55 protein-coding genes and 1 riboswitch (2 of these 56 running past the window's edge) are annotated in these 55902 nt (G+C 63.3%); of the genes, 20 read left to right on the forward strand and 35 right to left on the reverse strand.

Features of this window, described 5'->3' with window-relative positions; translation table 11 throughout:
- Window positions 1–260, forward strand: the 3' portion of a protein-coding gene (locus tag DM807_RS25840; protein ID WP_179028136.1) for a bile acid:sodium symporter family protein. It extends 715 nt beyond the left edge of the window; 260 of the gene's 975 nt are visible here — the last part of the coding sequence; its start codon lies off the left edge, out of view; the stop codon is at window positions 258–260.
- A gap of 105 nt (window positions 261–365) precedes the next feature.
- Entirely contained in the window at window positions 366–683 is a 318-nt protein-coding gene (gene sugE / locus DM807_RS25845) for a quaternary ammonium compound efflux SMR transporter SugE (protein ID WP_012270979.1), read from the forward strand.
- A 9-nt stretch (window positions 684–692) separates the two neighbouring features.
- On the opposite strand, the gene DM807_RS25850 is transcribed toward sugE, so the two are convergent.
- The 4 genes from DM807_RS25850 to DM807_RS25865 all read right to left on the reverse strand — a co-directional run bounded on the left by DM807_RS25850 (window position 693) and on the right by DM807_RS25865 (window position 5638).
- Window positions 693–2570, reverse strand: a complete 1878-nt coding sequence (locus DM807_RS25850; RefSeq protein ID WP_060492608.1) for a 1-acyl-sn-glycerol-3-phosphate acyltransferase — start codon at window positions 2568–2570, stop codon at window positions 693–695.
- A gap of 112 nt (window positions 2571–2682) precedes the next feature.
- Complete coding sequence (locus tag DM807_RS25855; RefSeq protein ID WP_012270977.1) at window positions 2683–3516, reverse strand: amidohydrolase family protein; 834 nt, start codon at window positions 3514–3516, stop codon at window positions 2683–2685.
- A gap of 24 nt (window positions 3517–3540) precedes the next feature.
- A complete protein-coding gene (locus tag DM807_RS25860; protein WP_060492609.1) occupies window positions 3541–4815 on the reverse strand; it encodes an MFS transporter in 1275 nt (424 codons plus the stop codon).
- A 91-nt stretch (window positions 4816–4906) separates the two neighbouring features.
- Window positions 4907–5638 carry a GntR family transcriptional regulator gene (locus tag DM807_RS25865; RefSeq protein WP_012270975.1) on the reverse strand — a complete coding sequence of 244 codons (732 nt, stop codon included), beginning with the start codon at window positions 5636–5638 and terminating at the stop codon, window positions 4907–4909.
- Window positions 5639–5791: 153 nt separating this feature from the next.
- Here DM807_RS25865 and DM807_RS25870 point away from each other — a divergent pair, with 153 nt between their 5' ends.
- Window positions 5792–6970 (forward strand): MFS transporter, encoded by a 1179-nt coding sequence (locus tag DM807_RS25870; protein ID WP_179028137.1) that lies wholly within the window; start codon window positions 5792–5794, stop codon window positions 6968–6970.
- A gap of 125 nt (window positions 6971–7095) precedes the next feature.
- On the forward strand, window positions 7096–10575 hold the full coding sequence (locus DM807_RS25875) for a hybrid sensor histidine kinase/response regulator (RefSeq protein ID WP_179028138.1): 3480 nt from the start codon (window positions 7096–7098) through the stop codon (window positions 10573–10575).
- Here DM807_RS25875 and DM807_RS25880 read toward each other — a convergent pair.
- Together DM807_RS25880 and DM807_RS25885 are read right to left on the reverse strand one after the other, a co-directional pair.
- On the reverse strand, window positions 10547–11920 hold the full coding sequence (locus DM807_RS25880; RefSeq protein WP_179028153.1) for a DNA recombination protein RmuC: 1374 nt from the start codon (window positions 11918–11920) through the stop codon (window positions 10547–10549). The two genes, DM807_RS25875 and DM807_RS25880, sit on opposite strands and share 29 nt — an antisense overlap.
- A gap of 205 nt (window positions 11921–12125) precedes the next feature.
- On the reverse strand, window positions 12126–12545 hold the full coding sequence (locus DM807_RS25885) for a tetratricopeptide repeat protein (protein ID WP_012270971.1): 420 nt from the start codon (window positions 12543–12545) through the stop codon (window positions 12126–12128).
- A gap of 951 nt (window positions 12546–13496) precedes the next feature.
- Here DM807_RS25885 and DM807_RS25890 point away from each other — a divergent pair.
- The 3 genes from DM807_RS25890 (at window position 13497) to DM807_RS25900 (ending at window position 15866) form a co-directional block, all read left to right on the forward strand.
- Complete coding sequence (locus tag DM807_RS25890; RefSeq protein WP_009686213.1) at window positions 13497–13721, forward strand: hypothetical protein; 225 nt, start codon at window positions 13497–13499, stop codon at window positions 13719–13721.
- Window positions 13722–13970: 249 nt separating this feature from the next.
- Window positions 13971–14453, forward strand: a complete 483-nt coding sequence (locus tag DM807_RS25895) for a hypothetical protein (protein WP_012270970.1) — start codon at window positions 13971–13973, stop codon at window positions 14451–14453.
- 147 nt (window positions 14454–14600) lie between these two features.
- A complete protein-coding gene (locus tag DM807_RS25900) occupies window positions 14601–15866 on the forward strand; it encodes an OmpP1/FadL family transporter (RefSeq protein WP_012270969.1) in 1266 nt (421 codons plus the stop codon).
- A gap of 42 nt (window positions 15867–15908) precedes the next feature.
- Here the strand turns inward: DM807_RS25900 and DM807_RS25905 are convergent, their stop codons facing one another.
- Entirely contained in the window at window positions 15909–16838 is a 930-nt protein-coding gene (locus DM807_RS25905; RefSeq protein ID WP_012270968.1) for a LysR family transcriptional regulator, read from the reverse strand.
- Between the two features lie 114 nt (window positions 16839–16952).
- Here DM807_RS25905 and DM807_RS25910 point away from each other — a divergent pair, with 114 nt between their 5' ends.
- Window positions 16953–17213, forward strand: coding sequence for a DUF2798 domain-containing protein (locus tag DM807_RS25910; protein ID WP_012270967.1), 261 nt, complete (start codon window positions 16953–16955; stop codon window positions 17211–17213).
- Between the two features lie 228 nt (window positions 17214–17441).
- Here the strand turns inward: DM807_RS25910 and DM807_RS25915 are convergent, their stop codons facing one another.
- The 14 genes from DM807_RS25915 to cobO form a co-directional block, all read right to left on the reverse strand.
- Window positions 17442–17993 carry a glutathione peroxidase gene (locus DM807_RS25915; RefSeq protein WP_012270966.1) on the reverse strand — a complete coding sequence of 184 codons (552 nt, stop codon included), beginning with the start codon at window positions 17991–17993 and terminating at the stop codon, window positions 17442–17444.
- Window positions 17994–18039: 46 nt separating this feature from the next.
- A complete protein-coding gene (locus DM807_RS27905) occupies window positions 18040–18162 on the reverse strand; it encodes a hypothetical protein (protein ID WP_012270965.1) in 123 nt (40 codons plus the stop codon).
- Entirely contained in the window at window positions 18159–19361 is a 1203-nt protein-coding gene (locus DM807_RS25920; protein ID WP_012270964.1) for an MFS transporter, read from the reverse strand. The genes DM807_RS27905 and DM807_RS25920 overlap by 4 nt, the downstream gene beginning before the upstream one ends.
- A gap of 64 nt (window positions 19362–19425) precedes the next feature.
- Window positions 19426–19830 carry a MarR family winged helix-turn-helix transcriptional regulator gene (locus DM807_RS25925; RefSeq protein ID WP_012270963.1) on the reverse strand — a complete coding sequence of 135 codons (405 nt, stop codon included), beginning with the start codon at window positions 19828–19830 and terminating at the stop codon, window positions 19426–19428.
- A gap of 68 nt (window positions 19831–19898) precedes the next feature.
- Window positions 19899–20621 (reverse strand): adenosylcobinamide-GDP ribazoletransferase, encoded by a 723-nt coding sequence (locus DM807_RS25930; RefSeq protein WP_012270962.1) that lies wholly within the window; start codon window positions 20619–20621, stop codon window positions 19899–19901.
- Between the two features lies 1 nt (window position 20622).
- Window positions 20623–21189 carry an alpha-ribazole phosphatase family protein gene (gene cobC / locus DM807_RS25935; RefSeq protein WP_012270961.1) on the reverse strand — a complete coding sequence of 189 codons (567 nt, stop codon included), beginning with the start codon at window positions 21187–21189 and terminating at the stop codon, window positions 20623–20625.
- Window positions 21186–22241 carry a nicotinate-nucleotide--dimethylbenzimidazole phosphoribosyltransferase gene (gene cobT, locus DM807_RS25940; protein ID WP_069942160.1) on the reverse strand — a complete coding sequence of 352 codons (1056 nt, stop codon included), beginning with the start codon at window positions 22239–22241 and terminating at the stop codon, window positions 21186–21188. The genes cobC and cobT overlap by 4 nt, the downstream gene beginning before the upstream one ends.
- On the reverse strand, window positions 22238–22759 hold the full coding sequence (gene cobU / locus DM807_RS25945) for a bifunctional adenosylcobinamide kinase/adenosylcobinamide-phosphate guanylyltransferase (protein WP_012270959.1): 522 nt from the start codon (window positions 22757–22759) through the stop codon (window positions 22238–22240). The genes cobT and cobU overlap by 4 nt, the downstream gene beginning before the upstream one ends.
- Window position 22760: 1 nt before the next feature.
- Window positions 22761–24215: a cobyric acid synthase gene (locus DM807_RS25950; RefSeq protein ID WP_179028139.1), complete on the reverse strand. Its 1455-nt coding sequence runs from the start codon at window positions 24213–24215 to the stop codon at window positions 22761–22763.
- Complete coding sequence (gene cobD / locus DM807_RS25955; protein ID WP_069942162.1) at window positions 24212–25204, reverse strand: threonine-phosphate decarboxylase CobD; 993 nt, start codon at window positions 25202–25204, stop codon at window positions 24212–24214. The genes DM807_RS25950 and cobD overlap by 4 nt, the downstream gene beginning before the upstream one ends.
- Complete coding sequence (gene cbiB / locus DM807_RS25960) at window positions 25197–26105, reverse strand: adenosylcobinamide-phosphate synthase CbiB (RefSeq protein WP_012270956.1); 909 nt, start codon at window positions 26103–26105, stop codon at window positions 25197–25199. The genes cobD and cbiB overlap by 8 nt, the downstream gene beginning before the upstream one ends.
- Entirely contained in the window at window positions 26102–26752 is a 651-nt protein-coding gene (gene bluB, locus DM807_RS25965; protein WP_012270955.1) for a 5,6-dimethylbenzimidazole synthase, read from the reverse strand. Before bluB ends, cbiB begins: the two co-directional genes overlap by 4 nt.
- Window positions 26749–28044 carry a cobyrinic acid a,c-diamide synthase CobB gene (locus DM807_RS25970; RefSeq protein ID WP_179028140.1) on the reverse strand — a complete coding sequence of 432 codons (1296 nt, stop codon included), beginning with the start codon at window positions 28042–28044 and terminating at the stop codon, window positions 26749–26751. The genes bluB and DM807_RS25970 overlap by 4 nt, the downstream gene beginning before the upstream one ends.
- On the reverse strand, window positions 28041–28652 hold the full coding sequence (cobO, locus tag DM807_RS25975) for a cob(I)yrinic acid a,c-diamide adenosyltransferase (protein ID WP_012270953.1): 612 nt from the start codon (window positions 28650–28652) through the stop codon (window positions 28041–28043). The genes DM807_RS25970 and cobO overlap by 4 nt, the downstream gene beginning before the upstream one ends.
- Before the next feature lie 119 nt (window positions 28653–28771).
- Window positions 28772–28993: riboswitch (cobalamin riboswitch) on the reverse strand.
- 235 nt (window positions 28994–29228) lie between these two features.
- Here cobO and DM807_RS25980 point away from each other — a divergent pair.
- Complete coding sequence (locus DM807_RS25980; RefSeq protein ID WP_179028141.1) at window positions 29229–30593, forward strand: PQQ-dependent sugar dehydrogenase; 1365 nt, start codon at window positions 29229–29231, stop codon at window positions 30591–30593.
- A gap of 11 nt (window positions 30594–30604) precedes the next feature.
- On the opposite strand, the gene DM807_RS25985 is transcribed toward DM807_RS25980, so the two are convergent.
- The 6 genes from DM807_RS25985 to DM807_RS26010 all read right to left on the reverse strand — a co-directional run bounded on the left by DM807_RS25985 (window position 30605) and on the right by DM807_RS26010 (window position 37820).
- Window positions 30605–33151, reverse strand: a complete 2547-nt coding sequence (locus DM807_RS25985) for a dermonecrotic toxin domain-containing protein (RefSeq protein ID WP_012270951.1) — start codon at window positions 33149–33151, stop codon at window positions 30605–30607.
- 175 nt (window positions 33152–33326) lie between these two features.
- Entirely contained in the window at window positions 33327–33860 is a 534-nt protein-coding gene (locus tag DM807_RS25990; protein WP_012270950.1) for a C40 family peptidase, read from the reverse strand.
- A 139-nt stretch (window positions 33861–33999) separates the two neighbouring features.
- A complete protein-coding gene (locus tag DM807_RS25995) occupies window positions 34000–34644 on the reverse strand; it encodes a C40 family peptidase (RefSeq protein WP_012270949.1) in 645 nt (214 codons plus the stop codon).
- A gap of 127 nt (window positions 34645–34771) precedes the next feature.
- Window positions 34772–35479, reverse strand: coding sequence for a DnaA regulatory inactivator Hda (gene hda / locus DM807_RS26000; RefSeq protein WP_012270948.1), 708 nt, complete (start codon window positions 35477–35479; stop codon window positions 34772–34774).
- A 181-nt stretch (window positions 35480–35660) separates the two neighbouring features.
- A complete protein-coding gene (locus tag DM807_RS26005) occupies window positions 35661–36734 on the reverse strand; it encodes an AI-2E family transporter (protein ID WP_012270947.1) in 1074 nt (357 codons plus the stop codon).
- Window positions 36735–36746: 12 nt separating this feature from the next.
- Window positions 36747–37820: a DUF2066 domain-containing protein gene (locus DM807_RS26010; protein WP_069942166.1), complete on the reverse strand. Its 1074-nt coding sequence runs from the start codon at window positions 37818–37820 to the stop codon at window positions 36747–36749.
- 255 nt (window positions 37821–38075) lie between these two features.
- On the opposite strand from DM807_RS26010, the gene purM reads away from it, so the two are divergent.
- From purM to DM807_RS26030, 4 genes are all read left to right on the forward strand, one after another.
- The gene (gene purM, locus DM807_RS26015) at window positions 38076–39134 is read left to right on the forward strand and encodes a phosphoribosylformylglycinamidine cyclo-ligase (protein ID WP_179028142.1); all 1059 of its coding nucleotides are present in this window, start codon (window positions 38076–38078) and stop codon (window positions 39132–39134) included.
- Window positions 39134–39787 (forward strand): phosphoribosylglycinamide formyltransferase, encoded by a 654-nt coding sequence (purN, locus tag DM807_RS26020; protein ID WP_012270945.1) that lies wholly within the window; start codon window positions 39134–39136, stop codon window positions 39785–39787. Before purM ends, purN begins: the two co-directional genes overlap by 1 nt.
- 8 nt (window positions 39788–39795) lie before the next feature.
- Entirely contained in the window at window positions 39796–40506 is a 711-nt protein-coding gene (locus tag DM807_RS26025; protein ID WP_012270944.1) for a DUF3108 domain-containing protein, read from the forward strand.
- A 199-nt stretch (window positions 40507–40705) separates the two neighbouring features.
- Window positions 40706–40888 (forward strand): hypothetical protein, encoded by a 183-nt coding sequence (locus DM807_RS26030; protein ID WP_012270943.1) that lies wholly within the window; start codon window positions 40706–40708, stop codon window positions 40886–40888.
- Between the two features lie 46 nt (window positions 40889–40934).
- Here DM807_RS26030 and DM807_RS26035 read toward each other — a convergent pair whose 3' ends face one another.
- From DM807_RS26035 to DM807_RS26065, 7 genes are all read right to left on the reverse strand, one after another.
- Window positions 40935–41474, reverse strand: coding sequence for a DUF2058 domain-containing protein (locus DM807_RS26035; RefSeq protein ID WP_012270942.1), 540 nt, complete (start codon window positions 41472–41474; stop codon window positions 40935–40937).
- Between the two features lie 26 nt (window positions 41475–41500).
- Window positions 41501–42334, reverse strand: a complete 834-nt coding sequence (gene mazG / locus DM807_RS26040; RefSeq protein WP_060494268.1) for a nucleoside triphosphate pyrophosphohydrolase — start codon at window positions 42332–42334, stop codon at window positions 41501–41503.
- Window positions 42335–42396: 62 nt separating this feature from the next.
- On the reverse strand, window positions 42397–44637 hold the full coding sequence (gene relA / locus DM807_RS26045; protein WP_012270940.1) for a GTP diphosphokinase: 2241 nt from the start codon (window positions 44635–44637) through the stop codon (window positions 42397–42399).
- Between the two features lie 96 nt (window positions 44638–44733).
- Complete coding sequence (gene rlmD / locus DM807_RS26050; RefSeq protein ID WP_060515608.1) at window positions 44734–46092, reverse strand: 23S rRNA (uracil(1939)-C(5))-methyltransferase RlmD; 1359 nt, start codon at window positions 46090–46092, stop codon at window positions 44734–44736.
- Window positions 46093–46992, reverse strand: a complete 900-nt coding sequence (cysM, locus tag DM807_RS26055; RefSeq protein ID WP_024717686.1) for a cysteine synthase CysM — start codon at window positions 46990–46992, stop codon at window positions 46093–46095.
- 174 nt (window positions 46993–47166) lie between these two features.
- Window positions 47167–48540 carry a sensor histidine kinase gene (locus DM807_RS26060; RefSeq protein WP_012270937.1) on the reverse strand — a complete coding sequence of 458 codons (1374 nt, stop codon included), beginning with the start codon at window positions 48538–48540 and terminating at the stop codon, window positions 47167–47169.
- Window positions 48541–48543: 3 nt separating this feature from the next.
- Window positions 48544–49263 (reverse strand): response regulator transcription factor, encoded by a 720-nt coding sequence (locus DM807_RS26065; protein WP_041166406.1) that lies wholly within the window; start codon window positions 49261–49263, stop codon window positions 48544–48546.
- A 194-nt stretch (window positions 49264–49457) separates the two neighbouring features.
- On the opposite strand from DM807_RS26065, the gene DM807_RS26070 reads away from it, so the two are divergent.
- The 4 genes from DM807_RS26070 (at window position 49458) to DM807_RS26085 (ending at window position 54132) form a co-directional block, all read left to right on the forward strand.
- Window positions 49458–52211, forward strand: a complete 2754-nt coding sequence (locus DM807_RS26070; RefSeq protein WP_179028143.1) for a response regulator — start codon at window positions 49458–49460, stop codon at window positions 52209–52211.
- A 61-nt stretch (window positions 52212–52272) separates the two neighbouring features.
- Entirely contained in the window at window positions 52273–53262 is a 990-nt protein-coding gene (locus tag DM807_RS26075; protein WP_179028144.1) for a 2-hydroxyacid dehydrogenase, read from the forward strand.
- A gap of 31 nt (window positions 53263–53293) precedes the next feature.
- Complete coding sequence (locus DM807_RS26080; protein WP_012270933.1) at window positions 53294–53731, forward strand: hypothetical protein; 438 nt, start codon at window positions 53294–53296, stop codon at window positions 53729–53731.
- Window positions 53728–54132, forward strand: a complete 405-nt coding sequence (locus DM807_RS26085) for an META domain-containing protein (protein ID WP_012270932.1) — start codon at window positions 53728–53730, stop codon at window positions 54130–54132. Before DM807_RS26080 ends, DM807_RS26085 begins: the two co-directional genes overlap by 4 nt.
- A 34-nt stretch (window positions 54133–54166) precedes the next feature.
- On the opposite strand, the gene DM807_RS26090 is transcribed toward DM807_RS26085, so the two are convergent.
- Window positions 54167–54631, reverse strand: a complete 465-nt coding sequence (locus tag DM807_RS26090; RefSeq protein WP_012270931.1) for a TlpA disulfide reductase family protein — start codon at window positions 54629–54631, stop codon at window positions 54167–54169.
- Between the two features lie 85 nt (window positions 54632–54716).
- On the opposite strand from DM807_RS26090, the gene arsC reads away from it, so the two are divergent.
- The 3 genes in view from arsC to DM807_RS26105 are tightly spaced (each overlapping or abutting the next) and all read left to right on the forward strand, a layout consistent with a single transcriptional unit that may run on beyond the window.
- A complete protein-coding gene (gene arsC, locus DM807_RS26095; protein WP_041166405.1) occupies window positions 54717–55070 on the forward strand; it encodes an arsenate reductase (glutaredoxin) in 354 nt (117 codons plus the stop codon).
- Window positions 55067–55672 (forward strand): NAD(P)H:quinone oxidoreductase, encoded by a 606-nt coding sequence (gene wrbA, locus DM807_RS26100; RefSeq protein ID WP_069942169.1) that lies wholly within the window; start codon window positions 55067–55069, stop codon window positions 55670–55672. The genes arsC and wrbA overlap by 4 nt, the downstream gene beginning before the upstream one ends.
- Window positions 55665–55902, forward strand: partial view of a DUF2069 domain-containing protein gene (locus DM807_RS26105; protein ID WP_041166404.1) — the 5' portion only. Its footprint extends 176 nt past the window's final position; only the first 238 of its 414 coding nucleotides appear in the window; it begins with the start codon at window positions 55665–55667; the stop codon falls past the right edge of the window. Before wrbA ends, DM807_RS26105 begins: the two co-directional genes overlap by 8 nt.

The raw sequence follows: 55902 nt of genomic DNA on the forward strand, positions 1-55902 counted from the left end.
TGGGGTACCTGACCGGCAAGCTGTGCAAGCTGCCGCTGGCCCAGCGCAAGTCACTGGCACTGGAGGTGGGCATGCAGAACTCCGGGCTTGGCGCGGCACTGGCAGCAGCGCACTTCTCGCCACTGGCGGCGGTGCCGAGCGCCTTGTTCAGTGTTTGGCACAATATTTCCGGGGCGCTATTGTCCACCTGGTTCCGGCGGATGAATGAGCCGGCGGTGGAAACCGAAGCAGTGGAACCCGCCCGCACAGGCTTGCCCTGAAACCTTCAGGTGTGCACCATAGTGGCCACTGTGAGGACGACCTCACGACGCACCGCGTGACCATTCCGGGGACGGCCCCATCATTCAAACGATGGAGACACACTCATGTCCTGGATCATCCTGTTCTTTGCCGGCCTGTTCGAGGTCGGCTGGGCCGTCGGCCTGAAATACACCGACGGCTTCAGCAAGCCGATTCCCACCGTACTTACCGTCGGCGCCATGGTCATCAGCCTTGGCCTGCTGGGCCTGGCCATGAAGGAGCTGCCACTGGGCACCGCCTATGCCATCTGGACTGGCGTCGGTGCCGTGGGCACGGTGATCGCTGGCATCATCCTGTTCGGCGAATCGATGGCCCTGGTACGGCTGGTCAGCGTGGCACTGATCGTCTGCGGCCTGGTCGGCCTTAAAGTCAGCGCCAGCTAACCCCCTCCCCTAGCGCAGGTTACCGCGCAAACGGCTGACCTGCTCGCGCAACAACTCTGGCTGCGCCGCCTCCACTGGGATGGCGGCGCCTGCCACAATGGTCACCCGCGACCACAGGCGCTTGAAAAAGCCCTTGGCCGGGTCGCGGCTGAAGAAGCTGCCCCACAGCCCCTGCAAGGCCAGCGGAATCACCGGCACCGGCGTTTCTTCGAGGATGCGGTTGACGCCGCCCTTGAACACATCGATTTCGCCATCACCGGTCAACTTGCCTTCCGGGAAGATGCACACCAGCTCCCCCTCGGCCAGGTACTGGGCAATTCGCGCGAAGGCGCGCTCGTAGGTCGCCAGGTCTTCGTTACGTCCGGCTATCGGGATGGCGCCAGCGGTGCGGAACACGAAGTTGAGCACCGGCAGGTTGTAGATCTTGTAGTACATGACAAAGCGGATCGGCCGGCGGATAGCCCCACCCAGCAGCAGCGCATCGACGAATGAAACGTGGTTGCACACCAGCAACGCCGCGCCTTCGTCAGGGATGCGTTCAAGGTCGCGATGCTGCACGCGATACATCGAATGGCTGAGCAACCAGATCAGGAAGCGCATGGTGAACTCGGGCACGATCCTGAAGATGTAGGCGTTGACCGCGATGTTGAGCAGCGACACCACCAGGAAAAGCTGCGGGATGGTAAAGCCTGCCAAGCCCAGCAGGACGATGGTGAGCACCGCCGACACCACCATGAACAGGGCATTGAGGATGTTGTTGGCCGCGATCACCCGGGCGCGTTGGTCTTCGGCCGTACGCGCCTGGATCAGCGCATACAGCGGCACGATATAGAAGCCGCCGAACACGCCCAGGCCGACGATCGACAACAAGATCCACCAGGCCTGGCTCATGCCCAGCAGCGCCAGCCAGTCATGCGGCGCCGCGGCAGCCGGCACATCACCGGAATGCCACCACCACAACAGGCCGAACAGGGTCAGGCCGAACGAGCCGAACGGCACCAGGCCAATCTCCACCTTGCGCCCGCTAAGGCGCTCGCACAGCAATGAGCCCAGGGCGATACCCACCGAGAACAGCGTCAGCACCAGGGTCACCACCGTGCCGTCACCGTGCAGCCAGTCCTTGGCGTAGGCCGGGATCTGCGTAAGGTAGATGGCGCCGACGAACCAGAACCACGAGTTGCCGACGATCGAGCGCGACACCGCTGGCGGCTGGCCCAGGCCCATGCGCAGAATCGCCCAGGACTGCTTGAAGATGTTCCAGTCCAGTGTCATCTGCGGCGATGCGGCGGCAGCCCGGGGGATCCAGCGGCTGGCCAGGTAGCCGAGCACCGCCGTGCCGACCACGCCACCGGCCACCACCGAGGCGTAGCTGTCGGCCGACATCATCACCCCGGCGCCGATGGTGCCAGCGAGGATGGCGAGGAAGGTGCCGGTTTCCACCAGCCCATTGCCGCCAACCAACTCTTCCTCACGCAGGGCCTGCGGCAGGATTGAATACTTCACCGGGCCAAACAGCGCCGAATGGGTGCCCATGCCGAACAGCGCCACCAGCATCAACGCCAGGTGGTTGGTGATAAAGCCCAGCGCACCCACTGCCATGATCGCGATTTCGGCCAGTTTGATCGCGCGGATCAACGCGTCCTTGGCGAACTTTTCACCAAACTGCCCGCCCAGTGCCGAGAACAGGAAAAACGGCAGGATGAACAGCAAGGCGCACAGGTTGACCCAGATCGACCGGTCGCCGTCGCCCAGGCTGAGCTTGAACAGGATCGCCAGAATCAGCGACTGCTTGAACAGGTTGTCGTTGAAGGCACCCAGCGACTGGGTGATGAAAAACGGCAGGAAACGCCGCTTGCCGAGCAAGGTGAATTGCGAGGAGTGACTCATCGTCCATGGTCCTGAGGGCTTTTCAATTGGAGGCGCGCCGGGCACGCCAGGCCACAAATCTGCATGGGAAATGCGTTGACTGGCAAGCCGTGCCTTCAGAACAGGTACTGCATCACTCGAAACCGAACAACGCCTGCGCGGTATCCAGCAACAAGGCCCGGCGCAACTGCGCCGAACAGCCCAGGGCGTCGAACTGCTCGACAGCGGTGCCGAAACTCACTGCCGATTCATGCTGGGTATGCGGCCAGTCACTGCCCCACATCAACCGCTGCGCCCCGTAATGGGCTTCCAGCGCGCATAGCGTCTGACGGGCGAATGAAAGGTTTTCCTCGGGCGAACCTTCCAGCCGATAGATGCCAGACACCTTCACCCAGACCTTGCCCCGTCCGCCCAGGGTCAGCAGCTCGGCGAACCCCGGCTGGCCGAGGCCACGGCGGGCATCGGGCCGGCCAAAATGGTCGATCACGATGTCCAGCCCATAGGGTTCGAGGGCCCGCACCAACGCCGGTATGTCGGCCACTTGCCGATGCAGCTCCAGGTGCCAGCCCTGCTCGCCAATGCGCTCCAACATAGGCCGCCATTCGGCGCCGGTCAGGTCAGGCAAGGCCTGCCCCATGAGGTTCAAGCGCACACCCCTCACGCCCAACCTTGCCATTTCGTCCAGGCTCGCCCGTTCGACATTTCGCTCCAGCATCACCACCCCGCGCAATTGCCCCGGCACGGTCTGCAAGGCACTGAGCAGGTAACGATTGTCGGTACCGAGGAAGCTGGGCTGAACCAGCACGCCATGGCTGAAACCATGGGCCAGCAACTGGCCCAGGTAGTCGCCCAGCGGCGCATCGTAGCTGGGCGCGTAACGCCGCACGCTGGCCAGGTTCAACCCACGGCTGAATACGTGGGCGTGGCTGTCGATGGCAGTCAGGTGTAAAGCAGGAGCGTCGGGCATGGTTCTCATACAAACAAGGTCAGGTTACTTGGCAGCAGCACCGGCCATTTCCGGCGCGGGTGCAGATTCAAGGTTACGGCCACGGGTTTCCGGCAGGCACAGGGCAGCGATCACCGCCACGCCATAGGCAATGCCAGCATCGATGCCAATGGCACTGCCCAGCGACATCGACTCACTCATGTGGCCGACCAGGAACGGGAATACCGCCGACAGCACGCGGCCAAAGTTGTAGCAAAAGCCCACCCCGGCCCCGCGCACATCAGCTGGGTACAGTTCATTGAAGAACGCGCCCAGGCTGGCCGGGATGCCGGCAGCGAAGAAGCCCAGCGGGAAGCCGAGGAACAGCATCTGGGTATTGGTCAGCGGGAAGAACACATAGGCCTGCACGGTCAGCACGCAGCACAGCGCGAACAGCAGGATGTTCTTGCGGCGCCCAATGCGGTCGATCAGCAGGCCACTGACCACGCAGCCGCACCAGAAGGCCAGGATGATCACCGCCAGGTAACCGCCGGAGTTCAGCACTGAAAGGTTGCGTTCGGTTTTGAGGAAGGTCGGCAACCAGGTCATCACCGCGTGGTAGCCACCGTGAGCACCCAGGCCGAGCAAGCCGCCCAGCAGGGTCACGCGCAGCAGTTCCGGGCGGAAGATGCCAGCCATCGACTGCAGGAAGCTGGTGGGGATGGCGTTTTCTTTCTGCAGGCGCTGGAAGCTGTCCGGCTCGGGCACATTGCGGCGTACCCAGATGATCAGCAGTGACGGCAGCAGGCCGACGAAGAACATGACCCGCCAGGCGAATTCCTGCGGCACCAGCGAGTAGATCAACGTGAACAGCGCCACCGCCAGGCCCCAACCCACGGCCCAGGCGCTCTGCACCGTGCCCATGACCTTGCCACGATATTTCGGGTTGATGGTTTCGGCCATCAACACCGCGCCGGCCGCCCATTCGCCACCGATGCCGAAGCCTTGCATGGCCTTGACGAACAGCAGCGGGTAAAAGCCAGTGACGAATGCCGAGAGGAAGGTGAAGAAGGAGAACCAGAGAATCATCCATTGCAGGGTTCGCACACGGCCGTAACGGTCGGACAGCGTGCCGCCCAGCCAGCCACCGATTGCCGAGGTCACCAGGGTCAGGCCACTGATCAGGCCGGCATCGCCCTTGCTCAGGGAGAACGCAGCGATCAACGCAGGGATAGCCAGGCCGAACATCTGCACTTCCAGCGCATCGAGCGACCAGCCGCCGAAGCAGGCCCAGAACGTCTTGCGTTCCCGTGAAGTGATCTGGCGATACCAACTGAACATGATTGTTATCCTTTTAGTGTGTTGCGGGCAGGCGAAGCCACTGCGCCGTGGCAAAGCGGCGCAGACGGGTAACGGGGGTGAAGCGGCCGGCTTAGCGGATGTCGATGCGGTAGCGGAAGTGCTGCGCATGGCCGCGCGAGCGGCGCCATTCCAGCGGCTGGCCGGCGTAGTCACGGGCCAGGCGCTCGATCACCACCACCGGGCTGTCGACTGGTAGTTGCAATAGGCGGCCATGCACCGCGTCGACCGCTTCGGCAGTCAGGGTCTCTTCGGCGTAGGCGACTACCTGGCCGCACAGTTCTTCGTAGATCGGGTACAGCAGCGGGCCCTTGCTGTTCAACTCCACATCCAGCAATGGCTGGAAGGTCTGGCGCGGCAGCCAGATTTCCTCCGCCAGCACGGGCTGGGCGCCAAGCAGACGGGTACGAACGATGCGGATCACATCGGTTTCGAGCGCCAGGCCCAGGGCCTCAGCCACCGCCGATGGCGCCGCCAGCGGCTCGATGGACAGGATGCGGCTTTCTGGCACCACGCGCTCGCCATTGGCAGCCTCGAAGCGAAAGAAGCGAAACAGCGAAGACTGGAACTGTGGGCGGCGGATAAAAGTGCCGCGGCCCTGCTGGCGCTCCAGCACGCCTTCGGCCACCAGCACATCGACGGCCTTGCGCACGGTGCCGACCGACATATCGAATTCGGAAGCCAAGGCTGCTTCGGTCGGGATCGCTTCGCCGGGGCGCCAGCGGTTGTTGGCGATCTGCTCGACCATGTGGTCGCGCAGTTGTTGGTAGCGGGGCAGTCGAGCATCACCGGTCAATGGGTGCATGGGTCTCGCTCTCGTCTTGTTATATAAACATATATATGAATTTTTCGTGAGTATTCCCCGTGGCCTACGGGTTGTCAATCCTCCGCCTGTCGCCAGGCACCGCGCCTGGCTTATGCTTGTGCCTGGGAACACCAGAACAACAAGGACGTGGCAATGCTCGCCGCCATCAAACGCTACCCGCACACTGTACGCCTGCTGCTGCTCACCACCTTCAGCCTAACCGTTGCCCGCGCCCTCACCCTGCCCTACCTGGTGGTGTACCTGGCCGACAACTTTCAGCTGCCGATCAGCCAGATCGGCCTGCTGATCGGCGGCGCGCTGATCATTGCCTCGCTGCTGAGCCTGTATGGCGGCCATCTGGTCGACACCTTGCGCAACCACACGCTGGTCAGCGCCAGCACGCTGCTGTTCGCCCTGGCCTTCATCGGCGCGGTCGCCAGCCGTTCGGCGCTGTTGTTCTTCTTGTGCCTGGTGCTGATCAACCTGGCCCTGGCAGTGGTCGACATCGCCGCCAAGGCGGGCTTCTGCGCGTTGCTGCCGGTGGAGGAGCGGGCCGAGGTGTTCGCCATCAAGTACACCCTCAGCAACGTCGGCTACGCCGCCGGCCCGCTGTTGGGCGTGGCCATGCTGGAGCTGAACGACCATCTGCCGTTCATCGCCTCTGCCGTGCTTGGCCTGGTCATGTGCGTGGCTTACTGGCGCCTTGGCGACCGCAGCCTGCAGGCCAGCGCACCCGAAAAGCCTGCGGCCGGCTTCGGCCAGGTGGCGCTGGGGCTGGCGCGTGATCGCCGGCTGGTGTGCTTCACCCTGGGCGGGGTGCTCAGCGCGGTGGTGTTCGGCCAGTTCACCGCCTACCTGTCCCAGTACCTGGTGGTAACCAGCAGCCCGGCCGAAGCGGCGCGCCTGGTCGGCTACCTGGTGACCACCAACGCGGTGACGGTGATTGCCCTGCAGTACCTGATTGGTCGCCGCATCAGCCGCCAGCGCCTGATGCCCTGGCTGCTGGCCGGCATGGGCCTGTTCATTGTCGGGCTGCTGGGTTTCGCGCTGGCCGGCTCGGTACTGGCCTGGTGCCTGGCGATGCTGGTGTTCACCCTGGGCGAGATCATCGTGATCCCGGCCGAGTACATGTTCATCGACCTGATCGCACCGGAACACTTGCGCGGGGTGTATTACGGTGCGCAGAACCTGTCCAACCTGGGGGCGGCGCTGGGGCCGGTGATGGTGGGGTTCGCCCTGGTGCATCTGTGGCCGGGGGCGATCTTCTACCTGCTGGTGTTGTCGGTGATACTGGCGGGCGTGTTTTATGGGATGGGCACCCGAAAAGATTGATGTTTTGTTTCAGATCAATCACGCGCAAGCTCAGGCCTACAACCATCGTCTGCGCTGACGAAGCGGCACCTGCGTGCCAGACTGATTGATCGGGACCGCGTTACCTTTTTTGCTTCGGAGTCTTCATGTCGTTGTCCAGCGGGCTGATCGCCGTGGTCGCCCTGGCCTATATGGCCATCATGTTCGCCATCGCCTTCTATGGCGACCGCCGCAGCACGCCGTTGCCGCCGAAGCTGCGTGCCTGGGTGTACAGCCTGTCGCTGGCCGTGTACTGCACCAGCTGGACCTTCTTCGGCGCCGTCGGCCAGGCCGCCGAACAGCTCTGGGCGTTCCTGCCCATCTACCTGGGCCCGGTGCTGCTGCTGATCTTCGCGCCTTGGGTGCTGCAGAAGATGGTGCTGATCAGCAAACAGCAGAACATCACCTCGATCGCCGACTTCATCGCCGCGCGCTATGGCAAGTCGCAGACACTGGCGGTGGTGGTGGCGCTGATCTGCCTGATCGGCGTGCTGCCGTACATCGCCTTGCAGCTCAAGGGCATCGTGCTGGGCGTGAACCTGCTGATCGGCGCCAACGCTGATGCAACCGGTACCCGCGTGCAGGACACCGCGCTGGTGGTGTCGCTGGTGCTGGCACTGTTCGCCATCGTGTTCGGCACCCGCAGCCTGGACGTGACCGAGCACCACCGTGGCATGGTCCTGGCGATTGCCTTCGAATCGCTGATCAAGCTGCTGGCCTTCCTTGCCGTGGGTATCTTCGTGGTCTTCAACCTGTATGACGGTTTCGACGATCTGTTCAGCCAGGCTCGCCAGTCGATCCACCTGCAGAACTATTGGCAAGAGACCATCAACTGGCCGTCGATGGTGGTGCAAACCGCCGTGGCGATGATGGCGATCATCTGCCTGCCACGGCAGTTCCACGTGACCGTGGTGGAGAATATCGAACCCCAGGACATGCGCCTGGCGCGCTGGGTGTTCCCGATGTACCTGGCACTGGCCGCACTGTTCGTGGTGCCGATTGCCCTGGCCGGGCAGATGCTGCTGCCAGGCACGGTGATTTCCGACTCGTTCGTCATCAGCCTGCCACTGGCCGAGGCGCACCCAAGCCTGGCCCTGCTGGCGTTCATCGGCGGCGCCTCGGCGGCCACCGGCATGGTCATCGTCGAGGCCGTGGCGTTATCGACCATGGTGTCCAACGACATGCTGCTGCCCTGGCTGCTGCGGCGCAACAACGCCGAGCGGCCGTTCGAAGCGTTCCGCCACTGGATGCTTTCGGTACGCCGGGTGACCATCGTGGTGATCCTGCTGCTGGCCTATGTCAGCTATCGCCTGCTGGGCTCTACCGCCAGCCTGGCGACCATCGGCCAGATCGCCTTTGCCGCCGTGACCCAGCTCACCCCAGCCATGCTCGGCGCGCTGTACTGGAAGCAGGCCAACCGCCGTGGCGTGTTCGCCGGCCTGGCCGCTGGCATTTTCCTGTGGTTCTACACCTTGGTGCTGCCAATTGCCGCGCACAGCCTGGGCTGGTCGCTGCAGCTGTTCCCAGGGTTGGCGTGGCTGCACGGCAACCCGCTGAACCTGCCGATCAGCCCGCTGACCCAGGGCGTGGTGCTGTCACTGGCGGGCAACTTCACCCTGTTCGCCTGGGTGTCGGTGCTGTCGCGCACGCGGGTTTCCGAACACTGGCAGGCCGGCCGCTTCATCGGCCAGCAAACCAGCGCCCGGCCCAGCAGCAAGCCGCTGCTGGCGGTGCAGATCGACGACTTGCTGACCCTGGCCTCGCGCTTTGTCGGTGAGGAGCGCGCGCGGCAGAGCTTCATCCGTTTCGCCTACCGCCAGGGCAAGGGCTTCAACCCCAACCAGAACGCCGACGGTGACTGGATCGAGCACACCGAACGGTTGCTGGCCGGGGTGCTCGGCACCTCGTCGACCCGCGCTGTGGTCAAGGCCGCCATCGAAGGCCGCGACATGCAACTGGAAGACGTGGTGCGCATCGCCGACGAAGCCAGCGAGGTGCTGCAGTTCAACCGCGCCTTGCTGCAAGGCGCCATCGAGAACATCAACCAGGGCATCAGCGTGGTCGACCAGAACCTGCATCTGGTGGCCTGGAACCGTCGCTATCTGGAGCTGTTCAACTACCCCGACGGGCTGATCAGCGTCGGCCGGCCTATTGCCGACATCATCCGCTACAACGCCGAACGTGGCCTGTGCGGTCCGGGCGAGGCCCAGGTGCATGTGGCGCGTCGTCTGCACTGGATGCGCCAGGGCCGCGCGCACTCCTCCGAGCGGCTGTTCCCCAATGGCCGCGTGATCGAACTGATCGGCAACCCGATGCCCGGCGGCGGCTTTGTCATGAGTTTCACCGACATCACCCCGTTCCGCGAGGCCGAACAGGCCCTGCGCGATGCCAACGAAGGCCTTGAGCAACGGGTGGCGGAGCGCACCCACGAGCTGTCACAATTGAACCAGGCACTGTCCGAAGCCAAGAGCCAGGCCGAAGCGGTAAGCAAGTCCAAGACCCGCTTCCTGGCGGCGGTCAGCCATGACCTGATGCAGCCACTGAACGCCGCCAGGCTGTTCTCCGCCGCCTTGTCGCAGCAGGCCGAGGGCATGAATGAAGAAGCCCAGCAACTGGTGCAGCACATGGACAGCTCGCTGCGCTCGGCCGAAGAGCTGATCAGCGACCTGCTGGACATCTCGCGCCTGGAGAACGGCAAGATCACCCCGGATGCCAAACCATTCGCCCTCAACGAACTGTTCGACACCCTGGGCGCCGAATTCAAGTTGCTGGCGGCCGAGAAGGGCCTGGAGTTCCGCCTGCGCGGCAGCCGCCTGCGGGTGGACAGCGACATGAAACTGCTGCGCCGAGTGCTGCAGAACTTCCTCACCAATGCCCTGCGCTACGGCAAGAGCCCGATCCTGCTAGGCGCGCGCCGACAGGGCGAGCGCCTGTGGCTGGAAGTATGGGACCGTGGCCCGGGTATTGCCGACGACAAGCTGCAGGTGATCTTCCAGGAGTTCAAGCGCCTGGACAGCCACCAGACCCGCGCCGAGAAAGGCCTGGGCCTGGGCTTGGCGATCGCCGACGGCCTGTGCCGGGTGCTGGGGCACCCGCTGGAAGTGCGTTCATGGCCGGGCAAGGGCACAGTGTTTCGCGTCAGCGTGCCGATTGCCCGCCAAACCGCCCCGGCGCCAAGCGCCCCGGCGGAGCAACAAGGCGGCCAGCCACTGGCCGGGCTGCAAGTGCTGTGCGTGGACAACGAAGACAGCATCCTGATTGGCATGAACAGCCTGCTCAGCCGCTGGGGTTGCCAGGTATGGACCGCGCGCAACCAGGCCGAATGCGAAGCCCTGCTGGCCAAAGGCATGCGCCCGCACCTGGCGCTGGTGGACTACCACCTGGATGACGGTGAAACCGGCACCGGGTTGATGGGCTGGCTACGGGCGCGCCTGGGTGAACCGGTGCCCGGTGTGGTGATCAGTGCCGACGGCAGCAAGGAAACCATCGCCCTGGTGCATGCATCGGGCCTGGATTACCTGGCCAAGCCGGTGAAGCCAGCAGCCCTGCGCGCCATGCTCAATCGCCATCTGAGCCTGGTTCAGTAACCGCCTCGTCAGGCAGTGCCTCGTCGGACAGCGCCCGCTCCAGCAGGTCTGCCGGCAGGCTCTTGCTGGCCCGGGCGCCCAGCAACTTCAGCTGTTCGCTGCGGCTGACCAGGTTGCCACGCCCTTCGCACAGTTTATTGCGAGCGGCGGCATAGGCCTTGTCCACCTGCTGCAGGCGGTTGCCCAATTCGTCCAGGTCCTGGATGAACAGCACGAACTTGTCGTACAGCCAGCCGGCGCGCTCGGCGATCTCGCGGGCGTTCTGGCCCTGGCGCTCCTGCTTCCACAGGCTGTCGATCACGCGCAGGGTGGCAAGCAACGTGGTGGGGCTGACGATCACGATCTGCCGGTCGAAGGCTTCCTGGAACAAGTTCGGCTCGGCCTGCAGGGCTGCCGAGAAGGCCGCCTCGATGGGTACGAACAGCAGCACGAAATCCAGGCTGTGCAGGCCTTCGAGGCGGTTGTAGTCCTTGCTCGACAACCCTTTGACGTGGCTGCGCAGCGACTGCACGTGCTGTTTGAGCGCGGCCTCGTCATTGCCGGCAACGAACTGCTGGTACGCGGTAAGGCTGACCTTGGCGTCCACCACCACCTGCTTGTCGCCAGGCAGCATGATCAGCACATCGGGCTGGAAGCGCTCGCCATCGGCGCTCTTGAGGCTGACCTGGGTCTGGTATTCACGGCCTTTTTCCAGGCCAGCATGCTCCAGCACCCGCTCGAGGATCAGCTCGCCCCAGTTACCCTGGGTTTTCTGGCCCTTCAGGGCTTGCGTGAGGTTGGTGGCTTCGTCGGAGAGGCGCAGGTTGAGCTGTTGCAGTCGCTCCAGCTCCTTGCCCAGCGAGAAGCGCTCGCGGGCTTCTTGCTGGTAGCTTTCCTCCACGCGTTTCTCGAAGGATTGAATACGTTCCTTGAGCGGGTCGAGCAACTGCCCGAGGTGCTGCTGGCTGGTCTGGGCGAAGCGCTGCTCGCGCTCGTCGAATATCTTGGTGGCCATGTCGGCGAACTGGGCACGCAGCGTGTCACGGGCCTCCTGCAGGTCTTCCAGACGCTGCTGGTGGCTTTCCTGCTGCTCACGCAGTTCGGCCTCAAGGCGGGCGGTTTGCGCTTCCAGCCGGCGCAGTTCGGCTTCACGGTTGGCACGTTCAAGGTGCCAGGCGTGAGCTGCGTCACGGGCGTTGTCGCGGTCTATCTGCAGCAGCTCAAGCTCGCGGCCCTGGGCCGCCATCTGGGCCTGCTTGACGGTGTTCGCTTCGCTGAGGTCGCTGACTTCGTCGCGGCTGGCGTCCAATTGCGCCTGCAAGCCGGCCTGAGCCAGTTGGGCGGCGTTCAGACGCTCTTCGAGCAAAGCCTGCTCACCTTGCCACGCGCCCTGGCGGCGCTGCACCTGCATGACCCACCCCAGGCAGGGTAAAGCGCCTGCCACCAAGCCCAGCAGAATGCTGGCCAGATCCACTGTCATGCTTACCCCGAAAGATCCTGGACGATTGATGCGCAGCTTATCAGCCTGAGCACTGTGTTGCCTGTGCGGGCCTGTTCGGGGTCAGCACACCTCAGCCAGGAAACCACTGCCGCAACAGCCGCCGCGCTTCCTGCGACCCCTGCCCTGCCGCAAGCTCCAGCCAATAGCGCGCCTGCTCAGGCTCGTTATGCTGGCACTGCCGCGCGTACTCCAATTGCGCCCGCCGATCCCCTGCACGGGCGGCCTGGCGCAGCAGCTCATGGCCAATGCGCCGGTCGCGGGCGTTGCCACAATCGCGGCACAGCATCTGCCCCAAGCGGCTTTGCGCCACCACCACGCCCTGGCGCGCTGGCTGCTTCAACAGGCGCCCGGCCAGATGCTTGACCTGGGGCTTGTCGCCCAGGCGCGGGCTGTCGAGCAGCCACAAGGCCACTTTCAGGGAAAAGCGTTTGGCGGGAGGCGCAGGTGTCGATGCAGCGGGGCTGGCGAGGTGTTTACCGCGGAACTTCATGAGCAACAGGTTTGGCAACTCGAAAGGCGCGCCACTCTACTCTTTTTTTTTCACCCTGACCTGTCGATTTCTGGAGGATTGAAAAAAAATTTCAATGATCTTTTCTTGACGTTTTCAGGAGGGTGACCACCCGGTCTGTCGGGGCATGTCGATTGTCGGACAGTTCCTTCTATTGCTGGCACGCCCGTGCTAGAGCAAGCGCCCGGGACAATCCACAGTTCCTGTGGATAACTCGGTGGACAACCCTCTCCTATTCCCCGCAAACCCCCGTAAATTGGGGGCTTTGCTCAAACTGACGATTTTTTCACCAGCTAAAAATAGTGTTTTTTTTCATTGACTTAACCATGCAGTCAAGTCATTGGCGAGGTTCTCGAAGCCTGTTGCCAGGCTGTTACAGAGGATGCCCCGAATGTGAACAAGTGCACCATAACCCTCCAATTGAGTGCACGAAAAGGGCACATCGGCCCGCATACGGGCCATTTGCCCCCTCTTCACAGCAGCGAGAATTCGCGCCATACTGCGCGGCTCACCTGAACAAACGTAGTGCTTGCTATACCTGTGCACTTGCGGTAAGGTGCGCCTCGTTAGTACCAAGCTGAAAGTCAATTCTGGCCACAAGCGTCCTTGCAGAACCGCTCCCCCCAAGAGCGACCCTGCTGAAACCAGGACCGGCCCATTCAATGATTCTGTCGCCAGCCTTGCGCTGTTCAAGCACGAATCACATGACAGATTGATCAGGATCCCACCCCGACGGCCTAGAACCTTGGCCCCGGCGTGCTGCCTGCCTTCCGAAGTACCTACCAGTCAGCCCAAGCGCCCACATTTGATTGCGCCCCCTCTGGCTGCCCTGTTCCAGTCAGGTTCGTTCGTCCCTTAATAAAGGCGTCACTGGAACGTTTCTATCATGCACGGATCATATCCCCCGTGTTTAAAGCAGGAACCTCCAACAATATGCAAACTCATCATCAAATTCAGGCTGCCATTGGCACCCTCTCCCAGGCCTTCTCGCCGTTGAAGTGCCTTATCGTTGCCCCACGCAAGGGCAGCTTCAGCTTTACCCTGGTAGACGAACACGGCGTCGCCTGCCACACCGAGCGCCTGTACCCCGAACAGTACAGCCGCAATGAACCGCTGCAGGCGGTGATCGCCCGGACTCGCCAGTCGCTCACCGCGTGAGCGGCGAATACCGCGTCATTCAAGCGCTGAATCATCGAGTCGCAAGCCTGCCTGAACGTTCTTGGCGTAATTGCCTTAGGGCATATAGCGTGGAACGTCAGGCAGCAATCGATTTAAAAACAGCTCTTTACACCACGATTATCACACTACACTTCAACTCGAGCGGTGCTTGCCGCTTCCGGCGGGCCTGATCATTCACCAGCTGCCAAGCTCCAGCGCCCGTCCGGCCCTTACCTGCTCGAGGGCATCATGGGTATCGCGGCGAATGAATTGTGTCTGTATGTGATCCGACCCACCCTGGTCTACCTGAACCGTCACTGCGCCAGCGCCGAAGCCTTGTTGCTGGGCATCGCCGCCAGCCAGTCGGCACTCGGCTCAGCCTTGCATGACCGGCGCGGCCACGGCCTCTACCGTATTGGCGAACATCGTCACCAGGCGCTCTGGGACGATTATCTAGCCCGTGACCCCGACCTCGCCAGCCTGATCCGCGGCCTGGCCAGCCAACACGCCTTCCTGGGTGGCCCGCACTTGGAGCTCACCGTCAACCTGCGCTATTCCACTGCGATTGCCTGGATGCTCATCGAAGAGCAGGCCACCCCACTCCCTGCCGCTGACGACTTGCTTGCACTGGCGCGGATCTGGCGCCAAATTTTCAACCCACAAGGCCGCCTGCGCGACTTCACCCATGCCTGGCATGCCTGCATAGATCAGAAATTGCCACAGGCATCTTGAGACACGTCCTACAACTGAACCGGAAAAAAGGGAATTTTGGTCGGATTGTCCTACAAAACCGCTCTAACTCCTGCGATTGAGCCTATAGCGCGGCGCGTGATTTGTTGGTAGCTTTTCGCCCCGGAGATCCCAAGGAGTTTTCTAATAATGAAAAAAGTAATGCTCAAAACCTCCCTCGGCGTTGCCGTTGCTCTTGCATCCAGCCAACTGCTCGCCAGCGGCTTTGCGCTCAACGAACAGAGCATCAGCAGCATGGGGACAGGTTTCGCGGGACGTTCTTCTTCTGCCGATGATGCCAGCACCGTGTTTGGCAACCCTGCAGGCATGTCCCGCCTCAAACGCGAACAATTCACCGTGGGCGGCGCTGCCGTCATCGCCAAGTCCGATATCTCGGGCCCGGGCAGCAACCTCGGGGGGGAAACCGATGGTGACATGGTGCCTTTCGTTGGCGTACCCATGGGTTACTACGTCAAGCCAATCGATGACCACTGGAGCGTCGGCTTCGGTGTCTATGTACCCTTCGGCCTGGTAACCGACTACGGCAGCGATGATGCCGCACGTTACTGGGGCAAGAAGAGCCACGTCGAGGTAGTCACCTTCCAGCCGACCGTCAGCTACGCCTTCAACGACAAGGTATCTATCGGTTTCGGTCCTACCATCAACCGCATCAAGGGTGAGCTGGGCTCGAGCCTGATCAACCCGTTCACCCCAGGCCGCAACGACGGCGAAGTAAAGATCAAGGGTGACGATACCGCCGTTGGCTACAACATCGGCGTTCTGGTACAGGCCACCGACCGTACCCGCGTCGGCCTGACCTATCACTCGATGGTGGACTACAAGCTCGAGGGCAAGACCCGCGTCAGCACCCCGCTGATCGGGCCATTCAACGGCAACAAGTTCGACGCCAGCTTGAAGATCAAAACGCCTGAGTCCGTCGACCTCTCGGTTACCCATGAGCTGGACGACCAGTGGACCCTGTACGCAGGTAGCACCTGGACGCGCTGGAGCCGCCTGAAAGACATCACCGTGCAGAACGATGTCCCCGCACCGCTGGCAGGCTCGGCATTCCAGACCATTACCGAAGAACAGAACTGGCATGACACCTGGGCTCACGCTATTGGTGCATCGTACAAGGTCAACAAGGAGTGGGTGCTGCGCACCGGCTTCACCGTCGACCAATCGCCAACCAACAACCACGACCGCTCGCCACGCATCCCGACTGGCGACCGTAAAGTGTTCAGCGTGGGTGCTGGCTGGAGCCCGAGCGACGACATGACCATCGACGTTGCCTACTCCTACCTGTGGGAGGAGGACACCAAGGTCAACCAGGTCAGCGCGACCAAGGGCAGCTACCAGGCCAAGTACGAGAACAGCGCTCACGGTATCGGTGCATCCCTCACCTACCGCTTCTGATTCGTACGCGTCACATGAAAAACCGCCCTCGTGGCGGTTTTTTCATGCCTGCACCTGCCAGCGAGCCCCCAGACAGTCGCGCAGGTAGTCCATGAACACCCGCACTTTGGTGGTCATGGCAAAGCGGTCGGCCAGGCACAGGTAGATATCCATCGGCTCGGTCTGGGCATAGGCCTGGCCGCTGTCGCTGAATTCGAATAGCGGTACGAGCGCACCGGAGGCAAGATGAGGCCGGACAATGAACTCGGCCAGGCGGGCGATACCACCATCATGCAGTGCCATTTGGGTCAGGGCATCGATATCGTCACTGATCAATACGCTGCCGAACTCCGCGTCAAAACGCAGCCCGTCGCGCACGAAGCCCCAGCGCAGAAACCGCCCATCCACCGGGTAGCGAAACACCAGACACCGGTGAGTGAGCAATGACTCGGGCGTAGCGGGTACACCTGCGCTGTGCAGGTATCCGGGTGAGGCACAGCAAATGAACGGGATGCGGGCAATGTGCCGGGCCAGCAGTTGGTCTTCCAGTTGCGGGGCAATGCGCAGGCTTACGTCGATGTCTTCACGGGCATGGTTTACCCGGCGATCAGTCGTTATCAACTCTATCGAAAGTAGGGGATATCGGGCACTGAATGCGGGTATCAGCGGCGCCAGCACGTGTCGGCCAAAGGCGGACGTCGAGGCGATGCACAGCCGCCCCTGGGGCTCGCTGTCTGGGGTTGTAACCGCCTGTTCGGCCAAGGCCAGGTCACGGTCGATGTGCTTCACGCGCTCGTAATACTGGGTGCCTGCAGGCGTCAAGGCCATGCTGCGTGTGGTGCGGCTGAGCAGGCGTACCCGCAGGTGGCCTTCGAGTCGCGCCAGGTTCTGGCTGACGGCTGCCGGGCTAAGGCCGAGATTACGCGCACCAGCGGCGATGCTGCCAGCCTCGACCACCTTGATGAAACAGCGGATGGCGTTGAGCAGGTCCATGAAACGCTCTTTGATTCGTAAGAATTTCTTTATAAAGAACTCAATAGCGCGGGTCTACAGTTACGTGCCGGAGCATTGCTAACCTGCGCCTCCATTCAACTTTCAGGAGTTCGCATGAGCAACCTGTCCCAGTCGCGCAGCCGACGCAAATTGCACCCGGTCGCCACGCCCTATGTTTTCGCGTTCTACATGTCATCGATCATGGCGCTGTTGATGTGCTTCGTGATCACCGCGGCTAATGCCGGGGTGACACCGGAGTATCTGGGCAATGTGCTCAAGGCTTATCAGTTGGCGATGCCAGTGGCGTTTTTGTGTGTGCTGGTGGTCAGGCCGGTGGTGGTGCGATTGGTGGCGATAACGGTGCACGCACAGTAACCCACCCAACCACGGCCCGGCTCTTGATCTTGATCTTCGCGACTTCAGGAGGCCGAACGCAGGCCTTGCGGAGGGAGGTGACGGGCATGGATGCCCGTCAAGCGCTGGGCCGGATGAGGGGAGCGCAGCGTTTTTTGGTGGGCCTGCCCCGTGACAACAGACGCCAAGAAGCGATACCTACATCGCTATCTTGGAGGTTGTCATGTACCCAACCACCACGCACTTCAGCTACGGCTGTGAAGCGATGGCCTTTTCGATGGCTGCACGGAACGCAGGATCATCCGGTTTGGTCAGGCTGGAGAAGTTACCAATCACCTTCCCCTTACGATCGACAACATACTTGTAGAAATTCCACTTCGGCGCACTGCTCTGGCTGGCCAGCTCCGCAAACAGCGGTATCGCATCCTTGCCCCGCACAGCTTGCGTCTTGGTCATGGTGAAGGTAACGCCATAGTTGGCATAGCAAACCTTGGCGGTCTTTTCGCTATCGGCGTCTTCCTGCTTGAAGTCATTGGACGGCACGCCCAGCATTTCCAGGCCCTGCCCGTGATATTCCTTGTACGTCGCCTCAAGCCCCTCGAATTGCGGGGCAAAACCGCAATAGCTGGCGGTGTTCACCACCACCAGCGGCTTGCCGGCAAAGCGCTCGCACAGCTCGACCTGCCCCTTGCCGCGCAACTCTGGCAGGCTACCCTGCAACAATGCCGGGCAATCGGCAGCCCAGCTGGATGTGCTGGCAAGCAGGGCCAGCACCGGCACCGTCAACCAATGTGCACGCATGACTCGTTTCTCCCGCATGACAATCCTTGAGCTTGCAGGGTAGCGCCTAACAAACACTCATGCCCAGTTGCATCAGCGCCATCCCACCTTGATGCCAGCCCCACCACACCAGTGCCAGCAGCAGCAGGGCGGCGATGGCCAGCAGCCCACGGGCCAGGTAGCGGTTCATGCGGCCTGGGCCTGCAGGCGGGCGACCGGGCGTTCGCGCACCGGCCAGTTGAGGGCTGCGGCCAGCAGGCTGAGCAGGATGGAAATCTGCCAAACCAGGTCGTAGCTGCCGGTGCGGTCATACACCACCCCACCCAACCAGCCGCCCAAGAACGCACCCAACTGGTGGAACAAGAACACGATACCGCCGAGCATGGACAGGTTACGCACCCCGAATACCGTGGCCACGGTGCCATTGGTCAGCGGCACCGTGGACAGCCACAACAGGCCCATGGCGATGCCGAACAGGTAAGCACTGAACTCGCTTACCGGCGCCCAAAGGAATAGCACGATCACCACCGCTCGCAGCAGGTACAGCCCGGTCAGCAGGCGCGGCTTGGACATGCGCCCGCCCAACCAGCCAGCAGTGAAGGTTCCGACGATATTGAACAGGCCAACCAACGCCAGCACCGTGGTACCGGTGGTCGCAGCCAGGTGCTGATCAACCAGGTAGGCCGGCAGGTGCACCCCGATGAACACCACCTGGAAGCCGCAAACGAAGAAGCCCAGTGCCAGCAACCAGAACCCAGGATGGGAACATGCTTCGCGCAGCGCCTGGCCCAGGGTCTGCTCGGCACCATGGCTGGGCAACGGGCGGTCGCGCAGCAGGCCGACGAAGGGCACGATAAACGCCACCATCAGGCCCAGCACCAGCAAGGCTGCGGACCAACCCAGCCACTGGATCAGGCCGAGGGTGCCCGGCAGCATGGCGAACTGGCCAAACGAACCGGCGGCGCTGGCAATGCCCATGGCCATGCTGCGCTTCTCTGCCGGTACGGCACGCCCGACCACGCCGAGGATGACCGAAAACGATGTGCCAGACAGGCCGATGCCAATCAGCAAGCCGGCACTGAGCGACAATGACCAGGCGGAGTCGGCCATGCCCATGAACACCAAGCCGATGGCGTAGAGAATGCCACCGATGATCACCACCCGCGCTGCGCCCATACGGTCGGCCAAGGCACCGGCGAATGGTTGCGCCAGCCCCCAGACCAGGTTCTGCAAGGCAATGGCAAAAGCGAACACCTCCCGCCCCCAACCAAAATCGGCGCTCATCGGCGCCAGGAACAAACCAAAGCCGTGCCGCACACCCAGGGACAGCGCCAGGATCAAGGCCGCCCCCACCAATACCCACCCGCTGGTTCGCCACACCGAAGTCATTGTCGTTTTCTCCAGCACATCGCAAGGTTTTTGCGGGTATATACCCGCTTATAGTCGTATCAATTCACGCCAGTTGGTCCAGCAAACGCACCAGTTCATCCCGCGGCCCTTCGCCCAACCGCTCCACCAGCTTGATCTGGGCTTGTTCCCAGGCCGGATACGCAGCACGCAGCAGCTGCGTACCGGCCTCGGTCAACAGCACCACACGGTTACGCTGGTCGTCGCCATCAGCCAGGGCCACCAGCCCTTCCGCCTCCAGCACCCGCAGGTTGCGGCCTAGGGTACTGCGCTCCAGGCCCATGGCCTCGGCCAAGGTGGTGATACTGGGGCGGTCGAGCCGTTGCAGGTGTCTCAGCAAGGAAAACTGCGCAACATTGACCCCGAAGCCGGAGAGGGCCTCGTCGTAATGCCGGCTCACCCCACGGGCGGCACGACGCAGATGGGTACAGATGCATTCACTGGTCAGCATGGATACGTGTATATACCCGCACCTTAGATGTTGCAAGAAATTTCATTTCTGCGTAGGCCTGAAAGGCTTCAGAGGCCCAAGGCCAACCCCAGCACCACCGCCAATTCGAGTAACTCGAGCAGCGCGCCGGCAGTATCCCCAGTGGCCCCACCCAGCCGTCGGTACATCAGATGTCGCAGCCAGGCAAACACCGCCACCGCCAGCAGCACTACCCATCCGCCCAAGAGCAGGCAGAAAAGCGCACAACACAGCAACACCCACCCGGCAGCACGCCGGGGCAGATGTTCGGCCAGCGCCTGCCCCAACCCACCGGGGCGCACATACGGCGTGCAAAGGAACAACCCCAACATTGCCGTTCGCCCGATCAACGGCGCCAGCAGCAATTGCGCCCCGACACCCTGCTCGACCAGCACCCATAAGGCGCAAAACTTCAACAACAGCACCAGCACCAGGGTGACCACGGCAATCGGCCCGCTGCGCGGGTCCTTCATGATCTGCAGGGTGCGTTCACGGTCGCCGAAGCCACCCAACCAGGCGTCTGCGCTGTCCGCCAGGCCATCCAGGTGCAAGGCGCCACTGAGCAGCACCCACGCTGTCAGCAGCAACGCCGCATGCAGCGGCGCCGGTGTACCTTGCAGCAGATGGCTGGCCAACCACAACAGCAGCCCGAACAGCAGCCCGACCAGCGGGTAGTACAGCAGCGAACGCCCCACCTCACGCGCTGCCGGCATGCCCGGCAAGCTCACCGGCAGGCTGCTGAGAAACTGCAAGGCGATCAAGAAAGGCAGCATCTCAGCGGGCCTCGACCAACTGCCCGTCAACACCCGGCACCAGGCGCATCAACGCGCCATGCCCGACTTCGACCTGCAGCAATTGTTCCCTCGGCAAACCCCGGGCACGCGCCAGCAACAACCGCATTACCCCGCCATGGGTGACCAACAGCACGCGCTTGCCGGCATGTTGAAGGTGCAAACGCTCGACAGCTGCCAGCACCCGTTCGGCAAACGCCTCGACCGGCTCGCCGTTGGGCGGTGTGAAGGCGTAAGGGTCCGCCCAGAACCGCCCAAGCGCGTCGGCCTGGTGCTCCATGATCTGCGCGGCGCTACGCCCCTCCCAATCGCCGAAATGCAGCTCTTGCAGGGCAGGCTCACGCTGCACCGGCACGTTCAACCGCGCGCCCAGCTCATCGGCGAACCGCGCACAGCGCTGCAGCGGCGAGCTGACCAAAACCTGCCACGGGCCGGCCTCGGCCACGGCACTGCGCATTTGCGCCCACCCCTTGTCGGTCAGGGCATCGTCAAGGCTGCCGCGCAGGCCGCCCTGTTCCGTTTCACCATGGCGCAGCAGGTCGAGGATCATGCCGGGCGGTCCGCCACCGCGGCCTCGGCAAAGGTCGCCATTTGCCCATGCAGCGCACAGGCCAGGCGCAGCAGCGGCACCGCCAGGGCAGCACCACTGCCCTCGCCCAGGCGCAGGCCCAGGGCCAGCAACGGCTCGGCCTGCAGCGCAGCCAGCAAGGCCTTGTGCCCAGGCTCGGCACCCTGGTGGGCGAACAGCAGCCAGGCCCGGCACTGCGGGTTAAGATGCACTGCCACCAACGCGGCGACACTGCAGATGAAACCATCCACCAGCACCGCAACACCCGCCTGCGCGCAGCCGATGTAGGCGCCAGCCAACGCCGCTATCTCGAATCCGCCAACACAGCCCAGCGCCTGCAACGGGTCTTCAGCACGCAGGCCGTGCAGGCGCAGCGCCCGCTCGATGACCTCGGCCTTGTGCCGCACGCCGGCATTGTCCAGCCCAGTGCCTGGGCCGCTCAGCTGTGCCGCCGGGCAGCTCAGCAGGACGCTGGCCAGGGCTGCGGCGGCCGTGGTGTTGCCGATGCCCATCTCGCCACCGATGAACAGCTGAGCACCCTGTTCAGCGGCGCGCAGGGCGCTGTCGCGGCCGGCCTGCAAGGCTGCTTGCAACTGGTTCTCGGTCATCGCGGGCTGGCAGGCAAAGTTGGCGGTGCCGGCGCCCAGGCGCAGATGGCGCACACCGGGCAGCTCCAACTGCGCGTCGATGGTGCCCAGGTCGACCACTTCCAGGCTGGCTTGCAGTTGCCGCGCCAGTACACTGATCGCCGCACCGCCGCCGACGAAGTTACGCAGCATCTGCCCGGTCACCGCCTGCGGGTAGGCCGAGATGCCTTCTTCGACCACCCCGTGGTCGCCGGCAAAAATGGTAATTGCGACCTGATCCAGGATCGGCCGCTCACACCCTTGCAGGCCTGCCAACTGGATAGCCAAGCCCTCCAGCTGGCCGAGTGAGCCGGCAGGTTTGGTCAGTTGCTGCTGACGGGCGTGGGCCTGGTCCATGGCATCGTTGTCGAGGGGATGGCAGGCGTCACGCCACCAGGCTTGGGTCATAGTGCAGGTCCTTTGAGCATTAGGGGCAGGCCGGCCACCGTCAGCACCACGCGCTGACAGCGTTCGGCCACGGCTTGGTGCAGCCAGCCGGCCAGGTCGACATAGCGCCGGGTCAGCTCGCCCATGGGCACGACGCCCAGGCCGGTTTCGTTACTGACCAGGACAAGGGTGCCAGGCAACTGCTCCAGGCAGGCCAGCAGGGCATCACGCTCCTCGGCCAGGCGCTGGTCGTCTTCCAGCATCAGCAGGTTGGTCAACCACAGGGTCAGGCAATCCACCAGCAGGCATCGCCCTTCGGCCGCTTCGGCGCGCAGCACCGCGGCCAAGGCCAGGGGTTCTTCGATCAACCCCCAGTCATCGGGGCGACGTTGGCGATGCAGCAACACGCGTTCGTTCATTTCACCATCCAGCGGTTGGCTGGTGGCGATGTAGGTCACTGGCAGGCCACTGGCGCTGGCCAGCTGTTCGGCCAGCCGGCTCTTGCCGGACCGGGCGCCGCCGAGGATCAGGTTGCGCATGTCAGGCCACCCCGCACAGTTGGCGCAACAGCGCGGTGTCCAGGTGCTTTTCCACCAGGTCGGCCAGGCGCTCGATATCGCGTTCGCGCAACGCTTCGTAGTCGATCGCCTGCACATCCTCCAGCCCGGCCCAGCGCAGCAGCGCGGCACACGACTGGCTGCCTTCGAACAAACCGTGCAGGTAGGTGGCGAGGATCTGGCCATCCGCGCTGACAGCGCCATCACAGCGGCCATCGGCCAGTTGCACGGCAGGTCGCTCAAGGGCTGGACCCGAGGTGACCCCGGCATGAATTTCATAACCGGCAACCGCTGCAGCTTCAAGGTTCAGTGTGCCGGCAACGTTGCGCAGTTGCTTCTCGGCTTCAAGCACCGTGGCGTAGTCAAGCAAGCCGAGCCCCTGGCTTGAGCCGGTGGCCCCTTCCAGCCCCAGTGGGTCATGCACTTGGCGCCCGAGCATCTGCAAGCCACCGCAAATACCGATCAGCTTGCCACCATAGCGCAGGTGCCGCTCGATGGCCTTGTCCCAACCGCGCTCGCGCAGTTGTGCCAGGTCGCCACGCACACTTTTGGAGCCCGGCAGGATAATCAGGTCGGCAGCCGGAATCGGCTGGCCTGGGCCGATGAACTGCAGGTCTACCTGCGGGTGCAGGCGCAGCGGGTCGAAGTCGGTGTGGTTGCTGATGCGCGGCAGTACCGGCACGATCACCTTGAGTACACGCGCGAGCTTGGCGCCCTGGCGCACATCAATACCGTCTTCGGCTTCCAGATGCAGGTCGGTGACGTAGGGCAGTACGCCCAGTACCGGCTTGCCGGTGCGTTGCTCCAGCCAGTCCAGCCCCGGTTGCAGCAAGGCGATATCGCCACGGAAGCGGTTGATCACAAAACCTTTGACCCGCGCCTGCTCACTGGGCGACAGCAATTCCAGCGTGCCCACAAGATGGGCGAACACACCGCCACGGTTGATGTCGGCGACCAGGATCACCGGGCAGTCCACCGCTTCGGCAAAACCCATGTTGGCGATGTCGCCGGCACGCAAGTTGATTTCTGCCGGCGAGCCTGCGCCCTCGACCATGACCACCGGGTACGCGGCGCTCAGGCGCTGGTGCGATGCCAGCACTGCCTGCATGGCCGTGGCCTTGTAGTCGTGGTAGGCCACTGCATTCATGCTGGTGACTGCGCGGCCATGAATGATCACCTGGGCACCGGTATCGCTATTGGGCTTGAGCAATACAGGGTTCATGTCGGTATGGGGTGCCAGCCGGCAAGCCTGAGCTTGCACTGCTTGAGCACGGCCGATTTCACCGCCATCGGCGGTCACTGCGCTATTGAGCGCCATGTTCTGCGGCTTGAAGGGCACCACACCGACACCCTGGCGCAGCAGCCAGCGGCACAGCGCGGTCACCAGCGTGCTCTTGCCGGCATCGGAGGTGGTGCCTTGCACCATGAGAGTGGTCATGCCGTTTCCTTTTGATAAGCCGCCAGGGCCTGGGCCAGGCGCTGTTCGTCCGCCGCGCAAGCCGGCAGCCCCAGGCGCACCGCCGCTGGTTGTTCGAACAGGCGCACCAGAATGCCGCGACGGGCGAGAAAGTCGTGCAGTTGTGCCGCATGCTCGCTGCGCACGTACTGGAACAGGTCGCAGCCACCGCTGGGCACCAGGCCGGCACTGCACAATATTGCCGCAAGCCGCTGGCTGGCGGCAGCACAGCGCTCGGTCTGCTGGCGCTGGGCGGCTTGGTCAGCCAGGCTAGCCTGGGCCAGCACCCGGGTCGGGCCGTTGACGGTCCACGGGCCGAGCAACTCGGCCAGGCGTAGCAGCAGGCTGTGCTCAGCCACGACAAAGCCCAGGCGCACCCCGGCCAGGCCGAAGAACTTGCCGAACGAGCGCAGCACGATCAGGCCCGGCCGTTCGGCGCAATCCACCACGCTGTCTGCCGGGGTGTTGTCCATGAAGGCTTCGTCGACCAGCAGCCAGCCACCACGAGCAGCCAGGCGAGCATGCCAAGCCAGCAGGCGTTCGCGCGATACCCGGCGGCCGGTCGGGTTGTTGGGGTTGACCAACACCAGCACATCGAGGCTGTCGAGCGTCGCCTCGACCTGCGCTTCATCCAGCTCAAGCAGTTGGTGGCCCGCCCGTTGCCAGGCATACGGGTGCTCGGCATAGCACGGCGTCAGCACGCCTACCCGGCCCGCTGTGCGCAGCAGCGGCAAGGCCTGGATCGCGGCCTGCGAGCCGGCAACCGGCAGCAGCTGGCGGGCGCCGTAAAACGCGCGCGCGGCGTCTTCCAGGCCGTCCTCGGTCTCCGGCAGGCGGGCCCAGGCATCGACGGGAATCGACGGAATCGGGAACGGCCAGGGCGCAATGCCACTGGACAAGTCGAGCCACTGCTCACGGGCGATACCGTATTGCCGCACCGCGCGCAGCAGGCGACCACCGTGTTCAAGCATTGATATAAGCCCCCAGGCAGATCACCAGCAGCCACAGCCACACACCGCGCTGCACCAGGCCCCAGCCGCGTTCGATGGCGTCGGCATCGGCCATCGGCCCCTCGCCCAGGCGTGGGCGCTCATGCAGCTCGCCGTGGTACACCGCCGGGCCACCCAACTCCACGCCCAGCGCACCGGCACCGGCAGCCATCACCGGGCCGGCATTGGGGCTGTCCCACAGCGGGCCTTGCTTGCGCCAGCAGGCCAGGGCCAGGCGGGTCTTGCCCAGTAGCGCGTAGGTCAGCGCCACCAGCCTTGCGGGTACATAGTTGAGCACATCGTCGATGCGCGCCGCGCACCAGCCAAAACGTTCGAAGCGTTCATTGCGGTAGCCCCACATGGCATCCAGCGTATTGCTCAAGCGGTACAGCACCACACCCGGCGCACCCGCCACCACAAACCAGAACAACGCGGCGAACACCGCGTCGCTGCCGTTCTCCAGCACTGACTCGGTGGCTGCTCGAGCTACCGCCGGCTCGTCCAGTTCGCGGGTTTCGCGGCTGACCAGGTAACCGACCCGGCGCCTCGCCTCTTCCAGGTCGCCCTGACGCAAGGCGTTGGCCACCGGCAGTACATGCTCGCCCAGGCTGCGCAGCCCCACGGCGCAATACAGCGCCAGCACGTCCACCAGCCAGCCGATGTACGGCAGCCACGACAGCACCAGTGCCACCAACGTCAGCGGCACCACCGCCAGAAACCAAGCACTTACGCCGTGGCTGCGCCAGCCACGTCCGCCGGCATTCAGGCGACGCTCAAGGTTACTGGCCATATTGCCGAAGGCCACCAAAGGGTGGCGCCGCTGCGGTTCGCCCAGCAAGGCGTCCAGGGCAACCCCAGCCACGGTCAGCAAGGCCACGCTCATTGACGCTCTCCCCATTGGTTTTCGTAAAGCATTTCACTCAAGGGCCGCTCTTGGGCCCAGTTTTCCTGCACCAGCATGGGCACCGGGTAGAACTCGGTGACCGGCCCCAGGCACAACACCGCAACGGGCTTGGCCCCGGCCGGCATGCCCAGCAACGCTGCCAGCGCAAGCGGGTCGAACAGCGACACCCAGCCCATCCCCAGTCCTTCGCCACGCGCAGCCAGCCATAGGTTCTGGATGGCGCAGGCCAGCGAGGCCAGGTCCATTTCCGGCAGGGTACGGCGGCCGAAAATGTGCGGCTCGCGGTTGTCCATCAAGGCTGCCACCAGCAGCTCGGCACAGTCGTTGATGCCTTCTACCTTCAGTTTCATGAAGTCATCGGCTCGCTCGCCCAATGCCTCAGCCGTGCGTACACGCTCCGCTTCTACCAAGGCCTGGATGCGGCTGCGCAGGTCTCGCTGGGTAATCCGGATGAAACGCCACGGCTGCATGAGCCCGACACTGGGCGCCTGGTGCGCGGCGGCAAGCAAGCGGGCAAGCAACTCCGGCGCCACCTGGCCACCGGCAAAATGGCGCATGTCGCGGCGCTCACCGATGGCCCGGTAGATCGCGGCGCGTTCAGCGTCGCTGTATGCGTGTTCGCTCATGGTCGCAACAACGCCGCCGCCGCATCGCGGTTGGACGGGAAGTAGAAGTGCACGTAGGAAGCGGTCAACCGACCCAGGCGATACACCGCTTCGTTGCCCCGCCCGCCGTTGGGGCTCAGGCCACGAGCGATCGGTTCCAGCGCAGTGCTGGTCAGCGAGTGGTGATAGGTGTGCCCGCGCAAGGTACCCTCCGGCAGTTCCACCGCCTGCAGCGCCAGGGCCGCCAGGCGCTTCTGCATGGTCGCCTCACCCGGCAGCAGCCCCAGCAGCTCGGCACGTTCGCCTGCCACGTCAGTCAGGGCATCGAGCAGGTACAGCATGCCACCGCACTCGGCCAGCAACGGCTTGCCCTGCGCATGATGGGCGCGAATCGCTGCGCACATCGGTGCGTTTGCGGCCAATGCGTGGTGATGCAGTTCGGGGTAGCCGCCCGGCAGGTACAGGCTGTCTACCGGTGGCAGCTCGCGGTCGTGCAGCGGCGAGAAAAACGCCAGCTGAGCGCCAAGGTTGCGCAGCAGGTCGAGGTTGGCGCCATAGGTGAAGGCAAACGCCTCGTCCCGCGCCACGCCAATGCGTACACCTGCCAACGAGGTAGAGCAGGCCTGCGGTTCGGGCTCGGCAAAGGTTACCGGCGGCGGCAAAGCCGCGTCGCAACTGGCGCCCAGCGCCTCGGCAGCAGCATCCAGGCGGGCCTCCAGATCATTCAGCTCGCTGGCCTGCACCAGCCCCAGGTGGCGGCTAGGCAGCTCAATGCCACGCTCGCGGGACAAGCCGCCATACCAGCGCAACCCTTGGGTCAGGCTGCCTTCCAGCAGTTGCGCATGGCGCAGGCTGCCCACCCGGTTGGCCAGCACGCCGGCGAACGGCAGGTCGGCCTGATAGCGCGCCAGGCCCAGAGCCAGGGCGCCGAATGTCTGAGCCATGGCCGTGCCGTCGATCACCGCCAGCACCGGTACGCCGAAATGGCGGGCCAGGTCGGCGCTGGACGGGGTGCCGTCGAACAGCCCCATCACCCCTTCGATCAGGATCAGGTCGGCCTCGCCGGCAGCGTCCCACAACAGGCGACGGCTTTCATCTGCACCGATCATCCACAGGTCCAGCTGGTACACCGGCGCGCCACTGGCCCGCTCGAGAATCATCGGGTCCAGAAAATCGGGCCCGCACTTGAACACCCGCACCTTACGCCCGAGGTTACGGTGCAAGCGTGCCAGAGCAGCAGTGACAGTGGTCTTGCCCTGGCCAGAGGCTGGTGCCGCGATCAGCACGGCGGGGCAGTGGCGCGATCGACTCACAGCTCGACGCCCTTCTGTGCGCGGATACCGGCCTGGAAAGCGTGCTTGAGCATGCCCATCTCGGTCACGGTGTCGGCCAGTTCGATCATTTCATCCTTGGCCGCACGGCCAGTGACGATCACATGCTGCATCGGCGGGCGGGCCTGAATGTCGGACAGCACCTGGTCCAGGTCGAGATAGCCATGCTTGAGGGCGATGTTGAGCTCATCCAGTACCACGAACTGCACACTTGGGTCTTGCAGCAACTGGCGCGACACCGCCCAGGCGGCTTCAGCGGCAGCAATGTCGCGCTGGCGGTCCTGGGTTTCCCAGGTAAAGCCTTCGCCCATGACGTGGTAGCGCACTTGCTCGGGGAAGCGGCGGAAGAACAGTTCTTCGCCGGTGCTGTTGCGGCCTTTGATGAACTGCACCACACCGCACTGCATGCCATGGCCCAGGGCGCGTGCGAGCATGCCGAAGGCCGAGCTGCTCTTGCCTTTGCCGTTGCCGGTCAGCACCAGCAGCAGGCCGCATTCGTTGGGGGAATTGGCGATGCGTTCGTCGATGACCGCCTTCTTGCGCTGCATGCGCGCCAGGTGGCGTTCGTCGCGTTCGGTGGATTCGCTCATGGGGTTCTCCGCTGGCTGGCACCACGGCAACGCGCGGCGGCAGGTAATAGGCAGGCAAACGGAGAACGCGCAGGGGCCATGGCAGGGCGCCACGGTGCACCGCGCATCACCCTCCGTGATGCCGTTGGCAGTAACAGGCCGGTCTCCGGGCTTGTGAGTGGGCGTTAGGCCCTGGCCTGCGCGCCTTCCCGGATGCTGGCATCCAGTGGCCTTGCGCGGCCTTCTGCTCACTTACCGTTGCGGGGGCAGCGCCGGATTCGCGCCATGCAGGCGCCCACCGGCTTCCCAGTTTCACCCTGCCCAGTCGAAGCTGGCAGGGCACCTGAAACACGCGCGAAGGTTAGAGGGTTGCACCGGGAGCGTCAATCGAAGCGGGTGTTGCAGCTATTTATGCTCTTGATCTTTATCTTGATCTTCGCGACTTCAGGAGGCCGAACGCTGAAGTCGCAATCTGCGTCGCCTGGACTATCGCGCGCTTTGAAGCAAAAGCCGAAGCAAGAGCAAGACCAAGGGACGGAACCCTGCGCGCCCTCGCGCCCTCTCAATCCCATAGGCCTGCTTCAGAGGACGCTGCCCATGAACCGCCTGTTGCCTTGGTTAGTCGCCGCCAGCCTGGCAGGCTGCGGCGAAACGGCCCTGTTGAACGTAAGCGAGGGCAGCGGGCCAACACCCGAGTTGCCTGCCCCCGTCACGACATTGATCCCCACCGTGAACATCGCCCCCGCAGTCGGCTGGCCAAAGGGCGGCAAGCCCACCGCAGCACCAGGCACTCAGGTCACCGCTTTCGCCAGCGGCCTCGACCACCCACGCTGGCTCTACTTGCTGCCCAACGGCGATGTGCTGGTAGCCGAAACCAACGCGCCCCCAAAGCCCGAAGATGGCAAGGGCATTCGCGGCTGGGCCATGGGCAAGGCGATGAAGCGCGCCGGTGCGACCGCCCCCAGCGCCAACCGCATCACCCTGCTGCGCGATGCAGACCATGATGGCGTGGCAGAAATCCGCACCCCGTTCATCGAGGGGCTCAACTCCCCCTTCGGCATGACGCTGGTAGGCAAGAATCTATATGTTGCCGACACCGACAGGCTGCTGCGCTTTCACTATGAACCAGGCGCCATGCAGATCACCGAAAAGGGTCACCTGGTTACCGAGTTGCCCGGCGGGCCGCTGAACCATCACTGGACCAAGAACGTAATCGCTAGCCCCAACGGCCAAAAGCTTTATGTGACGGTTGGCTCGAACAGCAATGTGGGTGAAAACGGCCTGGACAAAGAACAGTCGCGTGCCGCGATCTGGGAAGTGGACCCGGCAAGCGGCAATCATCGGCTGTTCGCCACCGGCCTGCGCAACCCCAACGGAATGGCCTGGGAGCCTCGCAGCGGCGCCTTGTGGACGGCGGTCAACGAACGGGACGAAATCGGCAGCGATCTGGTGCCGGACTACATCACATCCGTCAAAGAAGGTGGTTTCTATGGCTGGCCCTACAGCTACTACGGGCAACACGTAGACGAGCGAGTGCAGCCACAGGCCCCGCAGAAGGTAGCCCAGGCACTGACACCGGATTATGCCGTCGGCCCGCACACCGCATCGCTAGGGCTGGCATTCTTAGAGCCTGGCGTACTGCCAGCACCCTTTGAACAAGGCGCACTGATAGCCCAGCATGGTTCGTGGAACCGCAAACCACACAGTGGCTACAAGGTGATATTCGTGCCATTCGACCACTCAGGCAAACCTGCAGGCCCCCCCATCGACCTGCTGACCGGGTTTTTGGATAGAGAGGACAATGCGATGGGGCGACCGGTGGGCGTGATCAATGATGGCCGCAGTGGTGTACTGGTGGCCGACGATGTCGGCAATGTAGTCTGGCGAGTAAGCATGACCGCCAGGGCCCGATTGAACCAGGGCACTGCTGCTCAAACCAGGCCAAACAGCAGTCCCGAATGACAAACCCGATATCAGGCCGGGAAAAAACGTTGCGCCAGCGCAGGCGTACGGAACTGCGCCCGATAAGCGGCCACATCGAACAGTAGCCCCGTACGCAAGTCATACACCGGGCCGGAAACAGGCTTTCCGGTTTGGGCCAACGTCACCTTGATAAAGCGATAATGCTCACCATACACCTGCTCCAGGCCCTCGATGCGCAAGTAGTTACCCGGTAGCATCAGTGATTCACCCTCCTGCCAGAAGATGGAAAACGCGCTGATCGGTGTTGCCCCCCTATATCGCCCAGCCACCAGCTCGAACACCACCGAACTGTCGTCGAACAGCCCAGGCAAACTGCCCGGCGCCCCGGCGAAGGGCAAGCAGGCGAACTCGGTAACCTTGTACGGGTTTTCGGTGAACGAAGTCAGGTCGGTATTGACCAGCACATCACCCACCCGCAAATGGCCGTTTCGATAGAACTCGCCACCGGTACCACGCGAGCGGTGCCCACCGCGATACAAGGTAACCTCGTTGCTCTTGGGTAGCCGCCCCAGGCTATCGGCCAGATCATTGATATAACTGTCTTCATCGCCGTACTGGTACCGTCCGGTGCGCATGACATCGTTCACGGTGGACTCGTTGCTGGTGTACCACTCGACCAGCGAATTGAAGTACTCATGGCCGTAGCGGTAGGAATAGCGAGGCAAGCCATCAACCTTGACGCAATCCAGCCCACGCTCGTCCAGGTCTGGTGCCCGCCCATTAGGCAGCTCGGCGACAGGCCACTTCTCCAGCAATGCTTTCTGGCGCTGTAGAGACTGCTCGGCCAGCCGCGTGCTCGACGCGTCATCAATGGCTGTGTAGGTATCCCAGAACGGCGAGGGAACACTTGGCATGCCTTCCACCGCCGGAGGGCTGCCGCCCAGCAACCGAGGAGGCCCCAGCAGCTCCCACTCACCCGCCGCGTTCAAGCGCACGGGCCTAAGCGGGACGAAGGCATAGGGATTGTTTACGGGCACCACTAACCAGACGGCCAGTTCATGACTGTATCGCACCCGGTAAGTGAGACCATTCAATGTAATCCAGCACTTGCCATCGTCAGTCATGCGAACACCACGCAGGCGTCCACTCGCGCCCAACTCACCACTCACCAGCGCGTTGGTCTCCTCGCCCTCCACTAAGCGTGTGGCACTGCTATCGGCCTGCCAGACCTCTAGCTCGACACCAACTTCATGGGGTGGTGCCTGGCGCAAAACACTCCCCAGACTTGGCTGTGTCGTTACATCCAACAAGTTGAAACTTGCGAACACGCTGTCGAGCACTGCAGAACGCAGTGCACTCATGCGCGATTGCGCGTCTGTCGCGTTAAGGGCTTCATCAATATCCAGGGCGACCTTCGCCACACCCGCCCCGAGCAACATCAGGGATATCGGCCACCCCAAAGGAACGAAGCCGCCGAAGACGCCGATGAATGCTGACAGATAACCGCTGAGCATTGCCTTGCGCAAACTTGTGTTATCACGCATCAGTTGCGCATTACGGCGCATCTCGTCGAGCGCCTGCTCTATGATGCAGGTGAAGAAGTTGCCATTGAGCGGACGCTCGAACAGCTTGAGCGCGATCAACGCCGCCTCATCCGAACGGCTGTCAGCGATGCCTTTTAGGTGCACCTTGATCAACTGCTGCCTGGCGGCATCGTGCCGGTTGCCATGCCCTTGCGCGATAAAGCTGTCCAATGCCTGCGGCGTTTGCCATCGCGTCACAAGCCAGCGGACCATTTCCAGCTCGGAATCGAATGCCCTGAGCGCCTCAGCGTGCCAAGGCAAGTACGCCAATACCCTTCCACCCTGTGCGTGGAAGGTGAACAGGCAGCCCCTGTCTCCCTCGCCAAACACGTAGCGAACGACCGTGAGCGGAGGCTCGTCATTGTCCTGACGCAACTTCTGCAGGGTGGGCAGCTCTACGCCCGAAAGCGTCTCGCTTACCATGGCGCACAGATGTCGCCAGTCCGACTGCGAGATCCGCTGGCAAGTCAGCGCAAGCCTTCCTTCACCCAGCAGGTTGACTTTGGCCAGTACTCGAAAACTCTTCTCGTGAGCCGCCCAAAAACGCTCGACCTCTCCGCGGTAGAGTGATGCGAAATCCAGTGCCCACAAGTCCTGCTGCACCGCGCTACCCAGCATGCGGACTTCATTACGCTCGTCGTAAAAAGCCGCGTGAGGCCCCTGCCAATAGAAGCCGCCGCGCAGGTCCAGCTCATCTACAGCATCCTGAAAGTAGTCATCGAACCGCTCTACTACCAGCTCGGTAAGCACCAGCGACTTCTGTGGCGGCCCTCTGTGCTGCCACCCCGTGAAACTGCGGCTGCTGGAACTCTCGGTATTGAACTGGTGCCACCAGACGAACCGCGGATCCACACGCTTGCCAGTGTGTTTGAACACAATCTGCTCTGCGTGCCTGCTCGCTAGCAGGTAGGGATCAGGGTAAGCGTGCAGCACTTCATCGACCAGCCGGATCAAGGGGATCACGGCATCAGCCAATTCAAGGCTATGACGGGTTTGTTCTTCGATCTTGCTCATGGCCCACTCCAGATGACACCCAAAGAAGGCATCATCGTCTTGCCATGGCATGAATCAGCGGTAGGTGTGCACTGCCACGAAGCGTGACGCGGTGGCCAGACCTGCAAGGTTGGACAAAACCTGCGCTGCAGGAACCGCGCTCAGCGGCTCCTGCAACGCCACACCCCAAGCGCTGTCAGGGGTTCTGTGCGAGGTGCCCTTGCGGGATCACACGCTTGGCCTGCAGGTAGGCTTTGGCCCAGTAGCTGTTGGACAGGTAGTCCAGGCGCACGGTACCGCCGGTGGAAGGGGCATGCACGAAGCGCCCTTCCCCAACATAAATGCCGGCATGGCTGACCTGCGAGCCACCACTGGTGGCGAAGAACACCAGATCACCGGACTGCAGCGACTTGGCGTCAACCGTCGGCGCGCGCATGACGATCATTTCTCGCGTGGAACGCGGCAGGCTGATGCCGGCAGCATCACGGTACACATATTTGATCAGGCCGCTGCAGTCGAAACCGGAATCCGGTGTATTGCCACCCCAACGATAAGGCGTACCCACCAGCCCAATGGCGCGAATCAACACGTCATCGGCAATCGGCGAAGGGTTGGGTTGGCTGTAGGTGACCTGCGGCTGTACCACAGGGGCCGGCGCAGGCGCACGGCTGGAGCAGGCAGCGAGTAATGCCGCCAGGGAGAGAAATGCGAAGCGCGCCATCTTTACCATGGCCAGAACATCCTGTCTGAGACCGCTGCGCCGCAGCCGAAAAGAGTTGAGAATTTAGATTAGACGCTTTCTGTAAATGCGCACGGCGGCGAGCTTTTTTCAAAGCATCGCCGCCGCGGCAGGGTACATCATTTTGCCATCAGTTGCGCGCGATGTTGGTCGGCGCCATGGCCAAGGCTCGCTTGGCTTCGATGAAGGTCTTGCTCCAGTAGCGATCACCGAGGCTGTCGATGCGCACACCGCCGCTGCGGCGGCTGCTGGAGTGGATGAACTGGTTGTCACCCAAGTAGATGCCAGCATGGCTTACGCGACCGCGGCCATTGGTGCTGAAGAACAGCAGGTCACCTGGCTTGAGCTTGTTGCGGGCCACTTTCGGGGCATCGACGTTGATCATTTCACGCGTGGAGCGCGGCAGGGTCATGCCCGCCTCTTCGCGGAACAGGTAGCCGATGAAGCCACTGCAGTCGAAGCCGGACTTTTCCGAGGTACCACCGAAGCGGTAGCGGGTGCCGATCAGCGACATGCCGCGCTCGAGAATGCTGTCAGCCAGCACTGGCAGCTGGTAAGGCTTGCTGCTGGAGAACGACTCCAGGTCATCTTCAGTGGCCAGCTCTTCCGGCTCGCCGAATACCGACGAGGACGAGGCTTTGGCCTTGATTGCCGATTGTGCGGCGATCGGGGTGTGATCCTGAGGCTCTGAATGAGACGCTGGGCCTTGGGCCGCGCAGCCAAAAAGCAGGGTCACGAGTGCGAGTGGCACGAGGGGTGCGAAGCGCTTCAGCATGGGCACGACCGTGTCTGTAATCCTTTAGAAGGGTGAAACTATGCCCTCTATCATGGCCATTTGCAAATTTTATCGAAAAAGATGTGACTTTTTTGTTTTGCCGCTCTGGCCCAGCGTTTTCAAGGGGTTACCAGCCCAGGGTTTCTTTCAGGAATGGGATGGTGAGCTTGCGTTGCGCCTGCAGCGAAGCCTGGTCGAGGCGTTCGAGCAGGTCGAACAGCGCACTCATGCTGCGCGCACCGCGGGTGAGGATGAAGTGACCGACTTCGTCGGTGAGGTGCAGACCACGGCGCGAAGCACGCAGTTGCAGGGCCCGCAGCTTGTCTTCGTCGGACAGGCCACGCATCTGGAATACCAGGGCCAGGGTCAGCCGCGACTTCAGGTCCGGCAGCTTCACCGGCAGTTCACGCGGTGATGCCGAGGCAGCCAGCAGCAAGCGCCGGCCACTGTCGCGCAGGCGGTTGAACAGGTGGAACATGGCTTCTTCCCAGTCAGCCTTGCCGGCGATCACATGCAGATCGTCGATGCACACCAGTTCGTATTGGGCCAGGTAGTCGAGCAAACCTACGCCACGATCGAGCAGTTGCGCCAGTGGCAGGTAGACAGCGGGTTCGCCCCGTTGCTGGAAGCGATGAGTGGCGGCCTGCAACAGGTGGGAACGGCCAACACCCTGCTTGCCCCACAGGTAGATAAGGCTCTCGGTCCAGCCGGCGTCGGCTTCGCATAGCCGCTCGACGTAACCCAATGCCGCAGCATTGGCGCCCGGATAGTAGTTGATGAAGGTGGCGTCATCGCGCAGGCGCACACCCAGGGGCAACTGGATCGGTGGTTTCATGCTCGCGGGCGGTCTACAGGACCGCAGGGGGCCTTTGGTGAACAATGTGCAAAGTCTATACCTGCAACGCGGGGCGCACAATCTCGGCTGCAGATAGCGCAAGCAAAATCAACAAGTTGCACTACTTTCAACCGTTGCAGAGGCTGCCATGTACCGGGCGGGCAGCACGGCAGCCCCACCGTTACAAGTCAGGATCGATATCTCCCGCGTACATGTCCGACTCCTTGTACAGGTCATGCATATGCCGCAGCAACACCATGATCACCGCCGCCACCGGCAAGGCCAGCAGCACCCCGGTAAAGCCGAACAGCTCACCACCGGCCAGGATGGCGAAGATAACGGCTACCGGGTGCAGGCCAATGCGGTCCCCCACCAGTAGCGGGGTCAGCACCATGCCCTCCAGCGCCTGCCCGACCATGAACACCGCAACGATGCCCAGCATCGGGTACAGGTCGCCGCCGAACTGGAACAGGCCAGCCACCAGCGCGGCACCAATGCCAATGATGAAGCCCATGTACGGCACGATGGCAGCAAGGCCGGCGAGCATGCCGATCAGTAGGCCCAGTTCGAGCCCCACCAGCATAAGCCCGGCCGAATAGATGATGCCCAGGGCCAGCATTACCATCAGTTGCCCGCGCACGAATGCCCCCAGCACTTCATGACACTCGCCCGCCAAGCCCATCACTTGCGGCTCACGCTGGCGCGGCAGCAGGCCGCGCAGCTTGCCCATCATCAGGTCCCAATCGCGCAGCAGATAGAAGCCCACTACCGGGATCAGCACCATATTGGCCAGCCAGGCCATCAACGCCAGGCTCGAAGCGGTCGCGTGGGACAACAACATGCCAACGATATCGGTGGTCTGGCCCATGTGCGCACCGATGGCGGCCTTGATCTTGTCGAACTTCCAGAAGCCATCGGCCAGGCCCAGACGGCTCTGCGCCCAAGGCAGCGCCACCTGTTCGAGCCAGTCGAGCATCTGCGGCGCCAACTCGTACAGACGCACCAACTGCTTGGCAAGCATCGGCACCAGCACCAGCAGCAAGGCCAGCAGCACCAGGGTGAACAGGCCGAACACCACCACCACGCCCCAAGTGCGCGACAGGCCCAGGCGTTCGAGGCGATCGACCAGAGGGTCGGCCAGGTAGGCCAGCAGAATGCCGACCAGGAACGGGGTAAGAATATTGTGCAGGCTATAAAGCAGCACAGCGATAAGCAGGGCGGCACCCAGCCAGATCCAGCGACGCATGTCGGTCACGGTGTGCTCCCCTTACCAGCGAAAACGCAGGCCGTCGAACGGCTTGGGCGCAGGCTGCGCGGGCGCGGGCTGCCCGGCGACGGCATCGGCATCGGCGGCTGGCGCTGGCGTAGCAGGCACTACCGGCGCCTGCTCTGCCGGCATTTCCTGCAGCTTGGCCAGGCCAAGCTGGGCGCGCAGCTGCTCACGATTGCCAGTCACCCCGTAGGTCAGGGTAGTGCCTTCGGCCATTTGCAAACGAGGGCCATACGGCTCCAGTACACGGGCCAGCTCGGCGTAGCGCTGCAGGTTCATGCCCTGCACTTGCACTTGCATTTGGCTGCTGGCGCCCGGCCGGGTGACGTAGCGCGGCGCCAGGCGGCTGCTTACCGCCAGCATCACCGCATCGGCAAGAGCTGCCTGGTCCGCGCCCTCGGCACTCCCCTGCTCACGCTGGTCGCCCAGCCACAGCTGCCACTTAGCCTGCCACTTGCCGTCGGCCTCCTGGGCATGTACCGCCAGCAATGCATCGGCGCCATAGCGTTCTGAGGCTTCGCGCAGCGGCGCCGGATCGCTGCCTTCGATCTGCTTGGCATTGGCGACCAGTTGCTCCTGCAGGTCGCCCAGCGGCAAGCGCAGCGGCAGGCCACGGTGCTGGGCGGCGCGACGCAGGGGCTGGGCAGTCGCCTGGCCATCACCGACCAGGTTGCTGCCTTCGACGCTGTCGTTCAGCCACCACCCCAGGATCGAGGGCCGGTTACTGCCCCACAGGGCCAGGCCAGCCTTGCGCAAAGCACGCTCGGTGCTGCCGGGGTCGAACTCGACCACCACCGACTCGGGCGGACCGGCTTCGCTGCCCACTTGATTGATGATTTGCTGTGGGTCCTTACGCAGCTCGGCCAATGCCGGGCTTTGTACGGCCTTTGGATCGCCGGTCAGGCGTAGCACCAGCGTGTCGAGGGCGTTGACGGTGGCTGCTGTACGGGCTTCGGCACCCTGCCCGGTCACCGGCTCGCGTACCTGATAAAGGCCTGAGACATTTTCAGCCACGGCTGTGGCCGAGATCAGCGCCAGGCAACCGGCTGCCAGAATATTGAACAAACGCATGGAGGATTCCTGTCCAGTCGAGCATGAAGCTCGCTACTTGCAGCTTATACACATGCAACCGCATCAACCACCCTCGGCCCTTTTTCAACAATTTACCGCCCTGCCCGTCGGCCTGAGGATGGCCGCTGCCCGGCAACCCTGATAAAATCGCGCGCCTTCACAGACCACTGACGTTTCAGGCAGCCGCCGCTTACCCGCCGGCCTTGGCCGTCATGGTCGTTTTTAAGAATCCCTCCCTCCTAAAGGCCTGGATCAATGAGCAAGCAACCCTCCCTGAGCTACAAGGACGCCGGTGTAGACATCGACGCCGGCGAAGCACTGGTCGAACGCATCAAGGGCGTGGCAAAACGCACCGCACGCCCTGAAGTCATGGGTGGCCTGGGTGGCTTCGGCGCCCTTTGCGAGATCCCGGCTGGCTACAAGCAGCCGGTGCTGGTCTCCGGCACCGACGGCGTCGGCACCAAGCTGCGCCTGGCATTGAACCTGAACAAGCACGACAGCATCGGCCAGGACCTGGTCGCCATGTGCGTCAACGACCTGGTGGTATGCGGCGCCGAGCCGCTGTTCTTCCTGGACTACTACGCCACTGGCAAGCTGAACGTTGACGTGGCTGCCACCGTGGTCACCGGCATTGGCGCCGGTTGCGAACTGGCCGGCTGCTCGCTGGTCGGTGGTGAAACCGCCGAAATGCCTGGCATGTACGAAGGCGAAGACTACGACCTGGCCGGTTTCTGCGTCGGCGTGGTGGAAAAGGCCGAAATCATCGATGGCTCCAAGGTTGCCACTGGCGACACGCTGATCGCTCTGCCGTCCTCGGGCCCGCACTCCAACGGCTACTCGCTGATCCGCAAGATCCTCGAAGTGTCGGCTACCGACATCGAAAACACCCAGCTGGACGGCAAGCCGCTGACCGACCTGCTGATGGCGCCGACCCGCATCTACGTCAAGCCGCTGCTGCAACTGATCAAGAACACTGGCGCAGTCAAGGCCATGGCCCACATCACCGGTGGCGGCCTGTTGGACAACATCCCGCGCGTGCTGCCGAAAAACGCCCAGGCCGTGGTTGACGTGGCCAGCTGGCAGCGCCCTGCGGTATTCGACTTCCTGCAGGAAAAAGGCAACGTCGACGAGCACGAAATGCACCGTGTGCTGAACTGCGGCGTGGGCATGGTCATCTGCGTCGCCCAGGACCAGGTCGAAGCGGCCCTGAACGAACTGCGCGCCGCCGGTGAACAGCCATGGGTGATCGGCCACATCGCCGAAGCCGCCGAAGGCGCCGCCCAGGTCGAGCTGCAGAACCTCAAGGCACACTGATGCCGAGCAAGACCTGCAATGTAGTGGTACTGCTGTCGGGCTCCGGCAGCAACCTGCAAGCCCTGATCGACAGCTGCCAAGGCCAGGACAGCCCGGTGCGCATCCGTGCGGTGGTTTCCAACCGCGCCGATGCCTACGGCCTGCAACGCGCCACGGCAGCGGGCATCGAAGGTGCCGTGCTTGACCACACCCAGTTCGACGGCCGTGAAGCTTTCGATGCCGCCTTGATGGCGCGCATCGACGGCTTTGCCCCGGACCTGGTGGTGCTGGCCGGCTTCATGCGCATCCTCAGCGGCGGCTTCGTGCGCCACTATCAGGGCCGCCTGCTCAACATCCACCCGTCGTTGCTGCCCAAGTACAAGGGCCTGCATACCCACCGCCGGGCGCTGGAAGCAGGCGACGCCGAGCATGGCTGCAGCGTACACTTCGTGACTGAGGAACTCGATGGCGGCCCACTGGTCGTACAGGCTGTGGTACCGGTGGCGTCTGACGACACCGTCGAAAGCCTGGCCCAACGGGTACACCGTCAGGAACACCTGATCTACCCGCTGGCGGTGCGCTGGTTCGCTGAAGGGCGCTTGCGTCTTGGCGAACAGGGCGCATTACTGGACGGCCAGCCACTGGCGGCCAGCGGTCACTTGATTCGATCCTAGGAGAATTTATGCGTCGCGCCCTGCTCTTGGCTCTCGCCGTGCTCGCCCTGCCCCTCCAGGCAGCTGATCTGAAGCCCTTCTCGGCCAGCTACACCGCCGACTGGAAGCAGCTGCCCATGAGCGGTACCGCCGAGCGCAGCCTGGTCAAAAATGCCAACGGTACCTGGGACCTTAATTTCAAGGCCTCCATGATGATCGCCAGCCTGACCGAGCAAAGCACCCTGCGCCTGGAAAACGACACCCTACTGCCGCAGAAGTATCACTTCGAGCGCGGCGGCCTGGGCAAGGCCAAGAAGGTCGACCTGAACTTCGACTGGAGCGCCAAGAAGGTCACCGGCAGCGACCGTGGCGATGCCGTGAGCCTGCCGCTGAACCGCGGCGTGCTGGACAAGTCGTCCTACCAGCTGGCCCTGCAGCATGACGTGGCCGCCGGCAAGAAGAGCATGACTTACCAGGTGGTTGACGGTGACGAGATCGACACCTACGACTTCCGCGTGCTGGGCACCGAAAAGGTCACAACCAAGACCGGCCAGGTCGATGCGGTCAAGGTCGAGCGTGTGCGTGATCCAAGCCAGAGCAAGCGCATCACCGAGCTGTGGTTCGCCAAGAACTGGGACTACCTGCTGGTGCAACTGCGCCAGGTAGAAACCGATGGCAAGGAATATGTGATCGTGCTGCAAGATGGCACGGTGGATGGCAAGTCGGTGAAGGGTAACTGAGCCAGCGCCGCCTGCTGTACCCGAAGCCCCGCCCAGTGCGGGGCTTTTTCATGCCCGGCCGAAAGCAACCCTTGTGGGAGCGCTCTGGCTTTCATGAAACTTGTTTCATGCCCGTTTTATTTACTTAGCCTGCTAACAAACTCTATAAAGAGGGTGTGCGACACACTGTCGCAGCCATCTGAAGAAGTGGAGTTTACCGATGACTGTCCAAGTAACCGAACGCGACGAATCGAAAATGTCCCACGAAGGCCTGGCCGCTGGCGTGCGGATCTGGGATGTGCACCAACAAGGCCAGCTGGTGGGCATGTTCCATAATGAGCATGAAGCACACCAATACCGTGTAGAGCTGGAAGACCTGGAAAACCAGCGCACCACGCAATGACCCAGTCTTCAAATGGAAAACCCCGCCAAGGCGGGGTTTTTCGTTTTTACCACATCAGATCATCAGGGATCTTGTAGGCCGCGTACGGGTCATCTTCGTCCGCTTCCTCGACATGGGTATTGAGCAACAGGATACGGCTTGGGTCGCGCTCCTGGATTTTCACCGCCGCCTCACGAGGAATGATCTCGTAACCGCCGGCATGGGCGACCACGGCAAGCGCGCCGTTGCTCAGCTTGGTTCGCATCAAGGCGTTGACCGCAATACGCTTGACCTTCTTGTCGTCGACGAAGTTGTAGTAGTCCTCAGTGTTCAGCTTGGGCAGGCGGGTGGCTTCGATCAGTTGCTTGACCTGCGCGGCACGGGCCTTCTGCTCGGCCTTTTCCTGCTGCTGGCGATTCAGCTCCTGGTCGCGCTTGACCTTTTCGGCCATGGCTTCCTTGGCTATGCGCTGCTGGCTGTCGTCGACTTCGACCTGGCCTTTGTGCTCCATGCGCTTCTGTTTCTTTTCAGCTTTGTTGGTCTGCGAGACCTGTTTCTGGTTGACCAGACCGGCTTTGAGCAATTGGTCGCGAAGGGAAAGGCTCATGAATGTTCACTCACTTATGCAACAGCTCAGCCGCAGCTGGGCAGGTTCTTTTCCTGACGTTTGGCCTCACCCCAAAGGGCGTCCAGCTCGTCAAGGTTACAATCTTCAATGGGGCGGCCACTGTCGCGCAATGCCTGTTCGATAAAACGGAAGCGTCGCTCGAACTTGCGATTGGCGCGGCGCAGGGCGTTTTCCGGGTCGTGCTTGAGGTGGCGAGCCAGGTTGACCGCGGCGAACAGCAAGTCACCCACTTCATCTTCCAGGGCATCGGCATCGCCATCAGCCATGGCCTGCAGCACCTCATCCAGCTCTTCACGGACTTTGTCCAGCACCGGCAATGCCGCCGGCCAATCGAAACCGACCGTGGCCGCGCGTTTTTGCAGTTTGGCTGCCCGCGACAGCGCCGGCAAGGCTGCCGGCACGTCGTCGAGCAGCGACAGCTGTTCGGGCTGGGCTTTTTCCGCGCGCTCTTCGGCCTTGATTTCTTCCCAACGCGACTTGACCTGGGCCTCGCTCAAGCTGGGGGTATCCACCGGCGCGTACAGCTCGCCAGTGGGGAATACATGCGGGTGGCGGCGGATGAGCTTGCGGGTGATGCTGTCGACCACGCCCTCGAACTCAAAACGCCCCTCCTCCCGGGCCAGCTGGCTGTAATAGACCACCTGGAACAGCAAGTCGCCCAGCTCACCTTGCAGGTGCTCGAAATCGCCTCGCTCGATGGTGTCAGCGACCTCGTAGGCTTCTTCGATGGTGTGCGGGACAATACTCGCGTAGTTCTGCTTCAGGTCCCATGGGCAGCCGTACTGCGGGTCGCGCAGACGGGCCATGAGGTGCAGCAGGTCTTCGAGGGTGTAGGTCATGTAAACAGGTCCTTCGGCGGTGGCTTCTTCGCGGGCGAACCCGCGAAGCAGGCGACGCAGTCTCAAGGGGTACGATTACGCCGCGTCTCGATGATGTTCGGCAGCTGCGAGATCCGCCCCAGCAGGCGACCCAGCGCGTCCAGGCCTGGAATCTCGATGGTCAGCGACATCAGCGCGGTGTTGTCTTCCTTGTTCGAGCGGGTGTTCACCGCCAATACGTTGATCTTTTCGTTCAACAGCACCTGCGACACGTCGCGCAGCAGGCCCGGGCGGTCGTAGGCACGGATGACGATGTCGACCGGGTAGGTCTGCACCGGGATCGGCCCCCAGCTCACCTGGATCATGCGCTCCGGCTCCTTGCCTGCCAGTTGCAGCACCGAGGCGCAGTCCTGGCGGTGAATGCTCACGCCACGGCCCTGGGTGATGTAGCCGACGATGGCATCGCCCGGCAGCGGCTGGCAGCAACCAGCCATCTGCGTCAGCAGGTTGCCGACACCCTGGATCTGGATGTCGCCACGCTTGCCGGTACGAGGCCCGGTTGGCTTGCGCGGCACCAGCTCGATCTGCTCGATGCGCTCGGGCTCCAGCAACTGCTGGGCGGCATTGACCAGGTGCGCCAGGCGCAGGTCGCCAGCACCGAGCGAGGCGAACATGTCCTCGGCGGTCTTGACGTTGGTCTTCTCGGCCAGGCGTTCGAAGTCCACTTGCGGCAGGCCCAGGCGGCTGAGCTCGCGCTCGAGCAAGGTCTTGCCGGCAGCGACGTTCTGGTCGCGCGCCTGCAGCTTGAACCAGTGGACGATCTTGGCCCGCGCTCGCGAGGTGGTGACGTAGCCCAGGTTGGAGTTCAACCAGTCACGGCTGGGGTTGCCATGCTTGCTGGTGATGATCTCCACCTGCTCGCCGGTTTGCAGGCTGTAGTTCAGCGGCACGATACGGCCGTTGATCTTCGCGCCCCGGCAGTTGTGGCCGATCTCGGTATGCACGCGGTAGGCGAAGTCCAGTGGCGTGGCGCCCTTGGGGAGATCGATGGCGTGGCCGTCGGGGGTGAACACATAGACCCGGTCGGGCTCGATGTCGACCCGCAACTGCTCGGCCAGGCCACCGATGTCGCCCAGCTCTTCATGCCATTCCAGCACCTGACGCAGCCAGGAGATCTTCTCTTCATAGTGGTTGGAGCTGGGCTTGACGTCGGTGCCCTTGTAGCGCCAGTGGGCGCACACCCCAAGCTCGGCTTCTTCGTGCATGCCGTGGGTACGGATCTGCACCTCCAGCACCTTGCCCTCGGGGCCGATTACCGCTGTGTGCAGCGAGCGGTAGCCGTTCTCCTTGGGGTTGGCGATGTAGTCGTCGAACTCCTTGGGAATGTGCCGCCACAAGGTATGCACGATACCCAACGCGGTGTAGCAGTCGCGAATTTCCGGCACCAGCACGCGTACTGCACGCACGTCGTAGATCTGGCTGAATTCCAGGCCTTTGCGCTGCATCTTGCGCCAGATCGAATAGATATGTTTCGCCCGGCCGCTGATGTCGGCGTTCACACCGGTGGCCAGCAGCTCGTTCTGCAGTTGGTTCATCACGTCGCTGATGAAGCGCTCGCGGTCCAACCGGCGCTCGTGCAACAGCTTGGCGATCTGCTTGTACTGGTCGGGTTCGAGGTAGCGGAAGGACAGGTCTTCCAGCTCCCACTTGATGTGGCCGATACCCAGGCGGTGCGCAAGCGGTGCATAGATGTCGAACACCTCACGCGCGACGCGCAGGCGTTTTTCGTCGTCGGCGGCCTTGACCGCACGGATTGCGCAGGTGCGTTCGGCCAGCTTGATCAATGCCACCCGCACGTCGTCGACCATGGCCACGAGCATCTTGCGCAGGTTCTCGACCTGCGCCTGCGAGCCCAGTACCAGCGACTGGCGTGGGCTGAGGCTGGCACTGATAGCGGCCATGCGCAGCACGCCGTCGATCAGCTTGGACACGACCGGGCCAAAACGCTGGCTGACTTCGGCCAGGGTAACTTTGCCCTCGCGCACCGAGCGGTAGATGACCGCTGCCACCAGGGAATCCTGGTCGAGCTTGAGATCGGCGAGAATTTCGGCGATTTCCAGGCCCGCCTGGAAGCTCGACGTACCGTCCGCCCAGGAATGCTTGGCCGGGTTGCCCTTTTTCTCTACTTCATGAGCAAACTCGCAGGCTTCTTTCAGCGCTGCGCGATCCAGTGCCGAATCGACGCTTACCACATGGTCCAACCATGCTTCGAGATTGATACTGCCGTCAGTGTTGACCGGCTGGTGCACTCTCACCTGTACCATCTTTGTTATACCTTTCCATACAGCGCACCACGCGGGTGCGCTGGCGATCACCGTGCGGCCGCCATTCCATGGCAACCGCACCAAGGGGCCAGTCAGCTAGCCCGCTTCGAATAACGCCATGGCCTCGACATGCGCCGTCTGAGGAAACATGTCGAGAATCCCGGCCCTTTTTAACCGGTACCCCTGACCGACCAGCACCTGGGCGTCTCGCGCCAGCGTGGCCGGGTTGCACGATACATAGACCAGCCTGCTGGCCTTGAGGCGGGCGATGCCTTGCACCACCTCGAAAGCACCGTCGCGCGGTGGATCCAAGAGTACCGCAGAAAAGCCCTCGGCGGCCCATCCGGTGCCTGCCAAAGGCTGCGATAAATCGGCCTGAAAAAACCGTGCGTTATGCACATTGTTGTTCCGGGCATTGGCTGCGGCCCGATCGACCATGGCCTGCACACCTTCCACTGCCACCACCTCGCGCGCCTGGCGGGCCAGCGGCAGGGCGAAGTTGCCCAGGCCACAGAACAGGTCCAGCACGCGCTCGTCGGCCTGTGGTGCGAGCCAGGCCAAGGCCTGCTCGATCATGGCCGTGTTGACCTGGGCATTCACTTGCACGAAGTCGCCAGGGCGCCAGGCCAGTTCCAGCTGCCAGGGCGCCAGGGCAAAGCCCAGTTGCGCGGCCGGGTCCACGGGTGCCGGCTCACCTTCGCCTTGCAACCACAGCTGGGCATTGGCCTGCTCGCAGAACGCCTGCAGCCTGGCCAGGTCCTCGGCCGGTAGCGGCGCCACGTGGCGCACCAGCACCGCCTCGGCAGTGCCGCTGAATAGCTCCACATGGCCTAGCGCCTGCGGTTTGTTCAACGAGCGCAGCACCGTCGGCAAGTGCCGCAGAATCGACTGCAAGGGCTGTACCAGCACAGCGCAATCATCGATGGCAATGATGTCCTGGCTGGCTTCGGCACGGAAGCCTACCTCCAGTTGACGCGCCTTGATGTCCCAGCGTACGGCCACGCGAGCCCGGCGCCGGTAGCCGAATTCTGGCCCGCTCAAGGGGGCGGCCCATTCCTCGGGCTGCACGCCAGCTACCCGCTGCAGTTGCTCAGCCAGGGTGCGCTGCTTGAGCGCCAGCTGCGCTTGGTGCGGCAGATGCTGCAGGTTGCAGCCACCACAGCGGTCGTAGTAGCGGCACGGCGCCTCACGGCGCTCGGGGCTTGCCTGCAGCAAACGCTCGAGGCGGGCCTCGACCACTTTGCCACGGGCATTGAGCACGCGCGCCTCCACGGCCTCGCCGGCCAGGGCGCCACTGACGAACCAGGTGCGCCCGTCGTGGAACGCGATGCCACGGCCGTCACCGGCCAGGCGCTCGATGTCCAGGCGTTGTTTCTTGCCTACGGGAATCTGGGCGCTGCGGTTGCCGCCGGTCGGCTGGAAGCGCAGGCCACTGTTGGTTTTTTTCTTGGACATTTAGCTCGGGTCAAACAGGCCGGTGGACAGGTAACGGTCGCCACGGTCGCAGATGATCGCGACCATCACGGCATTTTCCACTTCGCGGGACAGGCGCAGCATGGCAGCGACCGCACCACCGGAGGACACACCGCAGAAAATGCCCTCTTCACGGGCAAGGCGACGGGTGGTGTCTTCGGCTTCCTGCTGCGACATGTCGACCACACGGTCGACGCGGGTGGCGTCGAAGATCTTTGGCAGGTATTCCTCGGGCCAGCGGCGGATACCTGGAATGGCCGAGCCTTCCATCGGTTGCAGGCCGATGATCTGCACCGCCGGGTTTTGCTCCTTGAGGTACTGCGAGCAGCCCATGATGGTGCCGGTGGTGCCCATGGAGCTGACGAAATGGGTAATGCTGCCCTGGGTCTGCTGCCAGATCTCGGGCCCGGTGCTGTTGTAGTGGGCAATTGGGTTGTCGCCGTTGGCGAACTGATCGAGCACCAGGCCACGACCTTCGGCCTGCAGCTTCTCGGCCAGGTCGCGGGCGCCTTCCATGCCCTCCTCCTTGGTCACCAGGATCAGCTCGGCGCCATAGGCGGTCATGGCGGCCTTGCGCTCGGCAGTGGAGTTGTCGGGCATGATCAGGATCATCTTGTAGCCCTTGATCGCCGCCGCCATCGCCAGGGCGATGCCGGTGTTACCGGATGTGGCTTCGATCAGGGTGTCGCCAGGCTTGATCTGCCCACGCAGTTCGGCGCGGGTGATCATCGACAGCGCCGGGCGGTCCTTCACCGAGCCGGCAGGATTGTTACCTTCGAGCTTGAGCAGGAGGGTGTTGCTGGTTTCACCAGCAATGCGCTGCAGGCGAACCAGGGGCGTATTGCCGACGCAATCGGCGATGGTTGGGTACTGCAAGGTCATGGCGTATTTCACAATCCGGACGGCAGGGGCGCCTATCATACCGGCAAACCCTCCGTGGCCATATCACGCAATCTGTGGTGCATATAGCTACAAGCTATAAGCTATAAGCTATAAGCTGCGACCTGTGCCAGCCTTTTCGCGGGTAAACCCGCGCCCACAGGGATTGGGCTGCCTTCAGGTGAAATGTGGTACCCGCGAAGAGGCCGATACATGTGACGGCAAACGCATCCACAGCCGCAACCCATGCTTGCCATTCTGCGCCCACAAGGTCCCACCCTGGCGCTGGATGGCGCTGCGGGCAATGCTCAGCCCCAGGCCAAAACCACCATCCCCCGGTCGCGAGCCATCCAGCCGCGAGAACGGCGCGAAGATCCGCTCCAGGTCTTCTTCGGCCACCCCGCCGCCCTCATCCTCCAGCCACAACCACCAATAGCTACCCTCACGCTGCCCGCCCAACCGCACGACACCCTCGGCCGGTGAATGGCGGATGGCATTGCGCAGCATGTTCTCCAGCGCCTGGGCCAGGTGGTTGAGGTTGCCCTGCACCCAGCAGTCGGCCGGCACTTCGCAGCGCAAGCGGGCAGGCGACCAGCCGCTTTCATAGCAGGCATTCTCAGCCAGCAGCTCCCAAAGCGCGTGCACTTCGATCGGTTCCAGGTTCATCGGCGCACGTTCGGCGTCCTGCCAGGCCAACTGCAGGGTGCCCTCCACCAGCTGCTGCATGCAGTCCACCTCACGGGTCAGGCGCTCACGCAGGCGTTGCAGGTCGGTTTCGCCGTCGCAAGCGACCCGCAACCGGCTCAGCGGCGTGCGCATTTCGTGGGACAAGTCGCGCAGCAACTGCTGCTGCATGGCCACCGTGCCCTGTAGCCGCTCGGCCATCTGGTCGAAGGCACGGGCCAGCTCGCCCAGCTCGTCGTGCCGGGCGATGGTGCGCGAGTCCAGGCGTGCCGACAGCTGATCGGCGCGCCAGGCATTGGCCTGCTCGCGCAGCTGGTTCAGCGGCACGATCAACATCCGGTACAGGCCCACGCACAGCAACAAGGTGAACAGACCGGGGATGATGCCGTTGGTGACAATGCGCCACAGCAAGCGGTACTGGTCCGGGTTGAACCGCTGTGGCAGCTCGATCACCAGCATGCCCTGCTCCGGCGCCCCCGGGAAGGGTATGCGCACCCACGGCTGGTCGACGCTGCGCCGGCTCATCGGCCAGTCGACACCGCGCAGGCGGGTCAGCCGCTGCATGATCTGCGGGTTGAGGGTAGCGCTGTCGAGCGGCCGCAGGTTGATGTCGAGCACGCCCACCCAGCCCCGTTCACGCTGATGCATCGCCGCCACCCACTGGTCCAGCCCCGCCCGCCCACCGCTGCGCCAGGCCTGTTCAGCCTCGCCGGCGTAGCCCCGCAATGCCTGCCGGGCCGGCTCCGATAGGAAGGCATTCTGGGTTTCCATGTGCCGGCCCCAGGTGTAACTGAGGCCGATCATCAGCAGGCAGAAACCCACCAGCAAAATGGCGAGTTTCCAGAACAGCGAGTGGCGATCCAGCATGGCTCACTCCGCCTCGCTGGCGCTGAGCACATAACCCTTGCCCCACACGGTGCGTATCTGTCGTTCGTGGTAGCCGATACCCTTGAGCTTGCGACGGATCTGGCTGACGTGCATGTCCAGGCTGCGGTCATGCCGCGAATAGCCGCGCTGCAACACCTGCTGGTACAGAAACGGTTTGCTCAGGACCTCTTCGAGGTTGCGGTTAAGGATGTCCAACAACCGGAACTCGCTGGGGGTCAAGCCTGCCAGATGGCCATCCAGGCGCACATCGCATAGCCCCTCATCGAACTCCAGCTCACCGCAGCCAGCCTGCTCCAATGGAGCTTGATAGCGCCGCTCAAGGGCCACGCGGCGCAGAATCGCCTCGATGCGCACCTGCAACTCGGCCATGCTGAACGGCTTGGGCAGGTAATCGTCGGCCCCTCGCTGAAAGCCGCTGATACGGTCGGCCTCGGCCCCCAGCGCCGACATCAGGATCACCGGTGTGGCGCTACGCTTGCGCAATTGCGCCAGGGCATCCAGGCCATTGAGCCCCGGCAGCAGGATGTCCATGAGCACCACATCGAAGATTTGGCGACCCGCTGTTTCCAAACCCTCCAGGCCATTACGGCACCAGGTGACCTGAAAACCACCCCGTTGCAGCTCTTCGTGCAGATAGGCACCCAGGACCGGGTCGTCCTCGATGGCGAGGATATTGGAGTTGTGAATAGCTACAGGATTCATTGGCAACTGCCATGCATTCTCAATTGTGCAATTATTGAGCATCCACCGCCTGCCAGGCAACCGCCCTGCGACCAATGCCCCGGCAATGCTGCAAATCAGCTACTGAAAGAGGTGCAATGGTGCGGCAGGCGGAGTAACTTCGCGGCTTGACCGTCACCACCTGACGGCTACCAGGCACATCACAGGAGGCGAGTGTGCTCGATCGTTTGGGAATTCGCAGCCGGGTACTGCTGCTGGCACTGCTGCCGGCCGGCTTGATGGCCCTGGTGCTGGGCAGTTACTTCACCTGGCTGCAACAGAACGACCTGCGCACCCAGTTGCTGCAGCGCGGCAAGATGATCGCCGAACAACTGGCGCCACTGGCAGCACCTGCCATGGCCCGGCTTGCGCCTGCGCAACTGGAACGCATTGCCGCACAAACCCTGGAGCAGGCCGATGTGCGCGCCGTCGCCTTCCTGGCCCCGGACCGCACGCGCCTGGCCCACGCCGGCCCGAGCATGCTCAACCTGCCACCCAGCGGCGGGACCGGCACGCAACTGCTGCAGCGCAGTGGCAATGACGCCACCCGCTACCTGATGCCGGTGTTCGGCCACCACCGCGACCTGGCCACCGATGCCGTGCCGGCCGAAGCCGAGCGCCTGCTGGGCTGGGTAGAGATCGAGCTGTCGCACGACGGCACGCTGCTGCGCGGCTACCGCAACCTGTTCACCAGCCTGTTGCTGATCTTCGCCTGCCTGGTCCTCAGCGGCCTGCTGGCGCTGCGCATGAGCCGCACCATCAACGACCCCATCGAACACATCAAGCACGCGGTCAACCAGCTCAAGGACGGCCACCTCGAAGAACGCCTGCCGGCCATGGGCAGCCATGAGCTGGACGAGCTGGCTCGCGGTATCAACCGCATGGCCGAAACCCTGCAAAACGCCCACGAAGAACTGCAGCACAGCATCGATCAGGCCACCGAGGACGTGCGCCAGAACCTGGAAACCATCGAAATCCAGAACATCGAGCTTGATATGGCGCGCAAGGAAGCCCTTGAAGCCAGCCGTATCAAGTCAGAATTCCTGGCCAACATGAGCCACGAGATCCGTACCCCGCTCAACGGCATCCTCGGCTTCACCCACTTGCTGCAAAAAAGCGAGATGACGCCGCGCCAGCTGGATTACTTGAGCACCATCGAGAAGTCCGCCGACAACCTGCTGGGGATCATCAACGAGATCCTCGACTTCTCCAAGATCGAGGCCGGCAAGCTGGTGCTCGACAGCATTCCGTTCAACCTGCGCGACCTGATCCAGGACACCCTGACCATCCTTGCCCCGGCCGCCCACGCCAAGCAGTTGGAATTGCTCAGCCTGATCTACCGCGACACGCCGTCCTCGCTGATCGGCGACCCGTTGCGGCTCAAGCAGATCCTCACCAACCTGGTCAGCAACGCCATCAAGTTCACCCGCGAAGGCACGATCGTGGTGCGCGCCATGCTCGACGACGAGCACGAAGACCACGCGCAACTGCGCATCAGTGTGCAGGACACCGGCATCGGCCTGTCGCCGCAGGATGTGCGCACACTGTTCCAGGCCTTCAGCCAGGCCGACAACTCGCTGGCCCGGCAGCCGGGTGGCACTGGCCTGGGGCTGGTGATTTCCAAGCGCCTGATCGAGCAGATGGGCGGCGAAATCGGTGTCGACAGCACCCCGGGTGAAGGTTCGCAGTTCTGGATCAGCCTCAACCTGCCCAAGGCTCACGACGATGTCGAGGAGCTTCCGCTGCAGCCACTACTGGGCCGCCGCGCAGCCATTGTCGATGGCCACGAACTGGCGCGCCAGGCGCTGGAGCACCAGCTGGAAGACTGCGGCCTCAGCGTGAGCCTGTTCGCCTCCTACGACCAATTGCTGCATGGGGTGCAGGCCGCCAGCCAGGCCGGCCTGCCGTTCGAGTTCGCCGTGCTCGGGGCCAACCTGGGCAACTTGTCGCCCGAGCAACTGGGCCACTATCACCAGCAGCTTGAGCGTTACCATTGCCAATGCGTGGTGCTGTGCCCGACCACCGAGCAGGCGCTGTACCACCCGTACCTGCCCAACGGCCATGGCCAGTTGCTGTCCAAGCCCACCTGCACCCGCAAGCTGCGGCGCCTATTGCTGGAGCTGGTGCAGCCGCGTCGACCGCTGGCCGAGGTGAACAACGTCAACGGCCAGCGCCAGCCGAAAATACTCTGCGTCGACGACAATGCCGCCAACCTGCTGCTGGTGCAGACCCTGCTCGAAGACCTGGGTGCCGAGGTGCTGGCCGTCGACAATGGTTATGCTGCGGTACAGGCCGTGCAGGATGAGCCGTTCGACCTGGTGCTGATGGACGTGCAGATGCCTGGCATGGACGGCCGCGCCTGCACCGAACAGATCCGCCTGTGGGAAAACACCCAAAGCGGCAACCCGCTGCCGATCGTCGCCCTCACGGCCCATGCCATGGCCAACGAAAAGCGCGCGTTGCTGCACGGCGGCATGGATGACTACCTGACCAAACCGATCAGCGAACGGCAACTGGCCCAGGTGGTGATGAAATGGACCGGCCTGAGCCTCGGTGCACCGCACCAGGCGCAGGCCGAGCTGCCGGCCAACGGCGATGAACTGAAGGTGCTCGACCCGGAAGAGGGCCTGCGCCTGGCCGCTGGCAAGGCAGACCTGGCGGCCGACATGCTGAGCATGCTGCTGGCCTCGCTGGATGCCGACCGCGAAGCCATACGCGCTGCCCGCGAGGCCGATGACCGCGAAGGGCTGATCGAGCAGGTGCACCGCCTGAACGGCGCCTCGCGCTATTGCGGCGTGCCGCAGTTGCGGGCAGCGTGCCAGCGCAGCGAGACGTTGTTGAAGCAGGACAATCCGCAGGCGCAGCAGGCCCTGGATGAACTGGACAGTGCGATCGGCCGGCTGGCTGCGCAGGCGCGGCTGAGCGCCTGAGTGCCTGAGTGCCTGGCTTGATACAGCCCCCCAAGACATGCACCACAAAGGAAACCCCACCATGCGCGCCCTGTTTTTCAGCAGCCAGCACTACGACCAGGAAAGCTTCACCGAGGCTGCCAACGGCACGTCGCTGGAGCTGCATTTCCAGCCCGCCCGCCTGACCCTGGACACCGCCGCACTGGCCGATGGTTTTGAGGTGGTGTGCGCCTTCATCAATGACGAACTCGACGCCACGGTGCTGCAGCGCCTGGCCGCAGGTGGCACACGGCTGATCGCCCTGCGCTCGGCCGGCTACAACCACGTCGACCTGGCTGCCGCCCAGCGCCTGGGCCTGGCCGTGGTACGCGTGCCGGCCTACTCGCCACACGCCGTGGCCGAGCACGCCGTGGCGCTGATCCTGGCGCTCAACCGGCGCCTGCACAGAGCCTACAACCGTACCCGCGAAGGTGACTTCACCCTGCACGGGCTAACCGGCTTCGACCTGCACGGCAAAACCGTGGGCGTGGTCGGCACCGGCCAGATCGGCGCCGCCTTCGCCCGCATCATGGCCGGGTTCGGTTGCCAATTGCTGGCCTACGACCCCTACCCCAACCCAGAGCTGCTGGCCCTTGGCGCGCGTTACCTGCCCCTGCCCGAGCTGCTGCGCGAAGCCCGCATCATCAGCCTGCACTGCCCGCTGACCGAACACACCCGCCACCTGATCAATGCGCAAAGCCTGGCCCAGTTGCAGCCCGGCGCCATGCTGGTCAACACCGGTCGCGGCGCGCTGGTCGATACCCCTGCGCTGATTGACGCGCTGAAAAGCGGCCAGCTTGGCTACCTGGGCCTGGACGTCTACGAAGAAGAAGCCCAGCTGTTCTTCGAGGACCGCTCCGACCTGCCACTGCAGGACGATGTGCTGGCCCGCCTGCTGACCTTCCCCAACGTGATCATCACCGCCCACCAGGCCTTCCTCACCCGCGAGGCGCTGGATGCCATTGCCCAGACCACGCTGGACAACATCAACCGCTGGGCGGCAGGCAATCCACAGAATCTGGTAATGGGTTAGTGCTAGGATACGCGGCATTTCTGGAGGACCCATGGTCGAGCACGATTTCCGCTACACCCTTTTCAACCCGCAACACACCCTGATCGAGTGCCGGGCCTTGGTGCCGGGCCGCTACCAGGTCACTGGCAACGGCGGCTCGATGCACAAAGGCGACACCCTGCTGGTCACCCTGAAGGGCAGCAAGGACTTGTCCATGCGCCTGACCGTGGAGAGCGTACGCCACCTGATCAACCCACGCGGCCAATGGGTTGCCGTGGCTACTGGCCCGGTGTTCAACGAGCTGGAAATCCTCACCTGGCAGGTCGAGTGCGACAACTGCGACGCCGTGCTGGACTTCGAGTTCGCGGTAGACGCCAAACTGGGCAAGAAAGCCCGCCAGCCTGCCGCCAGCGCGCGCATTGCCGAGCTGGGCTGGGTCAGCCGTGGCGAAAAACACCTGTGCCCCCATTGCCAGGAGAGCGCCGCGTGAAAAACCTGCTGACCGGCGCGCTGATTGCCACCGGCCTGCTCGGCTGCGCCGCCGAACCGTCCAAGCTGCAGCAGGAGCGCAGCTATGTGTTGGAGTGGATTGGCGAACGACCACTGATGGACTACAGCCACCTGACCCTGACCCTGGCCAGCGACGGCCGTGCCTACGGCAACGGCGGCTGCAACCACTGGTTTGCACCGTACACGCTCGATGGCGAGCACCTGAGCTTCGGCAAGGTCGGCAAGACCCGCAAGCTGTGCGCACCGGCGCTGATGGAGCAAGAAAAGCGCTTCCTGCAGGCGCTGGAAACGGTAGAGCGTTGGGACGTATCGCCGGTGGAGCAGATGCGCTTCTGGCCGGCTGAGGGCAAGCCGCTGCGCTTCTGGCCTGAAGAAGGCTGATAATCAATGGGGCCGCTTTGCGGCCCCAACTGCATCAGGCGCCTTTCAGCGCCTTGATCTTGGCTTGCAGCCCTTCCAGCGTCTGCTCGCCCAGCAACTGCTCACGCACCTTGCCCTTGTCATCGATGATGTAGGTCACCGGCAGCGCCTCGCTGCGCGGCAGGTCATAGCGCTCGGCCGGGTCCTGGGCCAGCACGGTGAAACCGATACCCAGGGTTTCAGCGGCCTGCTTCAAGTCCTGCCCCTGCAAACCATCGAAGTTCACCCCCACCACCTTGATGCCATCAGCCGCCCACTGCTTGGCCGCTGCGTTCAGTTCCGGGATCTCGGTACGGCACGGCCCGCACCATTCAGCCCAGTAATTGAGCACCAGCCAGTGCCCTTCGATCTGTTCGGCCTTAACCGTATTACCGTGTTGGTCCACGCCATAATCGGCACCGCAACCACCGAGCAACAGGCTCGCGGTGATGGCCAGTACTGCTGCCAGACGCCTTGCCATGGGTCAATCCTTCTCGAGTTTTAAAGCAAATTGGTCAGTCGCTGCGGTTAGAATAGCCGCCACACCCAGCTGGATGCGACCCGACATGACTGACCTCACGCTCTATCATAACCCGCGCTGCTCGAAATCCCGCGGCGCGCTGGAACTGCTCGAAGCCCGCGGCCTGGCACCGACCATCGTGCGCTACCTCGAAACCCCGCCCGACGCAGCCACCCTCAAGGCCCTGCTCGGCAAGCTGGGCATCGCCCCACGCCAATTGCTGCGTACCGGCGAGGACGAATACAAAGCGCTCAACCTGGCCGACCCGGCACTGACCGACGCGCAACTGATCGAAGCCATGGCCCAGCACCCCAAGCTGATCGAACGGCCGATTCTGGTCGCCGGTGACAAGGCCGTGGTCGGTCGCCCACCGGAAAAAGTGCTGGAGATCCTGCCGTGAGCGTGCCCTACGTCCTGGTGCTGTATTACAGCCGCCATGGTTCCACCAGCGAAATGGCCCGGCACATCGCTCGCGGCATCGAGCTGGCCGGCATGGAGGCACGCTTGCGCACGGTGCCGGCGATTTCCACCGAATGCGAAGCGGTGGCCCCGGATATCCCAACCAGTGGCGCGCTGTACGCCACCCTCGACGACCTGCGCCATTGCGCCGGCCTGGTACTGGGCAGCCCGACCCGCTTCGGCAACATGGCGGCGCCGCTGAAGTACTTCCTGGATGGCACCAGCAGCCTGTGGCTGGGCGGTGAGCTGGTCGGCAAGCCAGCGGGCGTGTTCACCTCCACCGCCAGCCTGCACGGCGGCCAGGAAACCACCCTGCTGTCGATGATGCTGCCACTGATGCACCACGGCATGCTGGTAATGGGGCTGCCCTACAGCGAGTCGGCGCTGCTCGAAACCCGTGGCGGCGGCACCCCTTACGGCGCCAGCCACCACGCCGGTGCCGATGGCAAACGTGAACTCGACCAACACGAGATTGCCCTGTGCCGCGCCTTGGGCCAACGCCTGGCGACCACGGCCAAGGCCCTGGAGGCCGCGCGTGGCTAAAAAGCCCAAGGTGTTGCCGCCGCTGGAATGGCTGGCACCTCGCCTGCGCCTGACGCGGGCGTTGAGCCTGGCGTTCTTCTTCGGCCTGATCGCCCTGCTGGTGGTGAACAACCTGTGGTTCGCCAACCTGCATGGTGCGCGGGTCGAGGTGATCCTGGCGATCGAACTGGTGCCGTTGCTGTTGCTGCTGCCAGGCATGCTGACAGGCAGCGCCCGGGCACATGCCTGGA

The sequence above is a fragment of the Pseudomonas hunanensis genome, assembly GCF_013393325.1.
GTDB lineage: Bacteria > Pseudomonadota > Gammaproteobacteria > Pseudomonadales > Pseudomonadaceae > Aquipseudomonas > Aquipseudomonas putida_P.

Coding starts and splice junctions, on each gene's coding strand:
- DM807_RS26090 (WP_012270931.1), bottom strand. CDS start 54,631: ATGGCAAGGCGTCTGGCAGCAGTACTGGCCATCACCGCGAGCCTGTTG.
- DM807_RS26025 (WP_012270944.1), top strand. CDS start 39,796: ATGCGTCGCGCCCTGCTCTTGGCTCTCGCCGTGCTCGCCCTGCCCCTC.
- DM807_RS25990 (WP_012270950.1), bottom strand. CDS start 33,860: ATGGTAAAGATGGCGCGCTTCGCATTTCTCTCCCTGGCGGCATTACTC.
- DM807_RS26030 (WP_012270943.1), top strand. CDS start 40,706: ATGACTGTCCAAGTAACCGAACGCGACGAATCGAAAATGTCCCACGAA.
- cobU (WP_012270959.1), bottom strand. CDS start 22,759: ATGCGCAACCTGATCCTCGGCGGCGCCCGGTCCGGCAAGAGCCGGCTG.
- DM807_RS25885 (WP_012270971.1), bottom strand. CDS start 12,545: ATGAAGTTCCGCGGTAAACACCTCGCCAGCCCCGCTGCATCGACACCT.
- cobO (WP_012270953.1), bottom strand. CDS start 28,652: ATGAGCGAATCCACCGAACGCGACGAACGCCACCTGGCGCGCATGCAG.
- DM807_RS26060 (WP_012270937.1), bottom strand. CDS start 48,540: ATGCTGGATCGCCACTCGCTGTTCTGGAAACTCGCCATTTTGCTGGTG.
- DM807_RS25865 (WP_012270975.1), bottom strand. CDS start 5,638: ATGCACCCATTGACCGGTGATGCTCGACTGCCCCGCTACCAACAACTG.
- DM807_RS25855 (WP_012270977.1), bottom strand. CDS start 3,516: ATGCCCGACGCTCCTGCTTTACACCTGACTGCCATCGACAGCCACGCC.
- DM807_RS25930 (WP_012270962.1), bottom strand. CDS start 20,621: ATGCTGCCTTTCTTGATCGCCTTGCAGTTTCTCAGCAGCCTGCCGGTG.
- DM807_RS25905 (WP_012270968.1), bottom strand. CDS start 16,838: ATGGACCTGCTCAACGCCATCCGCTGTTTCATCAAGGTGGTCGAGGCT.
- DM807_RS26075 (WP_179028144.1), top strand. CDS start 52,273: ATGCGCGCCCTGTTTTTCAGCAGCCAGCACTACGACCAGGAAAGCTTC.
- DM807_RS25920 (WP_012270964.1), bottom strand. CDS start 19,361: ATGACTTCGGTGTGGCGAACCAGCGGGTGGGTATTGGTGGGGGCGGCC.
- arsC (WP_041166405.1), top strand. CDS start 54,717: ATGACTGACCTCACGCTCTATCATAACCCGCGCTGCTCGAAATCCCGC.
- DM807_RS27905 (WP_012270965.1), bottom strand. CDS start 18,162: ATGAACCGCTACCTGGCCCGTGGGCTGCTGGCCATCGCCGCCCTGCTG.
- cobD (WP_069942162.1), bottom strand. CDS start 25,204: ATGCTTGAACACGGTGGTCGCCTGCTGCGCGCGGTGCGGCAATACGGT.
- DM807_RS26065 (WP_041166406.1), bottom strand. CDS start 49,263: ATGAATCCTGTAGCTATTCACAACTCCAATATCCTCGCCATCGAGGAC.
- relA (WP_012270940.1), bottom strand. CDS start 44,637: ATGGTACAGGTGAGAGTGCACCAGCCGGTCAACACTGACGGCAGTATC.
- DM807_RS25860 (WP_060492609.1), bottom strand. CDS start 4,815: ATGTTCAGTTGGTATCGCCAGATCACTTCACGGGAACGCAAGACGTTC.
- hda (WP_012270948.1), bottom strand. CDS start 35,479: ATGAAACCACCGATCCAGTTGCCCCTGGGTGTGCGCCTGCGCGATGAC.
- DM807_RS25890 (WP_009686213.1), top strand. CDS start 13,497: ATGCAAACTCATCATCAAATTCAGGCTGCCATTGGCACCCTCTCCCAG.
- DM807_RS25900 (WP_012270969.1), top strand. CDS start 14,601: ATGAAAAAAGTAATGCTCAAAACCTCCCTCGGCGTTGCCGTTGCTCTT.
- DM807_RS25895 (WP_012270970.1), top strand. CDS start 13,971: ATGGGTATCGCGGCGAATGAATTGTGTCTGTATGTGATCCGACCCACC.
- DM807_RS25850 (WP_060492608.1), bottom strand. CDS start 2,570: ATGAGTCACTCCTCGCAATTCACCTTGCTCGGCAAGCGGCGTTTCCTG.
- DM807_RS26010 (WP_069942166.1), bottom strand. CDS start 37,820: ATGCGTTTGTTCAATATTCTGGCAGCCGGTTGCCTGGCGCTGATCTCG.
- DM807_RS25985 (WP_012270951.1), bottom strand. CDS start 33,151: ATGAGCAAGATCGAAGAACAAACCCGTCATAGCCTTGAATTGGCTGAT.
- DM807_RS25980 (WP_179028141.1), top strand. CDS start 29,229: ATGAACCGCCTGTTGCCTTGGTTAGTCGCCGCCAGCCTGGCAGGCTGC.
- DM807_RS26080 (WP_012270933.1), top strand. CDS start 53,294: ATGGTCGAGCACGATTTCCGCTACACCCTTTTCAACCCGCAACACACC.
- DM807_RS25925 (WP_012270963.1), bottom strand. CDS start 19,830: ATGCTGACCAGTGAATGCATCTGTACCCATCTGCGTCGTGCCGCCCGT.
- DM807_RS26035 (WP_012270942.1), bottom strand. CDS start 41,474: ATGAGCCTTTCCCTTCGCGACCAATTGCTCAAAGCCGGTCTGGTCAAC.
- DM807_RS25910 (WP_012270967.1), top strand. CDS start 16,953: ATGAGCAACCTGTCCCAGTCGCGCAGCCGACGCAAATTGCACCCGGTC.
- DM807_RS25995 (WP_012270949.1), bottom strand. CDS start 34,644: ATGCTGAAGCGCTTCGCACCCCTCGTGCCACTCGCACTCGTGACCCTG.
- DM807_RS25915 (WP_012270966.1), bottom strand. CDS start 17,993: ATGCGTGCACATTGGTTGACGGTGCCGGTGCTGGCCCTGCTTGCCAGC.
- rlmD (WP_060515608.1), bottom strand. CDS start 46,092: ATGTCCAAGAAAAAAACCAACAGTGGCCTGCGCTTCCAGCCGACCGGC.
- purN (WP_012270945.1), top strand. CDS start 39,134: ATGCCGAGCAAGACCTGCAATGTAGTGGTACTGCTGTCGGGCTCCGGC.
- sugE (WP_012270979.1), top strand. CDS start 366: ATGTCCTGGATCATCCTGTTCTTTGCCGGCCTGTTCGAGGTCGGCTGG.
- mazG (WP_060494268.1), bottom strand. CDS start 42,334: ATGACCTACACCCTCGAAGACCTGCTGCACCTCATGGCCCGTCTGCGC.
- cobT (WP_069942160.1), bottom strand. CDS start 22,241: ATGACCCAAGCCTGGTGGCGTGACGCCTGCCATCCCCTCGACAACGAT.
- DM807_RS25875 (WP_179028138.1), top strand. CDS start 7,096: ATGTCGTTGTCCAGCGGGCTGATCGCCGTGGTCGCCCTGGCCTATATG.
- cysM (WP_024717686.1), bottom strand. CDS start 46,992: ATGACCTTGCAGTACCCAACCATCGCCGATTGCGTCGGCAATACGCCC.
- cbiB (WP_012270956.1), bottom strand. CDS start 26,105: ATGAGCGTGGCCTTGCTGACCGTGGCTGGGGTTGCCCTGGACGCCTTG.
- DM807_RS25950 (WP_179028139.1), bottom strand. CDS start 24,215: ATGACCACTCTCATGGTGCAAGGCACCACCTCCGATGCCGGCAAGAGC.
- bluB (WP_012270955.1), bottom strand. CDS start 26,752: ATGAGCGAACACGCATACAGCGACGCTGAACGCGCCGCGATCTACCGG.
- DM807_RS25870 (WP_179028137.1), top strand. CDS start 5,792: ATGCTCGCCGCCATCAAACGCTACCCGCACACTGTACGCCTGCTGCTG.
- cobC (WP_012270961.1), bottom strand. CDS start 21,189: ATGATCCTCGACCTGCTGCGCCATGGTGAAACGGAACAGGGCGGCCTG.
- purM (WP_179028142.1), top strand. CDS start 38,076: ATGAGCAAGCAACCCTCCCTGAGCTACAAGGACGCCGGTGTAGACATC.